This window comes from Okibacterium sp. AC114 (genome assembly GCF_979253355.1).
This window is the reverse complement of sequence record NZ_CEEDBR010000001.1, coordinates 2,619,282-2,676,952: the sequence shown is the minus strand read 5'-3', so window position 1 is coordinate 2,676,952 and position 57,671 is coordinate 2,619,282. Positions and strand designations below refer to the sequence as shown.

Annotated in this window: 46 protein-coding genes and 3 pseudogenes (2 of these 49 cut by a window edge); 26 read left to right on the top strand and 23 right to left on the bottom strand. The window is 67.1% G+C overall.

Annotated features, from left to right (window positions below; genetic code table 11):
- From ACZ6IE_RS12375 to alr, 7 genes and pseudogenes are all read right to left on the bottom strand, one after another.
- A protein-coding gene (locus tag ACZ6IE_RS12375) for a sulfate/molybdate ABC transporter ATP-binding protein (RefSeq protein WP_464608637.1) crosses the window boundary here: on the bottom strand, positions 1-581 show its start. Its footprint begins 670 nt before the window's first position; only the first 581 of its 1,251 coding nucleotides appear in the window; the start codon lies at positions 579-581; its stop codon lies off the left edge, out of view.
- A gap of 192 nt (positions 582-773) precedes the next feature.
- A pseudogene (locus tag ACZ6IE_RS12370) lies at positions 774-1,577 on the bottom strand (ABC transporter permease); the annotation flags it as partial.
- 20 nt (positions 1,578-1,597) lie between these two features.
- Positions 1,598-2,365 (bottom strand): molybdate ABC transporter substrate-binding protein, encoded by a 768-nt coding sequence (gene modA, locus ACZ6IE_RS12365; protein ID WP_464608187.1) that lies wholly within the window; start codon positions 2,363-2,365, stop codon positions 1,598-1,600.
- Positions 2,366-2,502: 137 nt separating this feature from the next.
- Positions 2,503-2,907, bottom strand: coding sequence for a TOBE domain-containing protein (locus ACZ6IE_RS12360; RefSeq protein ID WP_464608186.1), 405 nt, complete (start codon positions 2,905-2,907; stop codon positions 2,503-2,505).
- Between the two features lie 78 nt (positions 2,908-2,985).
- Positions 2,986-4,218, bottom strand: a complete 1,233-nt coding sequence (locus tag ACZ6IE_RS12355) for a hypothetical protein (RefSeq protein WP_464608185.1) — start codon at positions 4,216-4,218, stop codon at positions 2,986-2,988.
- A 109-nt stretch (positions 4,219-4,327) separates the two neighbouring features.
- Positions 4,328-5,362: a D-alanine--D-alanine ligase gene (locus ACZ6IE_RS12350; protein ID WP_464608184.1), complete on the bottom strand. Its 1,035-nt coding sequence runs from the start codon at positions 5,360-5,362 to the stop codon at positions 4,328-4,330.
- Positions 5,349-6,572, bottom strand: a complete 1,224-nt coding sequence (alr, locus tag ACZ6IE_RS12345; RefSeq protein WP_464608183.1) for an alanine racemase — start codon at positions 6,570-6,572, stop codon at positions 5,349-5,351. The genes ACZ6IE_RS12350 and alr overlap by 14 nt, the downstream gene beginning before the upstream one ends.
- A 232-nt stretch (positions 6,573-6,804) precedes the next feature.
- On the opposite strand from alr, the pseudogene glsA reads away from it, so the two are divergent.
- Positions 6,805-7,791 (top strand): annotated as a pseudogene (glsA, locus tag ACZ6IE_RS12340) (glutaminase A); the annotation flags it as partial.
- Positions 7,792-8,002: 211 nt separating this feature from the next.
- Here the strand turns inward: glsA and ACZ6IE_RS12335 are convergent.
- Positions 8,003-9,451 (bottom strand): amino acid permease, encoded by a 1,449-nt coding sequence (locus ACZ6IE_RS12335; protein WP_464608182.1) that lies wholly within the window; start codon positions 9,449-9,451, stop codon positions 8,003-8,005.
- A 138-nt stretch (positions 9,452-9,589) separates the two neighbouring features.
- On the opposite strand from ACZ6IE_RS12335, the gene ACZ6IE_RS12330 reads away from it, so the two are divergent.
- The gene (locus ACZ6IE_RS12330; protein ID WP_464608181.1) at positions 9,590-9,967 is read left to right on the top strand and encodes a hypothetical protein; all 378 of its coding nucleotides are present in this window, start codon (positions 9,590-9,592) and stop codon (positions 9,965-9,967) included.
- 55 nt (positions 9,968-10,022) lie between these two features.
- Here the strand turns inward: ACZ6IE_RS12330 and ACZ6IE_RS12325 are convergent, their stop codons facing one another.
- The 5 genes from ACZ6IE_RS12325 to ACZ6IE_RS12305 all read right to left on the bottom strand — a co-directional run bounded on the left by ACZ6IE_RS12325 (position 10,023) and on the right by ACZ6IE_RS12305 (position 15,543).
- Positions 10,023-10,766 carry a methylated-DNA--[protein]-cysteine S-methyltransferase gene (locus tag ACZ6IE_RS12325; protein ID WP_464608180.1) on the bottom strand — a complete coding sequence of 248 codons (744 nt, stop codon included), beginning with the start codon at positions 10,764-10,766 and terminating at the stop codon, positions 10,023-10,025.
- Positions 10,763-11,314 carry an RNA polymerase sigma factor gene (locus ACZ6IE_RS12320; protein WP_464608636.1) on the bottom strand — a complete coding sequence of 184 codons (552 nt, stop codon included), beginning with the start codon at positions 11,312-11,314 and terminating at the stop codon, positions 10,763-10,765. Before ACZ6IE_RS12320 ends, ACZ6IE_RS12325 begins: the two co-directional genes overlap by 4 nt.
- 199 nt (positions 11,315-11,513) lie before the next feature.
- Positions 11,514-12,719 carry an ice-binding family protein gene (locus tag ACZ6IE_RS12315; RefSeq protein WP_464608179.1) on the bottom strand — a complete coding sequence of 402 codons (1,206 nt, stop codon included), beginning with the start codon at positions 12,717-12,719 and terminating at the stop codon, positions 11,514-11,516.
- 167 nt (positions 12,720-12,886) lie between these two features.
- The gene (locus tag ACZ6IE_RS12310; RefSeq protein ID WP_464608178.1) at positions 12,887-14,164 is read right to left on the bottom strand and encodes an ArgE/DapE family deacylase; all 1,278 of its coding nucleotides are present in this window, start codon (positions 14,162-14,164) and stop codon (positions 12,887-12,889) included.
- Positions 14,165-14,184: 20 nt separating this feature from the next.
- Positions 14,185-15,543 carry an MFS transporter gene (locus ACZ6IE_RS12305; protein ID WP_464608177.1) on the bottom strand — a complete coding sequence of 453 codons (1,359 nt, stop codon included), beginning with the start codon at positions 15,541-15,543 and terminating at the stop codon, positions 14,185-14,187.
- 174 nt (positions 15,544-15,717) lie between these two features.
- On the opposite strand from ACZ6IE_RS12305, the gene ACZ6IE_RS12300 reads away from it, so the two are divergent.
- Positions 15,718-16,908 carry an RsbRD N-terminal domain-containing protein gene (locus ACZ6IE_RS12300; RefSeq protein ID WP_464608176.1) on the top strand — a complete coding sequence of 397 codons (1,191 nt, stop codon included), beginning with the start codon at positions 15,718-15,720 and terminating at the stop codon, positions 16,906-16,908.
- On the opposite strand, the gene ACZ6IE_RS12295 is transcribed toward ACZ6IE_RS12300, so the two are convergent.
- From ACZ6IE_RS12295 to ACZ6IE_RS12285, 3 genes are all read right to left on the bottom strand, one after another.
- Positions 16,889-17,665, bottom strand: a complete 777-nt coding sequence (locus ACZ6IE_RS12295; protein WP_464608175.1) for a heme ABC transporter ATP-binding protein — start codon at positions 17,663-17,665, stop codon at positions 16,889-16,891. The genes ACZ6IE_RS12300 and ACZ6IE_RS12295 overlap by 20 nt on opposite strands.
- The gene (locus tag ACZ6IE_RS12290; protein WP_464608635.1) at positions 17,656-18,741 is read right to left on the bottom strand and encodes a FecCD family ABC transporter permease; all 1,086 of its coding nucleotides are present in this window, start codon (positions 18,739-18,741) and stop codon (positions 17,656-17,658) included. Before ACZ6IE_RS12290 ends, ACZ6IE_RS12295 begins: the two co-directional genes overlap by 10 nt.
- A gap of 86 nt (positions 18,742-18,827) precedes the next feature.
- Positions 18,828-20,078, bottom strand: a complete 1,251-nt coding sequence (locus ACZ6IE_RS12285; RefSeq protein WP_464608174.1) for a heme/hemin ABC transporter substrate-binding protein — start codon at positions 20,076-20,078, stop codon at positions 18,828-18,830.
- 217 nt (positions 20,079-20,295) lie between these two features.
- Here ACZ6IE_RS12285 and ACZ6IE_RS12280 point away from each other — a divergent pair, with 217 nt between their 5' ends.
- From ACZ6IE_RS12280 to ACZ6IE_RS12225, 12 genes are all read left to right on the top strand, one after another.
- A complete protein-coding gene (locus ACZ6IE_RS12280; RefSeq protein ID WP_464608173.1) occupies positions 20,296-24,051 on the top strand; it encodes an HtaA domain-containing protein in 3,756 nt (1,251 codons plus the stop codon).
- Between the two features lie 199 nt (positions 24,052-24,250).
- Positions 24,251-24,730, top strand: coding sequence for a transporter substrate-binding domain-containing protein (locus tag ACZ6IE_RS12275; RefSeq protein ID WP_464608172.1), 480 nt, complete (start codon positions 24,251-24,253; stop codon positions 24,728-24,730).
- 2 nt (positions 24,731-24,732) lie between these two features.
- The gene (locus tag ACZ6IE_RS12270) at positions 24,733-25,713 is read left to right on the top strand and encodes a cation diffusion facilitator family transporter (RefSeq protein WP_464608171.1); all 981 of its coding nucleotides are present in this window, start codon (positions 24,733-24,735) and stop codon (positions 25,711-25,713) included.
- A 103-nt stretch (positions 25,714-25,816) separates the two neighbouring features.
- Positions 25,817-26,146 (top strand): DUF7882 family protein, encoded by a 330-nt coding sequence (locus ACZ6IE_RS12265; protein WP_464608170.1) that lies wholly within the window; start codon positions 25,817-25,819, stop codon positions 26,144-26,146.
- Positions 26,147-26,337: 191 nt separating this feature from the next.
- On the top strand, positions 26,338-28,986 hold the full coding sequence (locus ACZ6IE_RS12260) for a lamin tail domain-containing protein (RefSeq protein ID WP_464608169.1): 2,649 nt from the start codon (positions 26,338-26,340) through the stop codon (positions 28,984-28,986).
- Positions 28,983-29,114 carry a hypothetical protein gene (locus ACZ6IE_RS12255; protein ID WP_268794198.1) on the top strand — a complete coding sequence of 44 codons (132 nt, stop codon included), beginning with the start codon at positions 28,983-28,985 and terminating at the stop codon, positions 29,112-29,114. Before ACZ6IE_RS12260 ends, ACZ6IE_RS12255 begins: the two co-directional genes overlap by 4 nt.
- A 92-nt stretch (positions 29,115-29,206) precedes the next feature.
- On the top strand, positions 29,207-29,827 hold the full coding sequence (locus ACZ6IE_RS12250) for a hypothetical protein (RefSeq protein WP_464608168.1): 621 nt from the start codon (positions 29,207-29,209) through the stop codon (positions 29,825-29,827).
- A gap of 233 nt (positions 29,828-30,060) precedes the next feature.
- Positions 30,061-30,750, top strand: coding sequence for a hypothetical protein (locus ACZ6IE_RS12245; RefSeq protein WP_464607172.1), 690 nt, complete (start codon positions 30,061-30,063; stop codon positions 30,748-30,750).
- A 158-nt stretch (positions 30,751-30,908) separates the two neighbouring features.
- The gene (locus tag ACZ6IE_RS12240) at positions 30,909-31,337 is read left to right on the top strand and encodes a hypothetical protein (RefSeq protein WP_464608167.1); all 429 of its coding nucleotides are present in this window, start codon (positions 30,909-30,911) and stop codon (positions 31,335-31,337) included.
- Positions 31,338-31,351: 14 nt separating this feature from the next.
- Positions 31,352-32,494: a phosphoribosylformylglycinamidine cyclo-ligase gene (purM, locus tag ACZ6IE_RS12235; protein ID WP_445996473.1), complete on the top strand. Its 1,143-nt coding sequence runs from the start codon at positions 31,352-31,354 to the stop codon at positions 32,492-32,494.
- A 52-nt stretch (positions 32,495-32,546) separates the two neighbouring features.
- Positions 32,547-34,004, top strand: coding sequence for an amidophosphoribosyltransferase (gene purF, locus ACZ6IE_RS12230; protein WP_077054988.1), 1,458 nt, complete (start codon positions 32,547-32,549; stop codon positions 34,002-34,004).
- A 200-nt stretch (positions 34,005-34,204) separates the two neighbouring features.
- Complete coding sequence (locus ACZ6IE_RS12225; RefSeq protein ID WP_464608166.1) at positions 34,205-34,558, top strand: TIGR02611 family protein; 354 nt, start codon at positions 34,205-34,207, stop codon at positions 34,556-34,558.
- A 211-nt stretch (positions 34,559-34,769) separates the two neighbouring features.
- Here the strand turns inward: ACZ6IE_RS12225 and ACZ6IE_RS12220 are convergent, their stop codons facing one another.
- Positions 34,770-34,964 (bottom strand): DUF3073 domain-containing protein, encoded by a 195-nt coding sequence (locus ACZ6IE_RS12220; RefSeq protein WP_077054989.1) that lies wholly within the window; start codon positions 34,962-34,964, stop codon positions 34,770-34,772.
- A 242-nt stretch (positions 34,965-35,206) separates the two neighbouring features.
- A complete protein-coding gene (locus ACZ6IE_RS12215) occupies positions 35,207-35,422 on the bottom strand; it encodes a hypothetical protein (protein ID WP_464608165.1) in 216 nt (71 codons plus the stop codon).
- Positions 35,423-35,547: 125 nt separating this feature from the next.
- On the opposite strand from ACZ6IE_RS12215, the gene ACZ6IE_RS12210 reads away from it, so the two are divergent.
- The 7 genes from ACZ6IE_RS12210 to ACZ6IE_RS12180 all read left to right on the top strand — a co-directional run bounded on the left by ACZ6IE_RS12210 (position 35,548) and on the right by ACZ6IE_RS12180 (position 46,624).
- A complete protein-coding gene (locus ACZ6IE_RS12210; RefSeq protein ID WP_464608164.1) occupies positions 35,548-35,901 on the top strand; it encodes an ArsR/SmtB family transcription factor in 354 nt (117 codons plus the stop codon).
- Between the two features lie 19 nt (positions 35,902-35,920).
- Positions 35,921-36,412: an SRPBCC family protein gene (locus ACZ6IE_RS12205; RefSeq protein ID WP_464608163.1), complete on the top strand. Its 492-nt coding sequence runs from the start codon at positions 35,921-35,923 to the stop codon at positions 36,410-36,412.
- Between the two features lie 199 nt (positions 36,413-36,611).
- Complete coding sequence (locus tag ACZ6IE_RS12200; RefSeq protein WP_464608162.1) at positions 36,612-37,781, top strand: anion permease; 1,170 nt, start codon at positions 36,612-36,614, stop codon at positions 37,779-37,781.
- Entirely contained in the window at positions 37,778-38,011 is a 234-nt protein-coding gene (locus ACZ6IE_RS12195) for a hypothetical protein (RefSeq protein WP_077054994.1), read from the top strand. Before ACZ6IE_RS12200 ends, ACZ6IE_RS12195 begins: the two co-directional genes overlap by 4 nt.
- A 186-nt stretch (positions 38,012-38,197) precedes the next feature.
- Positions 38,198-45,940: an RHS repeat-associated core domain-containing protein gene (locus tag ACZ6IE_RS12190; protein ID WP_464608161.1), complete on the top strand. Its 7,743-nt coding sequence runs from the start codon at positions 38,198-38,200 to the stop codon at positions 45,938-45,940.
- A gap of 13 nt (positions 45,941-45,953) precedes the next feature.
- Positions 45,954-46,301 carry a DUF2019 domain-containing protein gene (locus ACZ6IE_RS12185; RefSeq protein ID WP_464608160.1) on the top strand — a complete coding sequence of 116 codons (348 nt, stop codon included), beginning with the start codon at positions 45,954-45,956 and terminating at the stop codon, positions 46,299-46,301.
- Between the two features lie 2 nt (positions 46,302-46,303).
- A complete protein-coding gene (locus tag ACZ6IE_RS12180) occupies positions 46,304-46,624 on the top strand; it encodes a DMP19 family protein (protein ID WP_464608159.1) in 321 nt (106 codons plus the stop codon).
- On the opposite strand, the gene ACZ6IE_RS12175 is transcribed toward ACZ6IE_RS12180, so the two are convergent.
- The 4 genes and pseudogenes from ACZ6IE_RS12175 to ACZ6IE_RS12160 all read right to left on the bottom strand — a co-directional run bounded on the left by ACZ6IE_RS12175 (position 46,621) and on the right by ACZ6IE_RS12160 (position 51,371).
- Positions 46,621-47,328: a metal-dependent transcriptional regulator gene (locus ACZ6IE_RS12175; protein ID WP_464608158.1), complete on the bottom strand. Its 708-nt coding sequence runs from the start codon at positions 47,326-47,328 to the stop codon at positions 46,621-46,623. The genes ACZ6IE_RS12180 and ACZ6IE_RS12175 overlap by 4 nt on opposite strands.
- Positions 47,329-47,355: 27 nt before the next feature.
- Positions 47,356-49,395 carry an APC family permease gene (locus ACZ6IE_RS12170; RefSeq protein ID WP_464608157.1) on the bottom strand — a complete coding sequence of 680 codons (2,040 nt, stop codon included), beginning with the start codon at positions 49,393-49,395 and terminating at the stop codon, positions 47,356-47,358.
- A gap of 657 nt (positions 49,396-50,052) precedes the next feature.
- Positions 50,053-50,445 (bottom strand): annotated as a pseudogene (locus ACZ6IE_RS12165) (PadR family transcriptional regulator); the annotation flags it as partial.
- Positions 50,442-51,371, bottom strand: coding sequence for a DUF4097 family beta strand repeat-containing protein (locus tag ACZ6IE_RS12160; protein WP_464608156.1), 930 nt, complete (start codon positions 51,369-51,371; stop codon positions 50,442-50,444). The gene ACZ6IE_RS12160 and the pseudogene ACZ6IE_RS12165, both read right to left, overlap by 4 nt.
- Before the next feature lie 184 nt (positions 51,372-51,555).
- On the opposite strand from ACZ6IE_RS12160, the gene ACZ6IE_RS12155 reads away from it, so the two are divergent.
- A complete protein-coding gene (locus ACZ6IE_RS12155; RefSeq protein WP_464608155.1) occupies positions 51,556-52,005 on the top strand; it encodes a TipAS antibiotic-recognition domain-containing protein in 450 nt (149 codons plus the stop codon).
- A gap of 31 nt (positions 52,006-52,036) precedes the next feature.
- Here the strand turns inward: ACZ6IE_RS12155 and yczE are convergent, their stop codons facing one another.
- The gene (gene yczE, locus ACZ6IE_RS12150) at positions 52,037-52,699 is read right to left on the bottom strand and encodes a membrane protein YczE (RefSeq protein WP_464608154.1); all 663 of its coding nucleotides are present in this window, start codon (positions 52,697-52,699) and stop codon (positions 52,037-52,039) included.
- A gap of 61 nt (positions 52,700-52,760) precedes the next feature.
- Between yczE and yczR the strand changes: the two genes are divergently transcribed.
- The 3 genes from yczR to ACZ6IE_RS12135 all read left to right on the top strand — a co-directional run.
- Positions 52,761-54,206 (top strand): MocR-like transcription factor YczR, encoded by a 1,446-nt coding sequence (gene yczR / locus ACZ6IE_RS12145; protein WP_464608153.1) that lies wholly within the window; start codon positions 52,761-52,763, stop codon positions 54,204-54,206.
- Positions 54,207-54,270: 64 nt separating this feature from the next.
- Positions 54,271-57,375: an efflux RND transporter permease subunit gene (locus tag ACZ6IE_RS12140; RefSeq protein ID WP_464608152.1), complete on the top strand. Its 3,105-nt coding sequence runs from the start codon at positions 54,271-54,273 to the stop codon at positions 57,373-57,375.
- 87 nt (positions 57,376-57,462) lie between these two features.
- On the top strand, positions 57,463-57,671 hold the beginning of the coding sequence (locus ACZ6IE_RS12135) for an efflux RND transporter permease subunit (protein ID WP_464608151.1). The gene runs 3,670 nt beyond the window's last position; only the first 209 of its 3,879 coding nucleotides appear in the window; its start codon is at positions 57,463-57,465; its stop codon lies beyond the right edge, outside the window.

Here is a 57,671-nt window from a genome sequence, read left to right as displayed (position 1 = left end):
ACGAGAACGGTCGTGCGATCGGCGAGTACTGTCCGCAGCAGGCGGCGCAGGTCTGAGGCCACCCGCACGTCGAGCGCCGACATCGGTTCGTCGAGCAGCAGCACCTCGGGGTCCGTGGCAAGGGCACGCGCGATCGCAATGCGCTGAGCCTGCCCGCCGCTGAGAGTCGCCGGCATGCGATCGGCCAGGGATGCGGCATCCACCCGCTCGAGCCACCGAATCGCCGTCTCGCGCGCGACCCGTCGTGACGCCCCCGCGCTGCGCGGGCCGAATGCCACGTTCTCGAGCACCGACAGGTGCGGGAACAGCAAGGCATCTTGCGCCAGCAGGGCCACACCGCGGCGATGCGGCGGCACGCTCACCCCGTGGTCGAAGAGCGGGCGAGAGCTGCGGATGCGGGAGCCAGCGTCCGGCGCGATGATCCCCGCGATCACGCCCAAAGCGGTCGACTTGCCCGACCCGTTCGGCCCGAGCACCGCCACCGTCTCGCCCGCCCTTACTTCGAAGGAAACCTCGACGTCGCGTGCATCGTGCCGGAAAGCAGTATCGATCCCAACGCCCGGTCTGCGTCGCTGAGGCACCACGTCCGCGTCCTCATCAGGCGGCACGCCGACGTCAATCGCATCGGCTCTGCCAGCGGTCTTGTGACGGCGACCTCGAAGACTGGGGGAGTTGCCGCCCGCGGCTCGGTCGTCGTTCGACTCCGGGTCGGCCTCGGGGCGGCCGGCCAGCTTGGCTCTGCGGGCGCCCGGCTGCAGCCCGGCCAGCCACTGCGAGGCGACGACGATGAGCACCGCGACCAGGACGAGCACGAGGGAGAGGGCGACCGCGGCATCCGGGTCGGTCTCGCGCTGCAGATAGATCTCGAGGGGCAGCGTGCGGGTGGTGCCGGCGAGGCTGCCCGCGAAGGTGAGGGTGGCACCGAATTCGCCGAGCGCGCGGGCGAACGAGAGCACGGCGCCCGACACGACGGCGGGCAACAGGAGCGGCAGCGTGACGCGCAGGAACGTGGTCGTCGGCCCGGCCCCGAGGGTGGCGGCGACGGTCTCGTAACGGCCGCCGAACGTGCGCAGGGCGCCCTCCAGGCTCAGCACCAGGAAGGGCAGCGCGACGAATGTCTGGGCGAGCACGACGGCGGTCGTCGAGAAGGCGATGTCGATGCCCCACGAGCTGAGCAGCTGGCCGATGGGCCCGCGCCGTCCAAACGTGTAGAGCAGGGCGATGCCCGCGACGACGGGCGGCAGCACGAGCGGCAACAGTACGAGCGCACGCACCACGCGCTGTCCTGGAAAGCGTGTGCGCGCGAGCACGACGGCCAGAGGCACGCCGAAGACGAGACACAACAGCGTGGCGGTGAGCGACGTGCGCAGGCTCAGCCCGAGGGCCTGCAGCGACGATTCCGACGTGACGAGCGGGATGAATTCGCCCCCGTTCACGCGGGCGATCATCGCGACCAGCGGCACCACCACGAACAAGCCGCCGAAGGCCGCAACGACGAGGAGCCACCGCGGAACGCCGACGTCTTGCGCCGGCGTCCCACCGCCCGCGTTCGCGCCCGCGGCGCGCCGGGGCGTCACCTTCGGCACCGCGAGTGGGTTCACGGGGCACCGAATCCGGCCGCGGCCAGAACTTGCTGGCCGGCCGGGCTCGCGACGTAGGCCACGAACGCGCGCGCGACATCCGATTCTGCCGTGCCGCGCAACGAGGCGATCGGGTAGGTGTTGACGGCTTCGGACGACTCGTCGAACGGGATGCCCCGCACGGCGTCGCCCGCAGCGCGCACATCGGTCACATAGACGAGCCCGGCGTCGGCTTCGCCCGAGGTCACCTTGCCCAGAACATCCGTCACCGACGATTCCTCGCTGACGGGCCGGATGTCGACGCCCGACGCTTTCTCGATGACCGCCGTCGCCGCACCGCACGGCACCTGCGGCGCGCAGACGACGGTCTTCACGCCGGCGCGAGCGAGGTCGTCGAGCGACCCGATCTCGGCCGGGTTCGACGGCGGCACCGTGATCTCGAGCGTGTTGGTCGCGAAGTCCGTGCTCTTGCCGTCGAGCAGGTCGCTGTCGGCGAGCTTCGCCATGTTCGTCGTGTCGGCCGACGCGAACACGTCGGCGGGCGCGCCCTCGACGATCTGCGTGACGAGGTCGGACGATCCCGCAAAGTTCAGCGTCACCGTGGTGCCCGGATAGGCGGCCTCGAAACCCGAGGCCAGCTCGGTGAAAGTGCCCGTGAGGGATGCGGCCGCAAACACGGTGATCTCGCCGGTGATTGCGCGCGAGCCATCCGATTCGCCGGTTTCTGCCGCGGCCCCGCCATCGGACGGAGACGAACAGGCCGCCACTCCGGCTACGAGCGTCATGCCGACGCCAAGCGCGAGCGCGATGTCGCGGAGCCGATGCCTGGCCGTGCCCCGCTCACCCATGCGCAGCGCGCCGGCTGTGCTCGGCCTGCCCCCGAAGGCCTGGCGCAACAGCGGTCGGTCGCGCTGAGGCCGACTCACGAGCTGCGTCCCGGCGTCTCGACGATGACGTTGGTGGCCTTGACGATGGCGATGGCCAACGAGCCGAGTTCGAGGCCCAGTTCGCGCACGGCCTCGCTGCTCATGAGCGACACCACGCGGTGCGGACCGGCCTGGATCTCGACCTGCGCCATGACCGTGTCCATGACGATGTCGGTGACGATGCCGACGAAACGGTTGCGGGCCGACCGGCCGATCTCGGACGGGTCGGCGGGCAGCACGGCATTCTCACGCGCCAGCCGGGCCAGCGACAGGCCGTCGACGACGGTGCGCCCCGATGCATCCTTCTCGCTTTCGAGGGCGCCGCTCTCGACCCAACGGCGCACCGTGTCGTCGCTCACGCCGAGAAACTGGGATGCTTCACGAATCCGTATCTGCGTCATGAAAGCAACTTTAGTCACGCAAAAGCGGCTTGACGAGGCGCTGGGTGCACGACCGGCCGACCACGCCGTCAACCGGGATCAGTTCGGAATCACCTGCGCCAGGATGAGCGCTCCGCCGATGATCACGGTCGGCACGATCCAGATCAGCGACCCGATGCCGAAGCCCATGCGCAGGCGTCGGCCCTTCTTGCTCACCTGTCCGCGCTGGGCGGTCCTCGGATTGGCTCGGCGCGGGTCGCCCGGGATCGCTGTCATGCCGGCGCCCGCGAGCGACGCCTGGCGCGCAACGTCGACCTCGATCTCGGCCGCCGAACCCGCCAAGCCGGCCGTCGACAGGGCGCGCGCGCGGTCGATTCCGCTCTCGCCGCCGAGGCGGTCGTCGCGCCAGCGTTCCCAGCGGGTCAGCTTGGCGCTCACGGCGTCGACGGCGTCGGTGAGGGCATCCCAGCGATCGGGGGAGAGCGTGACGACGTCGCGCGTGGACACGAGGAACAGCCAGTCGTCGATGATCTCGACGTCATAGCCGCGCACGTCGTCCATGAGGCGCGTCATCACGTCGGGGGTGAACAGGTAGAGGGCATCCCGCTCGTAGCCACGCGGGCAGAACAGGGTGAAGTGTTCGTCGAAATCACCCTCGAGGGACAGCTTCTGCGCGCCGCTCGGCACGGTCGCCAATGACAGACGCCGCGAGCCCGGGCCCCGAGACTGCAGCACGATGTGAGGAAGGCTCGTCGCGAGGCGCAGGGCCGCGTAGCCGCCGAACTGCGTGTTGCGGCTGCCCTGCACGCCCGTCAGCAGTTCGTAGTTCGCGATCTCGATGGGTCGGGGCCCGGTCGAGCGGAAGACCCGCGCCACGCGGAAGATGCCGCGATCGGCCCAGGGTGTGAGGTGCATCGTGACGAAGGGGCCTGGAACGTAGACCAGTCGGTTGACCAACGCGAACCACGTGAAGCGGTAGTGCCGCTTGGGCGTGTCCCGTCGCGCGCGCAGGCGCAGCCACGCCCACAGGATCACGCAGAAGGCGACGAGAAGGAGCATGCCGAACCCGAACATGCCGGCGAGCTCGGAGTTCTTGTTGGGCTCGTCGTCGGCCAGCTCGGCGAAGAAGCCGATGAGCAGGCCGAACACGCCGAAGGGCGTGATGAACACGCCGACGCCGAGGATGAACCGCCGGAAACGGGCCATGGGGGCCCGCGCGATCGGATAGTCCTGCACGAACCTCTTGTAGAAGGCCCGCACATCGCGCCGCTTCACGCGCGCCGTCAGGGGCGCGGTGTTGAGAGTCGTATTCTGGCCCGCGAACGTGGTCACGCAGCATCCCCCTGGTCGTCGGGCCCGACCGGCCCTCCCTCAAAAATACGGGATGCGCGCGCCTCCGCTCGACGTGACGTGCGCCCTCGGGTGACCTCGCGTCGAGGACTCAGGCGCGGGCGGTGGCGAGGAGTTCGTCGAGGAGGGTGGCGTAGGGGATGCCGACGGCGTCGAACATCTTCGGCACCTGCGAGTCGGGCGTGAAGCCGGGCATGGTGTTGACCTCGTTGAGGAGGACGCCGTCGGGGGTGACGAAGAAGTCGAAGCGCGCGATGCCGCGGCAGCCGAGTGCCGTGAACAGGGTGTTGGCGGCCGAGCGCAGGGCGTCGAGTTCGGCGTCGGTGACGCGCGCCGGGATGACGAAGGGCACGTGGCCGCCGTACTTCTGGTCGGTGCCGAAGACGTCCCCCGATGCGACGGCGATCTCGAGCGCGGGGCCGATGGTGCGGTGGCCGTCGGAGTGTTCGAGCACCGCGACATCCACCTCGCGCCCCTCGACGAACTGTTCGATCAGCACGTGTTCGTCGTGGCGGCGGGCCTCGTCGACAGCGGCCGGCAGGTCGGATGCCCGGGCCACCACGGTCACACCGTGACTCGACCCGGCGGCCACGGGCTTTACGACGACGGGGTACGTGAGGCCAGCGGCCGAGACGCTCTCGGCTACCGTGACCGCGGGAGATGACACCCCGCCCTCCGCCATGACCCGACCCCCTACGACGTAGACGGCCGGCGCCGTCGCGATGCCGAGCGCCCCGGCGATGAGCTTGGTGACCCATTTGTCCATCGCCAGGGCGCCCGGGCGGATGCCTCCCCCCACGACAGGCACCCGCACCACCCCCATGAGGGCCGCCATCGTGCCGTCCTCCCCGTTCACGCCGTGCAGCGCGGGGAACACGACATCCATCCCCTCGAGCCCCGCCACCGCCTCGGCCGCCGTCAGACGCGAGCGTTCGTCAGTGGCCGAACCATCGAACCACCCGCCGTCCCGGCCGATCGTGAGGCGATAGACGTCATACCGCTCACGGTCGAGTGCCCCCGCGACGCCAGCGGCCGAGGCCAGAGAGACGTCGTGTTCGCCGGAGGCGCCGCCCCCGATCACGCAGACGCGCACGCGTTCGTCGGGGGTCAGATCAGATCGCTGCACAATTCTTCTTTCGTCGGGGGAGGGCCCGGTCGCTGCCGGCGGGTCGATCGGTCGAACGGGCGAGGGTGGGCGCGGCCGCGGGTTCGCGCACGCCATTCGGGGCCGCCGGGATGGTGCGTCGGTCCACCCGGTGCACACGTGCACCGACGCCCACGACGATGTCGTGTTCGAGTGTGCCCGCCCAGTCGGCCCACTCGGCCACGGTCGGTTCGCCGGAGGTTCCCGGGCCGAACACCGTGGCGCGTTCGCCGGGCTGGATGCCGTCGTCGCCGACATCCACCACGATCTGGTCCATCGAGAACAGGCCGACGACGGGGTAGCGGCGGCCGCGCAGCTGCACGAGGGCGCGGCCCGAGGCCGTCCGCGGCAACCCGTCGCCGTAGCCGAGTGGGAGAAGCGCGAGCGTGGTTTCGGAATCGGTTGTATACGTGTGCCCGTAGCCGACACCCGAACCGCGCGGAACGCGCCGCACCGAGACGACCGGGGCCGTGAGCGTGAGCGCCGGTCGCAGCGCCACCGTGCGCGACGGGTCGATGCCGTAGAGCCCGGCCCCCACCCGGCTGAGTTCATAGTGCGTGTCCGGCCGGGTGAGCGTCGCCGCGCTCGCCGCCAAGTGACGAATCCTCGGCGAGAGTCCGCGGCGGCGAGCCACCCGCACGCCGTTCTCGAAGATCATGCGCTCGCGGTCGGTCTCGGGGGAGGTCGGATCCGAGGCGCTCGACAGATGCCCCATGATGCCCACCACGTCGATCGAACCCTGCGCCTGCCACAGTCGCGCCATCTCGCACAGCGCCGCCCATTCACCGCGCGGCGCACCGTCGCGGTTCATGCCAACGTCGAGGTGCAGGTGCACGCGGGCGGTGCGACGGGCACGGGATGCCGCGGCCGCCACGAATCGTAACTGCCTCATGCTCGACACCGCCAGGTCGACGTTGGCGCGGATGGCCGCCTCGTAGTCGGCGTCGAGCGGGTTGAGCCAACTCAAGAGCGGGGCCGCGGGCGCGTCGGCGCGCAACGTCAGTGCCTCGCCGATGCTCGTTACGCCCAACCAATCGGCTCCGTTCGCGAGCACGAGGGGCGCGAGGCTGCCGTGTCCGAAACCGTCGGCCTTGAGCACGGCCATGAGTTGCCCGGCGGTGCGCTCGCTGAACAGGTGCGTGTTGTGGGCGATGGCTGCGGCATCCACCGTCAGTTCTGCCGTCGTGTGCATCGGTCCCCTTTTCCCTCGATCCGACGCTACGCAGGCGTTCGTGAGGGCGCCTCAGCCTGTGGGCCCCCTTCGCGCGGGCGAAACGGTCCTGCAGGATGATCGCGACCCGGCCGATCGGCCAAGGCCGGGATGAGCGACCGCGGTGAATGCACGCGGCTTCGGGAGTCGGTTCATGAGCGGCCGGGATAATGGGCACACAGGCCGTGGACCGCGCGGTGCCGGAGAGGACCGCATGAAATTCGACCTGCACGACGTTCCCGAACGCGTCTCGACGGGCACGCTGCCCGCACCCGATCTCGTCGACGAGTTCGTGGAGGAGGCGCACCAGAGGAACCGCTCGCTCGATGGCGGGGCCGTTGCCGACTACATCCCCGCGCTCGCCGATGCCGACCCGAACCTTTTCGGGGTGTCGGTGGTCGACGTTTCAGGTGATGCGCATGACGCGGGCGACACCGACCACGCGTTCTCGATCCAGTCGATCTCAAAGGCCTTCGTCTATGCGCTCGTCTGCGAAGAGCTCGGGCACGACGCCACCTACGAGCGCGTGGGCGTGAACAACACGGGCATGCCGTTCAACTCGGTCGTCGCGATCGAGCTCAACGAGGGGCACCCCATGAACCCCATGGTGAACGCCGGTGCCTTGACCACGACATCCCTCGCCCCCGGCACGGGCGATGAACAGTGGCGCTGGATCTGGAAGGGGCTCTCGGCTTTCGCGGGCCGCCACCTGGTCTTGGACGACGACGTCTATCGCTCGGAGCGGGCCGGCAACCAGCGCAATCAGGCCATCGCGCGCCTGCTCGAGAGCTATGGGCGCATCGAGAAGGATCCGCTCGAGGTGGTCGACGTCTATACGAAGCAGTGCTCGCTTCTCGTGACGGCTCGCGACCTCGCCGTCATGGGGGCCACGCTGGCGGATGGCGGGGTCAACCCCATCACGAAGGAGCGCGTCGTGGCGCCGCACGTGTGCCGCGACACCCTGGCGGTGCTCGCGGCGAACGGCCTCTACGAGCGCTCGGGCGAGTGGCTGTTCGAGGTCGGAATCCCCGGCAAATCGGGCGTCTCGGGCGGCATCGTCACGGTCGCGCCCGGCAAGGCGGGCATCGGCGTGTTCTCGCCGCCGCTCGACGACGCCGGCAACAGCGTGCGCGGCAAACAGGCCACGGCGTTCCTGTCACGTGCCCTGGGCCTGAACGTGTTCGCCTCGGATGCCTTCGCGGAGGCCTCGATGACGGCCACCGCCGAAGCGGCCGACGACGACGATGCCTCGGGGGAGGAGATCGACGAGCGGGCCCACGATCTCTCCGACCAGGAGGAGGCGCAGGAAGACGCCGAAGACGTTGCAGCATTCGACCATGCGATGGCCGAGGAGGGCGACAACGTGCCCTGGGATCAGGCCAAAGCGGACCTCGACTGAGCCGTAAGGACGTCTACGAGCGCTGATCCACCTGATGCCTCGGGCTGTCCGGGTTCATGAGGGAGTGGCGGCGGCCATACGCGAAGTAGATGACGAGGCCGACGAGCAGCCAGATGCCGAAGCGCAGCCAGGTCTCCCAGTGCAGCTGCAAGATGAGGAAGCCTGAGGCGAGCACGCCGAATGCGGGCACCACGGGCATCCACGGAAGGCGGAAGGTGCGCGGGGCGTCGGGCTTGGTGCGGCGGAACACGATCACGGCCACGCATACGACCACAAACGCGGCGAGGATGCCGATGTTGGTCAGATCGGCGACCTGCTTGATGGGCAGGATGCCGGCGAGGACGGCCGCGGCGGCCCCGGCGATCCAGGTGACGCGTTGCGGAACGCCCCGGCGGTCGGTCTTGGCGAACCAGCCGGGCAGCAGGCCGTCGCGGCTCATCGAGAACCAGACGCGCGTGACGCCCAGCAGGAACGTGAGCATGACGGTGAGGATGGAGAGCACGGCGAACACGGCGATGATCGTGGCGATCACGGGCAGCCCCACGCTCGAGAACGCCGACGCGAACCCGGCCGTCGGGTCGATCTCGGTGTAGTTCTGCATGCCGGTCAGCACGAGCGTGGCGGCCACGTAGAGCAGCATCGCGATGACGAGCGACAGGATGATGGCCTTCGGCATGTGCTTCTTGCCGTCCTTGGCCTCTTCGGCTGCGGTCGACATGGCGTCGTAGCCGAACACCGCGAAGAACACCGTGGCCGCACCCGCGAAAACGGGCCCGAAGCCGTTGGGCAGGAACGGGTCGTAGTTTGCCGTGTCGATGTAGAACACGCCGAGTCCGATGATGAACAGGATGAGCACGACCTTGATGGCCACGGCGACGAGCTCGAATCGCCCGAACGCCTTGGTGCCACGGCTCAGGATGAAGGTCACGAGCAGGCAGACGACGATGGCGGGCAGGTTGATCACGCCGCCCTTACCCTCGTCGGCGGTCGACGTCATCCACGCGGGCATGTGGATGCCGATGCCCGACAGTGCCGCATCGAAGTAGCCCGAGATGCCGATCGCCACGACCGCCACGATGGCGACGTATTCGAGCAGCAGATCCCAGCCGATGAACCATCCGATGATCTCGCCGAGGGCGACGTAGCCGTAGGTGTAGGCCGAGCCGGCGCGCGGGATCATGCCCGCGAATTCGGCGTAGGAGAGGGCGGCGGCGGCCGACGCGAGACCCGCGATGAGGAACGAGAACAACACGCCGGGGCCGACGGCGGCGGATGTCTCGCTGCCGTGCGCCACGAGGCCGGCGAGCGAGAAGATGCCCACGCCGATGATGCCGCCCACGCCGATGGCGGTGAGCTGCCAGAGGCCGAGGCTCTTGAAGAGCTTCGAGCCTTGCGACTCGTCGCCCGGTGCGTCGATGGGTTTCTTGCGCATGATGGAACGCGCGTGATCGTTGGTGCTCATTGGTACTCCCGATGACAGCGGAAACGGCTCGACTCTGAGTCGCCTGCACGAAGCATAGCCCCCGTTCGGGTGACAGCGCGGCCCCTCTCGGGGCGGATGTCGGGGCACGGCCCCCGCGCGACGGCCTAAGCTCGAAGCATGTGGCTCACGAGCGATGGCACGATCAACCTGAGGGCTTTTCCGACCGACCAGTTGGTGAGCTACGACCAGGCGTTGGCGGCGCTCGCCGCGGTCGACGCCGATGAACTCGAAGACCTCGAGCAGTTCGTGCTCGAGAGCCAGGACGGCGTCAACGAGGACATCGAAGAGACCATGCAGTTCTCCGAGGCCGAGGCGGCGTTCGAAGATGCCTCACTCCCGGACGAGGTCGACGCGGCGCTCGATTGGGCCGCGCTGACCGACATCGATCGGCGGGGTGACGCGCTGCACGACATCCCGCTGCGCTGGCGGTATGACGTGCTGGTCATGTTCGAGGACCTGATCGACGAGGCGAAGGCCGAACCCGAGCGCTTCTGAGCCGGGGCCGGCGCCTGACGAGAGCCGTCTCGCGGCGGCGTTCGGCGCACGAGAATTACCGCTCTGCGGCAGCGTGCTCCAGGTCGAGGAGCGCCTGTTTGGCCGCGAACCCGCCGATGTAGCCGCCTAGTGAGCCGTCGGAGCGCACGACCCGGTGGCACGGCACCACGATGGGCAAGGGGTTGGTCGAGCATGCGGTCCCGACTGCTCGCACGGCACCGGGGTTGCCGACGAGCGCCGCCATCTCCTTGTACGACGCCGTGCGACCGTAGGGGATCTCCGGCAGGTGCTGCTGCACGAGCCGACGAAAACCGGCCGAGAGTCGCAGGTCGAGGCTGAGATCGAAGGCCGTGCGGCGACCACCGAAGTAGTCGTCGAGCTGGCGGGCCGGGGCATCCAGCCGGGCGGGGGCGTTGAGGATGCGGCGACCCACCGCGCCACCGAGCGTGTCGAGCACGGCGTCGAAGTTCTCGTTGGCGAAGGCCACGCGCACGAGACCGGCGGCGGATGTCGCGAGCAGAAGGTCTCCGACGGGGCTGTCGATCGTGCGGAACGCCAGGTCGAGCAGTTCGGCGTCGGCGGCGGCGTCGGCCAGGCGGGCGCGCAGGGTGTCGAGGTGCGCGGGAGGTGTCGGCGGGACGGGCAACCCATCGACGTGGGTGAGCGGGTTCGGCGAGACCGGCGTCGCGTCGAGATGTGCCGGTTGCGTCGCCGGGATGGGCCGCTCGGTGGGGTTCGCGGGTGTTGTCGGCGAGGGGGGCGCGGTGTCGGCCGCGCGGGGCTGGCTGTGGTCGGTCATGAGGTCTCCTCAGACAGGAAAGCGGTGGGGGGTGCCGGGGCGGGGGCCGAGGCTGGCCGGGGTGCGGCCGGTGGTTCGACGAGGATGGCGCGCAGCGACGTCATCCCGTCGGCGGCGGCGCGGCGGGCGGCATCCGTCGATCCGCCGAGGATCTCGGCGACGTCGCGATAGGGCAGGCCGCCAAGGTGGTGATAGGCCACCGCCAGGCGCTGCTTGTGCGGCAGGGTGGCGAGGGCTGCCCAGAGGTCGAGCTCGCCCGCATCCGGAATGCCTGTCGTCGATGCGCGCTCGGGCAGGTCGCCGACGGGGATGGCGTGGCGGCTGCGGGCACGCGTGATGTCGATGGCCTTGCGATGCGCGATGGTCACGATCCACGCCTCGACGTTGGCCGTCAGGGGCAGGGTGGGCCACGCGCCGAGGGCCGCCAGGAACGTTTCGGACCACGCGTCGTCGGCGTCGGTGTGCGGCCCCAACACGGCGCGGCAGACGCGCAGGACCGTCTCGCCGTGTTCGGTCACGACCCTGTCGAAAGGCGGTTTCGTTGTCATCATGGGGAAGACGCGCGGGCACACCCGAACGTGAGATCGGCGGGCGGACGGGCTGTCTTCGACAGTAGTGCCCCCGCCGGCGGGTCGCCCCCGTCGTCGACGGGCGAGCAGCGCGGTGCGCACCCGGACCGGGGAAGGTGCAGACGAAAACGGCCGCCCGTGCCCCGAGGGGAACGAGCGGCCGTCGGTCGAGCCGTGGTTAGGCGTTCGTGCGAGCGTTCTCGCGGCGACGCAGGCTGACTCCGGCGAGGCCGAGGCCACCGATGACGAGGCCCAGGGCCGTGACGCCGATCCATCCGTTGGCCGCCGAAGCGCCCGAGTTGGCGAGCGCGTCGGCCGAGTTGCCGCCGCCCCCGTTGGCCCCGCGGGTGGAGCTCGGGATGATGAGCACTGCGCCGTCGTCGGTTCCGGTTCCGTCGCCCGGGGTGCCGTTGCCGTTGCCCGTGCCGTCACCGGGGGTTCCGGGTCCGGTCGTGCCGCCGGTTCCGTCGCCGGGTGTCGGCGAGCCGCTGTCGGTGGGGGTGCCCGGACCGGTCGTTCCGCCGTCGGTCGGCGTGCCCGTTCCGGGAGGCGTGGCCGTTTCGGTGGGGGTGCCTGTTCCGGGCGGTGTGGCCGTGTCGGTCGGCGTGCCGATGAGCGGAGCCGTGACGCAGGTGGTCGACTGGAACACGTTGGACTGCAGCGAGACCTGCCCGTTGCGGGCCAGCGCGCGGCCGTCCACACGGGTGCCGGTGGTCACCGAGATCGACTGCAGCGCCATGATGGTGCCGGTGAAACGGGAGTTGGTGCCGAGCACGGCCGATTCGGCGACCTGCCAGTAGACGTTGCAGCTCGAGGCGCCGTCGAGCAACGCGATGCGGCTGCTCGAGGCGGTGATGAGGGTGCTGGCTGCCTGGAAGATGAACACCGCATTGGGGTCGCCCTGCGCGTCGAGCGTCAGGGTGCCCGAGACGGCGAGGGGGCCCGAGGCGGTGTAGACGCCGCCGACGAGGGTCTGGCCGACGAGGTCGCCCGCGACGCTCGCGGTGGTGGCCCGGCTCCTGGCGTCGTCATAGGCGACGAGTAGGGATGCTTTGGCGTCGGCCGCTGCGGCCGCGACGCGGGTGGTGCCGCCGACGATGCCGGGCGGGAAGCCCGTGATGGCCGAGCCGGGCGTGGTGCCGAGGTCTCCGTCGAGGACCGTGAGGCCCGTGTTGGTCACGGTCTCGCCGCCTAGGACCGAGTAGCTGGCGACGGCTCCGAGGCCGACGGGCGCTTCGGCGGCGAAGGCCGCCGGCGCGCCGAGGTTGATGATGAGTGCGGCCGTGCCGGCGACGGCTAGGGCCGCGCCCCCGAACAGACCGATCGGGCGCCGACGGAGGCCGGCGCGGTGAGTAGTGATGTGTTTCTGCGTGTCGGTTCCCATGGGAACCCCAATCCGCCCCCGAATGAGCGGGGGAGCAACAGCTCAAGGTGAGCTAGTCCGCAGATTATCGTTCACAGGGTGCTCCAAACGAGAGCCGGGCGAATTGCCAGTTTGAACAGGCTATTCAACGCTTTGAGGATAGGGTTCCAATCCGCCCGGCCGCGGCGCTACGAATTATTCGTCGTGCCGCACCATTCGGCTATGAACAGCGCGATGCTCTTCGTGATCCGGCGCACCGATTCGATGTCCACGCGCTCATCGAAACCGTGGATGGCCTCCGACACCGGCCCGTAGACGAGCGTCGGCGTGTTGCCGTAGAGCGTGAACACACGGCCGTCGAGGTAGCCCGGCGTCGTGAAGGATTCGAGCTTCTTGTCGAAGACGGTCTCGTGCACGCGGGCAAGGGTGGCCTCGGCATCCGAGCCCTCTTCGAGAACATAGCCCTCGGAGTAGAAACCCGTGCGCGTGGCCGTCGCCGTGATCGGATGCCCGTTCGGGTCGGTGCCGATTGCCGCCAGCGCCTCGGTCAATTCGCCCCAGGCATCCTCGGCCGTCACGCCCGGGTAGAGTGCCACCCGCACCTCGATCTCGCACCAGGCGGGAACGCTCGAGGGCCAGTCGCCGCCCGAGATGGTGCCGAGGTTGAAGTTGATGGGATGCTCGAGATCCTCGAAGTAGCGGTGCGAGCCCTTCTCGGCATTCCACCGCTCCTCGACCTGGCGCAGCTGCGTCATGACGTGGTGGGCTGCGTCGATGGCGTTGAAACCCGAGGCCATTTCGCGAGGGTGCGTCGGCTCGCCGGCCACGCGCACGGTCATCCAGATGACACCCGTGTTGGCGCGCACCAGCATGTCCTCTTCGGGCTCGGGGATGATGACGGCATCCGCCGTATAGCCGCGCAGAAGCGCCGACAATGAGCCGTTGCCCGTGCACTCCTCTTCCACCACTGACTGGAAATGGATGGGCGCCGCGGGCAGCAGTCCGGCGGCGACGACGGCGTCGAACGCGAACAGGTTGGCCACGAGGCCCGCCTTCATGTCGCCGCTGCCACGGCCATAGAGCCACCCGTCGATGATCGGGGCATCCCAGGGCGAACGCGACCAGACCTGCTCCGGCCCCTCGGGCACCACGTCGACGTGCCCGTTGAGAATGAGCGAACGACCGGATGTCTCGGCCGGCCGATACGTGCCCACGACGTTGGTCATGCCCTCGTACGACACGGTGCTGGGGCCATAGCCGATGTGCTCGCTGAGCTGCGCGGCATCCAGTTCCCAGCGATCCATGTCGAAACCACGGCGCTGCATCTCGGCGAAGAGCAGGTCCTGCGCCGACCCCTCCCTGGTGCGGCGCGACGGGTGGGTGACGAGCTGCTGCGTGAGGGCGAGCTGCGCGTCGAAGGCGTCGTCGACGGCTCGGCAGATGCGTTCGGAGAGTGCGTTATCCATGAGAGTTCCTTACTGACTGACTATTCGACGATTGCTTTGTCGGTGATGCGCAGGCGCTCGCCGAGGGCGCCGCCCAGCACGGTGATGAGCGAGATGACGATGAGGATGAGGGCGGCCGACCACGAGGCGTTGCCGGATGCCGCGAGGAACGCCGTCGCGATGAGCGGCAGGAACCCGGTCAGCGCACCCGCGATGTTGTAGCCGAGGGCCACGCCGGAGTAGCGCAGCTCGGGCGGGAAGAGTTCGGTGAGCAGGGCGCCCGTCACGGCGTAGGCGATCGTGACGATGGCGATACCCACGGTGACGGCGACGATGATGGCGAGCGGGTTCTTGGTGTCGATGAGCCAGAACATCGGGAACGCCGCGACGGCCGTGAGCAGTCCGCCGATAACCGTCATGCGGCCGGCGCCGAACTTCTCGCCCAGGCGTCCGGCGAATACGGTGACGACGATCTGGAAGGCCGCGGCCACGAGCGTCGCGTTGACCATGACGCCGCGGTCGACGCCGAGGGTGTTGCTGCCGTAGCTGACCACGAACGTGGTGATCATGTAGAAACCGCCGACGCCCAGCATTGCCGCCGCGATGGCAACGAGTAGGCGTCCACCCGCCTTGCGGAACACGTCGACGGCGGGGATGCGCGAGCGCTGCTCCTGCTTGACGAGGTCCTGGAAGATCGGGGATTCCTCGACCTTCAGGCGGATGTAGAGGGCCACGCCGAGAAGCGGGAAGGCGGCGAGGAACGGCAGACGCCAGCCCCACGCGTCGAAGACGTCGGGCGGCAGCAGCAGGGCGAGCGCGAAGGCTCCCGACGAGACGAGCGTGCCGACGGGCGAGCCGATCTGCACGAGCGCAGCGAAACGGCCGCGCTTCTCGAGGGGTGCGTGTTCGACCGCGATGGTCACGGCCCCGCCCCATTCGCCGCCGACGGCCAGGCCCTGCAGCAGGCGCAGCACGGCGAGCATGATGGGCGCCGCGAGGCCGATGGTGCCGAAGTCGGGCAGGAACCCGATGAGCCCGGTCGCGCATCCGATCATCACGATGGTCGTGAGCAGCGCGGGGCGGCGGCCGTACTTGTCGCCGATGTAGCCGAAGAGCAGGGCGCCGATCGGGCGGGCCGCGAAGCCGACGCCGAAGGTGGCGAAGGCCGCGAGGGTGGCCGCCGTGGCGTCGAGCTCGGTGAAGAAGAGGCGGTTGAAGACGAGGGCCGCTGCCGTGCCGAAGAGGAAGTAGTCGTACCACTCGAGGGCCGTCCCGACGAAGGCCGCGCGGGCGATGCGGGCGGCGTCGTGACCCGAAACAGTGGGGGCGGGCGTGCCGGGGGCGGCGGCCGTGTCGGTGGTCTTGCGGGATGACTCGGGGTGGGGCGTAGGCGTGTCCATGGGAGACCCTCCGTGCAGAAGAAACAGGGACCGATGTTGTGGGGAATCCCATCGGCGTCGGTGAACGGCGTGTGAAGAACGGATGACTGCGCCGTGCGTTTCGCTCTATCCTGGGCGTATCGCGGGGTGGCGGCAATGGATGCGCGCAACCCATGAGACGGAAGGTTTGTGCGGATGCACAATTCGAACGACACCGAGCAGCTCTGGCCGGCCGTCAGCGGCACACCCGTCGAGCATGCCATCCTCGCGTGCCTGGGCGAGCTGGATGCCCTCGCGGCCGAGTATCTCGACGAGGTGCGGCAGCTGAGCGGCTACCCCGCCTCGGCCATCACGGACGCAGAGATCCTCGACACGGCCACGGCATCCCTCGAGCTGTTGTTGCGCCTGATCGGCGACCTGCCCGTCACGCAGGATCTGCGCGTCGTGTCGACGGAGACCGGGCGCAAGCGGGCGCGCCAAGGCATCCCGATCGACTCGTTGTTGCGGGCGGTGCGCATGGACTTCCGGTTGATCTGGCGGGCGCTCAGGCGGCATGTTCCGCCCGAATCGCTCGTGCAATTCGCCGAACAGGTGGTGCCGATCTGGGATGCGGTCGAGGTGCATACGACCGACATCCACGCCGGATATCTGGCCGAACTCGCCGTCATGGAACGCGAGGCCGAACACGAGCGTGCCTTCCTGTTGCGCCGCCTCTTCGCGGCCGAGGAGCACGACCCGCGGCTCGTGGGGCAGGTGGCCGAGGCGCTGCGCGTCGACCCGCGCAGCCGTTTTCTCGTGGCCGTCTCGGCCGCCGATCGACATTCAGAGCTGAGGCGTGCCGCAGCCGCGCGCGGGCTCGACGACCAGCTGCACGATATCGAGGGAAGCTCGCTCATTCTGCTCGAGTGCGAACCGGGGGCGGATGCCACGCCACCCTGGTTGCTCGCCCTTCCCGTCGGCATCTCGCCGCGCGCCGACGGCCTGGCCGAGGTCAGTCGGATGTGGCGCACGGCCCGGCTCCTCGCGACCGCGATCCCCGAAAACCATGAGGGCTCCTATTCGGTGCGCGAGAACTGGGACGCCGTGACGGCGGCGTCTTTGGGCGAGTTCGGGCGCGTGCTCGAGCGGTCGGTGCTCGGGGCTCTCGACAGTTGCCCGCCGCGCGAACGAGCGCTGCTGCGCGAGACCGTGACGGCCGTGCTGCGCGAGGGCACCGTGAGTCGCGCGGCGCAGGCGCTCTACTGCCACCGCAACACTGTGCTCAATCGGTTGGGGCGGTTCAAGGAGGTCACGGGCGTCGACCCTCTGCATCCCGGGGATGCGTCGGTCGTGCGCATCGCGCTGGCCGTGGCCGTGGCTGCCGAGGTCAGCGCCGGGGCACGATGATCGGCTGACCCGTCGCGGGGTGCGGCACGAGGTCCACGTCCTGGCGATAGACGGCGCGGATGCGTTCGGCCGTGAGTACCTCGGCGGGGGTTCCCGTTGCGACCACTCGGCCGTTCTCGAGCAGGGTGATCGTGTCGGCGAAGGCCGCGGCCACGTTGAGGTCGTGCAGGACGATGACGACGGCATCCCCGGCGTGTGCTCGTTCGCGGGCCAGCCGCAGAACGTCCTCCTGGTGTTTGAGATCGAGGGCGGCCGTCGGTTCGTCGAGCAGCAGGATGCCGGCGCGTTGGGCCAGCACACGGGCCAGGGCTGCGCGGGCGCGTTCACCGCCCGAGAGAGACGGCACGGGCCGTTCGAGCAAGGGATGCAGCTCGGTCGCGGCGATCGCGTCGGCGACGGCTTGTTCGTCCTCCGCCTCGGCGGGTGTTCCGCGCCAGGGGGAGCGGCCCATGCGCACGACCTCGTCCACGGTGAAGGGGAACGACACGCGGTTCTCCTGCAGCAGCACGGCGCGTTCGCGGGCGAGCTGCTTCGGTTTCCAGGCATCCAGGTGTGTGCCGTGCACCGAGACGTTGCCGGCTGCGGGTCGGATGTCGCCGGCCAATGCCGCGAGCAATGTCGACTTGCCCGCTCCGTTCGGCCCGATCAATGCGTGCACGCGACCCGCCTCGACCGTGAGATCGACGTCGGTCAGGATGCGCGCGCCCCCGATCGACACCGAAACCGATTGCGCGTGCAGGACGGCGTTCACGCCCATCCCCCCGCCTTGCGCCGCGTGCGCAGCAGCAGCCAGAAGAAGAACGGCCCACCCACGAGCGACGTGATCATGCCGATGGGCAGATCGGCGAGGGGCACGGCCGTGCGCGCGAACAGGTCGGCCGTGGCGAGCAGCAAGGCACCGCCCAGCACGGATGCGATGAGCAACGGCAGATGCGCCGGCCCGATGATCATGCGCATCAGGTGCGGGATGACCAGACCCACGAACGCGATGATTCCGGCGAACGCCACGGCCGCGCACACGAGCAGGGCCACGACCACGATGATGAGGATGCGTACGCCTTCGACGTTGACCCCGAGGTGCCGCGCGTTGCGCTCGCCGAGCGAGAACAGATCGAGCGTGCGGGCACTGAGAAACGCGACCACGAGGCCCACGGCCACGAGCGGCGCAACGATGCCCACCTGCGACCACTGCGAACCGTTCAGGCTGCCCAGCTGCCAGAAGATGATCTGCTCGCGCGTGGACGTATCGCCGATGAACGTCATGAGTGCGAGCCCGGCGCCCGCGAACGCGTTCACGGCGATGCCCGTCAAGATGAGTGTCACGACCTCGGTCTTGCCGTTGGAACGGCTCGTGGCATAGACGATGAGCACGGTGGCGAGTCCCGTGGCGAAGGCCAACAGGGGAACGGTCCACTGACCCGCGAACGTCCAGCCGAGAGTGATGGCCGTTGCGGCACCCAGGGCGGCGCCCGACGAGACGCCGACGACTCCGGCATCCGCGAGCGGGTTGCCGAAGACGGCCTGCATGAGCATGCCCGCGGCGGCCAGGGCGGCCCCGATGAGCAGCCCCATGAGCACGCGCGGAAAACGGATGGTGACGAGGGCCTGCTCGGCATTCGGATGCGTGAGCGGAATGCCCAGGTCGAGCCCGAGCCGCGCGAACAGCACCTGCACGACCTCGTGCGGCGGCACGGGCAGTTGGCCGGTGCCCGCCGAGAAGAGCGCGACCACGACGAGCGCGATGGCCAGCGCGGTGAAGAGGACGGCCTTGCGGGTGCGGAACGGGTGACGGCCGGCGCGGCGCGGGGGAGCGGCGACCGTGTCGGCGGGCATCTCGGCGCTCGCGTTCACCGGTCGCTCGGTTGCGGCTGCGGCTGCGGTTGCGGCTGCGGCCGAGATGTCCACGGGTTTCGCGGCGGTCATTCGGCGCTCGGGCTGCTGCTTGTCGTCGTCGTGGTGCCAACGCTGTCGGGTGCCCACAAAGCCCGCGCCAAGGCATCCACGATCTGCGGTGTGCGCGGCCCGAAGCTCAACACATCGCCGTCGGCCATGTCGATGACGCGTTTGTGCTGGCCGGCGGGCGTCGAGGCGATGGCGGGAATGCGCTCGATCAACCCGTCGATGCCGTCCACCGATTCGAGGCCGTCCGTCATCATCAGCAGCACGTCGGGGGCGGCCTGCACGATGGCTTCGGCGGTCATGGGCTTCATGCCCTGCCAGCCGATCTCGCCCGCGACATCGACGCCGCCGATGGCTTCGATCAGGGTGTCGGCGCCCGATCCCTCGCCGAAGATGTAATAGACCCCGGCGCTGCCCCGCACATAGAGGAACATGACGCGCGGGCGGTCGGATGCTCGAGCCGCCACCTCGTCCACCTGCGCCGTCACCGCGGCCAGCTCGCCGTCGACCCGAGTCGAGAGTTGCTTACCAACCGAGCTCACGCCGAGGGCCGTTGCGACCTCGTCGATGATCTGGTCGACATTGTCGATGCGGCGGTCGGGCGTGATGACGACGACGGGGATGCCCGCATCGCGCAGCTGCTGCCGCACCTCTTTCGGCCCGATGGTCGTGTCGGTGAGCACGACGGTGGGTGCCAGCTCGAGAATCGCCTCGCCGTTCAGCGAGTGGCCGCTCGAGGTCACAACTGGAAGGTCCGCCGTGCCGGGGAACGTGGTCGAGGTGTCACGGCCCACGAGGTTGTCGCCCAGCCCGAGCCCCCACACGGTCGCGGCCAGTGTGCCCGAGATGTCGATGGCGAGAATGCGGCTCGCATCTTCGACCGTCACGGCGGTGCCCTCGCTGTCGGTCACGGTGACGGGCAGATCGGATGCCGGAGCCTCGGCCACGGGCTGCACGCCCTGGTTTTCGAGGCACGCCGTCGTGCCGCCCTCGACGGCCGCCGGATCGTCGGCGAGCGCGAGTTCGCTGAGCGGTGTGGCGCTGCCCGGGCACGCCGGCACGGCCGTCGACGTGTTGCCGCCCGAGGCGTTTCCGGATGACGGAGCGCCGGCTGTCTGGCATCCGGTGAGCGCGAGGGTGACGGCCGCGGCCGCCGCTACGGTCGCGATGCCGACCCCGAACGGCCGACGAGCCGAGGCTGGGAGGCCGGACGACGTCGCGCGGGCGGTCGATGTCTGGGAGCGGTGACGAGGGCGGTGAAGGATGCGCACGAGGCCGATTCTGTGGAAGTTAATGAGGTAAGGCTAACCTGAGCTTGACAGGGCCTCGACGGCCCCGATACTTTCTTAGCATAGCCTCACCTAACCCGCCACATCGGCGGAATTCCGGGGCTGACACAGCACTCGACCCGCGCCACGCGCGCCCCGCCACCAGCGGTCCGACCCCTTCTCGGACCGTCAACAGGTATGCCATCAGGAGCACACACCCGTGACAACACACCCCTCCGCACAGCCCGGGCCGCGCACGCGGCGCCCCCTGCGCGCCGCCCTCGCCAGCCTCACCGCGGCGCTGCTCATCGTCGGCGGTTCGTTCGCCGGGGCGACGGCCGCGACGGCCGAGGCGCTCGCCCCCGATTCCTCGACCGCGGCCGCGACGGCCGCAAACCCCGCGGCCGAAAGCCCGGCAGCCGGTGCCGCGTCATCCGACGCTCCTGCCGTGGACGCTCCTGCCGTGGACGCTCCTGCCGCAGCACCCACCGCCGCGCCCCAGGCTGCCGCCGCTGTCGCCGCGCCTGTTCTGACGGTGACGCCCGCGACGGATGTCGACCCCGCCGTCTCGAACACCTTCACCGTCACGGGCACGGGCTACGTGGGCGACGCCGCCGTCAACGGCGCCTACGTCGTCCTCGGCGAGAAGGCCAAGTGGGCGGGCGAAGGCCCCCTCCCCGCCGAGGGCTGGGCGGCACTCTCCTGGGTGATGCCGCGCCAGATCGTCGACGGAAAATTCACCACGACGCTCACGATCCCGGCCGGCACGTTCGACCCGTCGAAGGCCTATCACGTGGGCACGTCGGCCGCGCACGGCCTGTCGGTCACCAACCGCTCGCTCGACGCCTTCGCGGCCATCGGCATCCGCCAGCCCGCGCCCGTCGCCGACCCGAAGATCACCGTCACGCCGGCATCCGATATCGACCCGGCCGTGGCGAACACGTTCACCATCACGGGCACGGGCTTCGTCGGCCCCGGTGCCGCCAGTGGTGCCTATGTCGTCCTCGGCGAGAAGGCCAAGTGGTCCGGCGAGGGCGCCCTGCCGGCAACCGGTTGGGCTGGACTCGGCTGGGTCATGCCGCGCCAGATCGTCGATGGAAAATTCACCACGACTCTCACCATCCCGGCTGGCACATTCGACCCGTCGAAGGCCTATCACGTGGGCACGTCCGCCGCGCACGGCCTGTCGGTCACGAACCGGTCGCTCGACTCGTTCGCCGACCTGAGCATTCGTCAGCCCACGCCCGTCGCCGACCCGAAGATCACGGTCACGCCCGCATCCGATATCGACCCCGCCGTCGAGAACACCTTCACGGTGACGGGCAGCGGTTTCGTCGGCGACGCCGCCGTCAACGGCGCCTACGTCGTGCTCGGTGAGAAAGCGAAATGGGCGGGCGAAGGCCCCCTGCCCTCGTCCGGCTGGGCCGCGCTCTCCTGGGTGATGCCGCGCCAGATCGTCGACGGAAAATTCACCGTCACCCTCAAGATTCCGGCGGGCACGTTCGACCCGTCGAAGGACTACCACGTTGCCACGAGCGCCGCTCACGGTTTGTCCGTGACCAACCGCACACTCGACTCCTTCGCGGGCCTGGCCATCCGCCAGCCCGTGCCCGTCGCGCAGCCGAAGATCACGGTCACGCCCGCATCCGCCATCGACCCCGCCGTCGAGAACACCTTCACGGTGAAGGGAACCGGATTCACGGGCGAGGCGGCCGCCAACGGCGCCTATGTGTTGCTCGGTGACCGCGCGATCTGGTCGGGCAACGGCCCGCTCATCGCCGACGGCTGGCTGTCGACCAACTGGGTCATGCCGCGCCAGATCGTCGACGGCGCCTTCACGCTCACGATCAAGATCCCGGCCGGCGCGCTGGCCTACGGCGTCGACTATCAGGTCGCGACGAGCGCCGCGCACGGGTTGTCGGTCACGAACCGTTCGCTCGACACGTTCCAGCCGCTCACGCTCGTGCCGCAGCCCGCGAAATCCACCAGCACGACGCTCGCCGCCTCGGCGACGAGTATCTCGGTAGGCGAATCGGTGCGCTTCGACCTCACGGTGAGCCCCGCCGTCGACGGCACCGTCACCCTGCTGGATGGCTTCACCGTCCTCGCGAGCGACGTGCCCGTCCGCGCGGGCTCGGGGTCCTTCTCGACCTCGACGCTCTCCGCCGGTGTCCACTCGATCACGGCGCGTTTCCTGCCGAACCCGTCGACGGGTCTCGAACCCAGCACCTCGAATCGTGTGACGATCTCGGTGTCGTCGATCATCCCGCCCCAGCCGCCCACTCCTCCCACACCCCCGACATCTCCGACCACGCCCACGGCGCCCGTCAGTGACCCGACGCGGGCCGGCTCGCTCAGCTGGGGTGTCGTCTCGAGCTTCCGCGCCTACATCACGGGCCCGATCGCCAAGGGTTCCATCCAGGTCTCTGGCGGTGCCACGAGCTCCGGCGGCGCCTTCCAGTTCGGCCAGTCGAACGGTTCGTTCGATCTCGCGACCAACACCGGTTCCGCCGGCTATTCGGGTGCCGTCCGCTTCACGGGCCACGGCGGGGCGCTAGACGTCACGCTCGCCAACCCGCAGATCCAGGTCACCTCGGCCACCGCCGGCACACTGTCGGCGACCGTCAACGGCACGCCGACCACGCTGGCCACGCTCGACCTGCAGTCCGCCGCGCGCTCCACGACAGGCAACTCGGTCACCTACCGCAATGCGCCCGTCACCTTCACGGCCGCGGGTTCCGAGGTCTTCCAGGGCCGCTATGCGACGGGTGATCCGCTCACCTTCACGATCGGTGTGGCGGGGGCTGCTCCGGCCGGCTCTGCGGGAACGGTGGCTCAGGCATCCGGTGCCGCCGCCTCGGCCTCGACGACGCCTCGCCTGCCGGCCACCGCACCCGCGAGCACGGGTATCGTCCTGACCGATGAGACGCGAGCAAAGCTCATCGCGGGCGACGAGGTCACGGTCTCGGCCGACGGCTTCCAGCCCGGCGAGAAGAACATCCGCGTGGTCGTCTACTCGACGCCCACCGTGCTCGCCTCGGGGCTCAGCGCCGACGCATCCGGTGTCGTCACCTGGACGGGCAAGCTGCCCGCCACGCTCGAACCCGGTGAGCACACACTCACGTTCCAGGGGTCGATCAGCAAGGGTGTCGTTTTCGAGCTGCCCGAGGTCACGACGCTCGCGGCGGGGTCGTGCCTGGTCGAGAACGCCACACTCGACTGGGGCTTCAAGGAGTCGTTCCGCAACTACATCGAGGGCATCGCCCGCGGTGGGTGGGAGCTCGCCGACGGCGCCACCTACACCTACCCGACGTTCGGGTTCACGGGTGGAAAGGGCTCCTACAACCCCGAAGAGTCCTCGGGTGTGGTGTCCTTCGGCGGCAGCATCCGGTTCACGGGTCACGACGGCGCCCTGAACACGACCCTGACGAACCCTCAGATCGAGTTCGTCGACGACACCACGGCCTACATCCTGCTCGACGTCTCGGGCACGACGCAGGACGGTCAGGCCATCGCCGACTCCGCCATCCGGTTCGCGAAACTCGACCTCGCGTCGGGCACGGTGAACCAGGTTGCCGGCAGCGTCACGGGTGCCGACATCGCCGCGGTCCTCACCGACGAAGGGGCCGCCGCGTTCGGCACCTACGCCGCCGGCGAGGAACTCGACCCGGTCGCCTTCACGGTTCCGCTGCCCGCCGACTGCGGCGTCGCCGCGGCCCCGGCTGCTGAGGAGGAGGCCGAGGTGACGACGACCGATACCCAGGCCGAGCTCGCCGCGCCGGCCGCATCCACGGGCGACACCTCGTGGATCGTCTGGACCATCGTCGCCGCGTTCGTGCTGCTCGCGGCCCTGGCGCTCGTATGGCTCGTGGTCGCCCGTCGCCGGGCTGCATCCGCCGCTGCGGCAACAGGCTCCGGCTCCGGCCCCGGCTCCGGCCCCGCCTCGAACGACGTGACGCCCGGCCCCCTGGCCTAGCCTCACGCCGCGAGGGCCGTGCCCCAAACGCGGCCCCCGCCAGATCGCCCCCGGTGCCCACGCGCCGGGGGCGATTCTGGTGCCGCGCACGTTTCGGAGTTCATCGAGCGCGCTACTCCGACATCCGATTCCTGTCCACCCCCGCCCCTTTTCGGGCGCGAGCCTGCCGAATATCCGCCGCCGTTCCTAAACTGGTGCCGTGAAAAAGTGGGCATCGATCGTGGTTACCGGCTCGCTCGTCGCACTGATGAGCGGCTGCGGCATCATCGTGCCCTCCGACCCCGATGGCACGCTGGACAGTGTGCGCGGCGGCGAGTTGCGGGTCGGCGTCTCACCCAACGACGACTACACGGTGGTAAACGGGGATGACGTGAGCGGCAGCGAACCCGAGGCCGTGCGCGCCTTCGCCGCTACCCTCGACGCCGACGTGGACTGGACCATCGGATCCGAGCAGGCCCTCGTCAAGAAGCTCGAGAACGATGAGATCGACCTGCTCATAGCGGGCATCACCGACGACACCCCCTGGGTCGACAAGGCGGGCGTCAGCCGCCCCTACGCCGAGCACCCGGGCGAGGACGGCCGCACGGAGAAGCACGTCATGCTCGTGCAACTCGGCGAGAACGCGTTCCTCAGCGAACTCGAACGTTTCCTCAGCGACTACACACGGACGGAAGGCTGACCGTGGCCCGTTCATCGTCACAGACCCCCGTGCGGCTCGGCCACACCGAGTTGCCCGAGCGCCAGACCGAGGTGCTGCGCCGAGCCATCCGCCTCGAATGGATCACGATCGGCTTCCTGGCCGTCACGGTGTCCCTCGTCTTCCTCGTGCTCGGCAACTCGCAGGCCATGAAGACGGCGTGGATCGAGGACCTACTCTCCTTCATCCCGCCCATCGCGTTCCTCGTCGCGATCCGCGTGAACCGCCTGGCCCCCACGCGCCGGCATCCGTATGGCTACTACCGCTCGGTCGGGGTCGGTCACCTCGTCGCGGCCGTCGCCCTCACCACCATGGGCACCTACCTCATCATCGATTCGGCCATCGGCCTGATCTCGGGCGAGCATCCGACCATCGGCACGGTCGACCTTTTCGGAAACGTCATCTGGCTCGGCTGGCTCATGATCGGCGTCATGGCGCTCACGGCGCTGCCACCCGTCTTCATCGGCCGCGCCAAAATGAAGCTCGCTCGCGAATTGCACGACAAGGTGCTCTACGCCGATGCCGACATGAACAAGGCCGACTGGATGACGGCCGTGGGGTCGATCGTCGGCGTCTCGGGCATCGGCCTCGGGCTGTGGTGGCTCGACTCGACCGCAGCGTTGTTCATCGCGGGCAGCATCCTGTCCGACGGCGTGCGCAACCTGAAGTCGGCGGTGCTCGATTTGATGGATGAACGCGCCACGACGTTCGACGAGAAGAAACCTCACCCGGTGGCGGCGGAGGTCGAAGACTATCTGCGCGGCCTCGACTGGGTGGCCGAGGCCGGATGCCGCACGCGCGACGAGGGCCACGTCTTCCATATCGAGGCGTTCGTCGTGCCGCGCAAACGCCGCCTGCCCTCTCTCGAAGCCCTCGAGGAGGCGCGCGACGGCTGTGCTGCCGTCGACTGGAAGGTGCAGGACGTTGTGATCGTGCCGGTGTCGAAACTGCCCGACTTCGTCTGATTGCGATCCCGCACCCGATTGCGATTCATCTGCGCACTTCCCGCCTGATACTGTCCCCCCAAGTCAGAAATGCCTGACGCGCTCCAACAAGGGATGTAGCACCATGGGAAAACTCATCTACGGGATTGCCCCCGCTATCGAAATCGACGACCGCGGCCTCCGCCACCTGCAGGTCGCCATCTTCACCAAGCTGCGCCGCGACGAGCGCTTCACCTTCAGCTGGGGCGACGAACCCCTCGTCGGTGAAGACGTCGCGCTCGACGGCGAGGAGGGACGGTATGGCACCGTGTGGCTCTCGAGCGCCGCCTCCCTGTACTTCAGCTACGACCGCCACCCGTCCGGCCCCCTCAACAAGGCGTGGGTCGAAGCCCTGCTCGAGGTCGCCAACCGCACGGGGGGCCTGCGTCTCATCTCCGAACCCGCCAGTAAATAGGTCCGACCTGATCCGGCCAGATCCGACCTGATCCGACCGCCCGCCGTTCGCGCTCGTTCGCGTCCGGCGGGTTCGCTCGCTTGCCGAGCCTCATCGAGGCGACGCCCGCGATTCGCCTGCCGTTCACCTGCGGTTCGCCCAGCACCGCCACGATCGAAGAATCCCTCGTTCTTCGCCCGAAAGGCTTGCCCGTGCGCTCACTTTCTCGGTCCTCGTGGGGTGCGCTCACGCTCGCCCTGCCGCTCGCCGCCGCCCTGCTCGCCCCGGCCGCGCTCGCCGCCCCGGCCAGTGCTGCCGATGCAGCGGCCGCCCCGATCGCAGCCGATGCCGCCGCCTCCATCCGCATCAATGAGGTCGAATCGGATGCCTCGCCCACCGACTGGGTCGAGCTCACCAACATCGGCACGGCGCCCGTCGACATCTCGGGCTGGATCGTCAAGGACGACACCGACACCCGCACCGACGCGCTGCCCGCCGGCACCATCCTTGCTCCCGGAGCATTCTTCGTCTTCGACCAGCCGGCCATGAGCTACGGCCTCGGCAAGGCCGACTCGGCCCGCCTCTTCGCGCCCGACGGCACCACGCTCGTCGACAGCTACTCCTGGACCGCCCACGCCGCCACCACCTACGGCCGCTGCGCCGACGGCACCGGTGCCTTCACCCTCACGGCCGCGCCGACCAAGGGCGCCCCGAACGCCTGCGTCGTCGACCCCGCCGACGTCGTGCGCATCAACGAGGTCGAATCCTCGGGCGGCACCCCCGGCGACTGGGTCGAATTCACCAACATCGGCACGACCGCCGTGGATGCCTCGGGCCTCGTCCTGCGCGACGACGACGACACCCACGCCTACGTCCTCCCGGCCGGCAGCACCATCCCCGCGCGCGGCTTCCTCGCCGTTGGCGACCCCGAGGTGACCTTCGGACTGGGTGGCGCCGACGCGGCCCGCCTCTTCGCCGCCGACGGCTCGACCCTCATCGACAGCTACTCCTGGACCGCCCACGCCGCCACCACCTACGGCCGCTGCGCCGACGGCACGGGCGCCTTCGCCCTGACCACGGCCCCCACGCGCGGCGCCGCCAACGCGTGTGCCCCCGTCGCCGGCGCCGGTGTGCGCATCAACGAGATCGAGTCGAACGGCGGAACGCCCGGCGACTGGGTCGAACTCTTCAACCCCACGGCCGCGGCCATCGACCTGAGCGGCTGGATCGTCAAGGACAGCGCCGACGACCACGTCACGGTCCTGCCCGCCGGCTCGACCGTCGCCCCCGGGGCCTTCTTCATCGTCGAGGAATCGACGCTCGGTTACGGTCTCGGCTCGGCCGACTCCGTGCGCCTCTTCGCGCCCGACGGCGTCACGCTGGTCGACCAGCACTCCTGGACCAGCCACGCCGCCCTCACGCTCGGCCGCTGCCCCGACGCGACGGGCCCCTTCGCCGCGACGACGTCTTCCACCAAGGGCGCCCCGAACGTGTGCGACGGCACCGGCGGGGGAGACGACGGCGGCACGGGCGGCGGCGACATCGCCACGCTCCCGTGGGCCGGCGAGCAGACCGTCGACACGGTCGACCCGGCCAACCTGTTCGGCACCAACCTCAGCGGCCTCGCGTTCGAGCAGACCGCCGACCCCTCCGACGCCGACACCCTCTGGGCTGTGAAGAACGGCCCCGGAACCCTGTACCGCCTCGACGCCTCCGCCACCGGCTGGGCCCCCTCGACCGACGCGGGCTGGTCGAACGGCAAACTCCTGCACTACGCCGACGGCACAGGCGATGTGGATGCCGAGGGCGTCACGTTCACCGCCGCGGGCCCGTCGGCCGGCATCTTCGTCTCGACCGAGCGCAACAACGCCGACTCCAAGATCGGCCGCCCCTCGATCATCCGATACGACGTGACCACGACGGATGCCGCACTCTCGGCCACGCGCGAATGGAACCTCGCCGCCGACCTCGCCACCGACGTGCCCACCATCGGCGCCAACGCCGGCCTCGAGGGCATCACCTGGATCCCGGACGCCGACCTCGTCGCTCAGGGCTTCGTCGACGAGCGCACGGGCGCCGCCTATAACCCGGCCAGCTACCCCAACCACGGCGATGGGCTCTTCTTCGTGGGCCTCGAAGCGAACGGCAGCATCTACGCCTACGCCCTCGACCAGAACTCAGGCGCTGTAAACCGTGTGGCGACAATCACGAGCGGCTTCCCGTCGATCATGGAACTCGAATACGACCCCGCGACCGACCTGCTCTGGGCCGTCTGCGACGACACGTGCGAAGGCCGCTCGGCGCTCCTGAGCGTCGCGCAGAAGCCGGTTGGTGCCGCTGCTGCGGCGGCCCCCACCGCTGCTGCCGCCGCGCCTGCCGCCGCGCCCGGCCGCTTCGCCGTCACGGCCGTTCTCGAACGCCCGACCGGCATGCCCAACGTCAACAACGAGGGTTTCGCCATCGCGCCGAACGCGCAGTGCACCGACGGCCTGAAGCCGGCCATCTGGTCGGACGATAACGGCACCGACGGCCACTCTCTCCGCCAGGGAACGATCGCCTGCCTGGCCGACGCGGTCGCCCCGGCTCCCGTGCCGTCGCCCGCCCCGACCCCTGCGCCCTCGGCAACGCCGGGCGGCTCCGACCCTGCGGGCACGCCGGGCACGGCTCCGGCCCGCCCGTCGGATGCCTCAGCCCTCGCGTCGACCGGTGCCACCCCGCTCATGGCCATCGGCGCCGCGGCCGTCCTGCTGCTCGCGGGCATCGCGGTCTTCGTCATCGCCCGCGCGCGCCGTTCACGCTCGACCGCGGCAGGCGAAACGGCCCCGACATCCGCCCCCGAACGAAAAGATGACGCCTCATGACGCTCAAGAAGTTCGGCTCGATCACGGCCACGCTGGCGACGCTCGTCGCGCTCACCCTGACGTCCGGTCTGACGGTGCTCACCGAGTACGCCGACGAGCGCGAGGTCCAGGCCGAGTACGACTGGTAGACGGGATGTCGGCGGCTCCGAGCGCTATCACGCGCCACCGGCTCGCACAATGCATCTTTAGTGGTGTGTGCCGTGCCACTACGCTCGGAGCCATGCGCCGAACTCCCGCCCTCACCGTGTCCGCCCTTGCACTCACGCTCGCTTTCGGCGTCGTGGGATGCTCCACCCCGTCGAACGACGACTCCTCGCCCGCCGCCGAGTCCTCCACGAGCGAAAGCCCCTCGTCGACGCCCACCTCCGAGTCGAACGAACTCGATGTCGCCCCCGCAGCCGGCGCCCTGATCACGGGCGACGGCTACACCTACAACGTTCCCGAAGGCTGGGAGCTGCAGGACAAGTCGATCGCCCCCGGGACCGACACGGCAGCGGCGGATGTCACCACCACGACCGACTTCGCCAACAACGTCAACGTCATCCTCAGCCCCGCGGGCGCCCTGACTCCCGACCAGGTCGAGAGCATGGCCGCCAAGGAGCTCGAGGCCGCCGGAGCCACCGACGTCACGGTCGAGCCCCGCATCATGTTCGGCGGCAAGGAGTCCGCCCACATCAGCGCCGGCATGACAGCGAGCGGCGCCACCTACCGCATCCACCAGTACTACGGCACGAACGACGACCAGACCTACATCGTCACGTTCTCCTTCGGCACCGATGTCGCCGACACCGAGGCCGTCGAGATCTCGGAGTCGATCCTGGCCTCCTGGACCTGGAGCTGACCTCAGCCGACAGCCGACCGACGCAACACAGCCCGCACGGCGAAAGGCCGCGAATCCCCGGATTCGCGGCCTTTTCGTGTGCCCGGTCACCCCCATTCCTGAGAGTTAGCGGGGCGGAATATAACGGAAAGGTCACGACACCAATCCTTTTCGGGCAGGGTCCCGAACCCCTGACATCACCGAGCACGATCCACCGGGACATCCGCCCCACACACGAACAAAGGATTGACACCATGCGTAAGTACATGAAGACCACACTCGGAGTTGCTGCTGCTGGCGCTCTCGCTTTCTCTCTGGCCGCTTGCTCGACCGGTGGCACGACCACCGAGTCCAGCTCTTCGCCTTCTTCCAGCTCCTCGTCGTCGGCTGACGCGACGCCCACTCCGGTTGCGTCGATCCCCGACCTCTCGAAGGGTGTCGACACGCAGGTCGCCGTCGACGCGTCGTTCGTCGATGCTCTGACCTCGCTGGGTCTGACTCCCGGCACCGTCGGAACGGCCACGTTCACCGATGGCACGTTCTCGTTCCCGATCACGGGTGGCAACGTCGACTACTACGACCCCGAAGAGGACTACCGTCCCTACGTTCAGGGCACCATCGACCACGAGGGTTCCGGCCTGTCGTTGACCGCCGGCGCGAAGGTCGTCGAGCTCAGCAACTTCGTGATCGACCCGGGCACCTCGAAGCTCATGGGTGACGTGTCCGTCGATGGAACCGTCGCTGTTGAAGACGCCGTCCTGTTCGACCTGCACGGTGGCACCCTGAAGCCGCTCCAGATGGATGGCGACAACGCGATCCTCGAGGGCACCACGGTCCACATCTCTGATGACGCTGCTGCGCTTCTGAACGAGACCTTCGGCACCGACAAGGTCGCCGGCGGAATGCTCGTCGGTGTCGCCAAGATCACCGTCGCCACCAAGTAATCCAGCTCCACCTGTAACACGCACCAGTTTGGGGTCGCCGCTTCTCACCCGCTGAGAAACGACGAGAAGGGCCCGACATCTTCGGATGTCGGGCCCTTCGGCGTGTGCCCCGGCATCCGCTCGGCGTGTGACTCCCCAAAGTGCGCGACAATAGAACCATGAGCATTTCCCCCGGAGACCGGGACCCGCAGGGCGACGCGCAACCGCAGCCGGCCCCCGCCGCGCAGCCCGCACCCGCACAGGCGCCCGCGCCGCAGCCCGAGCCCGATTTCGTCGAGACCCTCGAAGACGCCGACGAAGAGATCGTCATCCGCCGGTCGCCGCGCTACCTGAACTTCATCCTGCTCGGGGCCCTGCTCGGCGCCATCGTCGCCTTCGTGCTCACGCTCGTCTTCCCCGAGAACCCCGACTACTCGCGCATCCAGGTCTTCGGATTCCTGCTGCTGGTGTGCGGCGTCATCGGCATCGCGCTGCTGAGCCTCGTCGCCATCCTGCTCGAACGCACAGTCGGCCGTCGTGAGATGCGCGCCCGAGCAGATAAACTGGGTGCACGCATTCCTCCCCACGAACCCGAGGGCAACGCCTGAGCATGAACTCTTCCGTGTCGAACAGCACCGCCCCCGCAACCGCGGCAGACCCAACGGGGTCGGCCAGCTACCGGGAGGCCGGGGTCGACACCGCAGCGGGTGACCTGGCCGTCGAGCTGATGAAGGCCGCTGTGCAGAAAACGCACGGGCCCGAGGTGCAGGGTGGGGTGGGCGGTTTCGCCGGGCTCTTCGATGCATCCGCCCTCGTGGGCATGTCCAAGCCGCTGCTCGCCACGTCGACCGACGGTGTGGGCACGAAGGTCGCCATCGCGCAGGCCATCGACAAGCACGACACCATCGGCCAAGACCTCGTCGGCATGGTCGTCGACGACATCGTGGTCGTGGGCGCAAAGCCGCTCTTCATGACCGACTACATCGCCTGCGGCAAGGTCGTGCCCGCGCGCATCGCCGATATCGTCGCCGGCATCGCGCGCGCCTGCTCCGACACCCGCACGGCCCTCGTCGGCGGCGAGACCGCCGAGCACCCCGGCCTTCTGGGCCCCGACGACTACGACGTCGCCGGCGCGGCAACGGGTGTGGTCGAGGCCGACGACGTGCGCGGCGCCCACCTCGTGGCCGACGGCGACGTCGTGCTCGCGCTCGAGTCCTCGGGCCTCCACTCCAACGGTTTCTCGCTCGTGCGCCACATCTTGGCCCAGCGTGGCATCGGCTTCACCGACCACTCCGACGACTTCGGCGGCATGGTGGGCGAGGCCCTGCTCGAGCCCACGCGGCTCTACACGTCGCCGCTCGTCGACCTGCTGGCCGACGAGACGCTGGGGCGCAGCATCCACTCGCTCTCGCACGTCACGGGCGGCGGCATCGCGGCCAACCTCGCGCGCGTGCTGCCCGTCGGCTCGTGGGTCGAGGTCGACCGCAGCACCTGGTCGCCGGCCCCCGTGTTCCGCATCCTGAGCGACCTCGCGGGCACCACGCTCGAGAGCGCCGAGGGCACCTGGAACCTCAGCATCGGCTTCTTCGCGGTCGTCAGTGCAGCGGATGCCGCAGCCATTGCCACACACCTCACCAACACCGGCATCCCCACGTGGCCTGTCGGCACCATCCACATGGGCGAGCGCGACCTCGCCGGCTTCGAGCAGGGCGCCAAGGGTGTCGACGGAGGCGCCGTGCGTCTCGTCGGCTCATACGCCTCCTGATGATTTCTTCCTGTTCCTCCCTCACCTCTCAGCACCCCGGAGCTCACTAAGCATGTGCGGAATCGTCGGCATCGTCTCAACCGAGCCGGTCAACCAGCAGGTCTACGACAGCCTTCTCCTTCTGCAGCACCGCGGCCAGGACTCGACGGGTATCGCCACCGTCGACGGCCGCACCGTGCACATGGTCAAGGCGAAGGGGCAGGTGCGCGAGGCGTTCCGCACGCGCGACATGCGCTCGCTCCTCGGCACCATGGGTCTCGGCCACGTGCGCTACGCCACCAAGGGTGACGCGGCCAACGAGCAGGAGGCGCAGCCGTTCTACGTGAACGCCCCCTACGGCATCGTCCTCGTGCACAACGGCAACCTGACGAACACGCGCGAGCTGGCGGATGACCTCTTCCACGTCGACCGTCGCCACGTGAACTCCACGAGCGACACCGAGATGCTGCTCAACGTGCTCGCCACCGAGCTGCAGGGCCAGGTGTCCGGCCTCGAGCTCGACCCCGACCAGATCTTCGCGGCCGTCGAGCAGGTGCACGAGCGCGTCGAGGGTTCCTACGCCGTCATCTCGATGATCGCCGGGCAGGGTCTGCTCGCGTTCCGTGACCCCTACGGCATCCGCCCGCTCGTGCTCGGCCGTCGCGCCGTCGGCATGGTCGGCTACGAATACATCGTCGCCTCCGAATCGCTCGTGCTCGAATCGGCCGGCTACGAGATGGTGCGCGAGGTGGCGCCCGGCGAGGCCGTCTTCATCACCATCAGCGGTGAGCTCTACTCGCGTCAGTGCGCCAAGAACCCGCGCCTCGTGCCGTGCTCGTTCGAATACGTCTACCTGGCCCGCCCCGACTCCATCATGAACGGAATCTCGGTTTATGAGGCGCGTCTGCGTCTCGGCAACCGTCTCGCCGACACCATCGCTGAATACACGCCGATGGGTGACATCGACGTGGTCATGCCCATCCCCGATTCGGCCCGACCCGCCGCCATGCAGGTGGCGCAGAAGCTCGGCGTCGAATACCGCGAGGGCTTCTACAAGAACCGCTACGTGGGCCGCACCTTCATCATGCCCGGGCAGGCGCAGCGCAAGAAGAGCGTGCGCCAGAAGCTCAACGCCATGGGAAGCGAGTTCAAGGGCAAGAACATCCTCATCGTCGACGACTCGATCGTGCGCGGCACCACGTCGAAAGAGATCGTCGACATGGCCCGCGCGGCCGGGGCCAACAAGGTCACGTTCACGTCGGCCGCGCCCCCCGTGCGCTACCCGCACGTCTACGGCATCAACATGCCGTCGCGCGGCGAGCTGATCGCCCACGGCAAGAAGATCCCCGAGATCGCCCGCGAACTCGGCGCCGACAACCTCATCTACCAGGAGGTGGCCGATATGAAGAGCGCCATCCTCGAGGGTTCGTCGCTCACCGAGCTCGAGATGAGCTGCTTCACGGGCGAATACGTCACGGGCACCGTGACCCCCGAATACCTCGACTGGGTCGAGCGCACGCAGCTGTCCTAGGTTGCGGCGGGGCGCGGATTGGGTCGCTGGTCTCGCCTCTCGCTGTGTCGCTGTGTCGCGGTGTCGGGCGTCCATCGCGCGCCGGTCTGGCTGCCTCAGTGTGGCGTGAACCGGTGCGGTAGCTGAGCGACACCGGCGGATGGCCTGGGAGGCTCGGGGTTGCCCGTGACTGTGGCTCGAGCATCCGTTAGTTTGGGGCTATGGACGAGCGGCAGCAGCAGATGAGCAGGGAGATCGCGATCGGCGAGAACCCGCGCCAGCCGTTGCGCCAGTTCTTGCGCGCGCTGCGAGCGCACCTCGACAAATGGCCGTGGGCGCGTGCCGCCTATCGTGTGGCCGTGGCCCTCATCGGCGGCACGGTCGTCGTCGTCGGCCTCATCATGGTTCCGCTGCCCGGCCCCGGCTGGCTCGTCGTCTTCCTCGGTTTCGCCATCCTCGGCACCGAATTCGCGTGGGCCAAGAAGGTCGCCGCGTTCGTCAAACGCCAGCTCGCCCGGTTCTGGGCCTGGTACAACGCCCGCCGCGCCCGCAAGCGCGCCGGCGCCGCGGCCTAGTTCCAGCCTCGCTTCTGACGTCTCACAGCTCTCCGGGCTGCCGCGAGATTCGCAGTGTTTCTAGCGCTCCGACGGCGACGTAACGTTCGCTCTGGCGCTGACGTTCTCGTCGCCGATCATGCGAAACGGCCGCTCACCGTGGTGGTGGAGCGGCCGTTTCGAGGTTGTTGCGTGTGCGGAGTGCGCAGCGAACGGGCGGCGGAGCGGTGCTCTACGCGCGCTTGGGTTCGTCGCGGTTGACGTCGTCGCCGACGTACTCCGACCACTTCGACAGTTCGTCGTTGTATTCGTCGGATGGGTGCCCTGTGAGCTCTCTCTCGAGAGCGTCATAGTTGACATCAGGACTGAAGGACTTGAGCTCACGTGCGATCTTCGTGTGCTTTGCCTTTTGACGGCCGCGCCCCATGCGAGACCCCCTCACGAATCAGTTGCCGAACGGATGGTGCCGCCCGGAGGTTTCACCAACCAGGGAACGATAAAGACTAAACGCCAGCTTATCATGTGGCGTGAATGCTAACGCCCGGCGGAGACGAGTCCCAGCCGGTATGCAGGAGTGGTGGCGCAGTCTCGGCGCCGACTCCGAGAGCCACGATACCGCAGCTCGGAGGTCGCGTGCCGCGGCATCCGTTCGTTCGTTCGAGTGGGACGCTATCGGGACCTCTGTCGGCGGGACACGACGTCCAGCCCGATCGCGAGCGTGAACCAGAACAGCGCAAAGAGGATGCCGATGAAACCGACGTCTTGACCCGACACCCAGAGGCCCGCCCCGAGGGCGAAGAATGTCGCCGCCAGCGCGAAGCTCGCGAGAGCGGCCACGGTCCAGGCCGAGAGACGTCGGTGCTGCGGGGTGCGTGTTGCGTCCACGGCACCAGCTTGGATGCCCGAGTGCCCGATGTCGAGCGGGTCGCGATGAACATTCGGTGACGGAGCCGGCTCGGTCTTCCCTTTCGTGGCCGAGCGGCGTAACGTACAACCAAATGGTTGCACAAATGACATCCCCGAACTCGCTGAGCGACGATCAGGTCGATCGCCTCTTCCACGCGCTTGCCGACGCGACGCGGCGGGACATCGTCACGCGTGTCATGGATGGCGAGTTCTCGGTCACCGAATTGGCTGACCGCTATGACATGTCGTTCGCGGCCGTTCAGAAGCATGTCGCAGTCCTCGAACAGGCGGCCCTCGTCTCGAAGGAGCGTCGCGGGCGCCAACAGATCGTGCGCGGCAACGTCGACACCGTGCGCCGAGCCAATGAGTTGCTCGCGGCCTACGAAGACCTCTGGCGTCAGCGCTTCGCACGCATCCACGACCTGCTCGCCGAAGAACCTGGCACCAGCACCGAATGATCTAGAAAGGAACCTCATCATGAGCAACGTCACGGTCGAGAAAGATCTCGAGAACCTCACGCTCGAGATCGCCGCGGAGTTCGACGCCTCGGCCGATCAGGTCTGGCAGATCTGGCAGAACCCGCGCAAGCTCGAGCGGTGGTGGGGTCCGCCCACCTGGCCGGCCACGTTCGAGAAGCTCGAGCTGCACCCCGATGGTGCGGCGGCGTATTACATGACCGGCCCCGACGGTGAGAAGGCCCGCGGCTGGTGGCGCGTCGTGGCGGTCGATCCTCCCACGCGCTTCGAATTCGAGGATGGCTTCGCCGACGAGAACGGCGACCCGGTCGAGTCGCTCGGTTCCACACGCGCCGTCGTCACGATCACCGAGGCGGGAAGCCGCACGCGTATGAGCATCCTCAGCCGTTTCGAGAGCCTCGAACAGATGGAGGAGATGGTGAAGATGGGCATGGAGGAGGGCATGAGCCAGGCATTCACGCAGATCGACGCGCTCCTCGACCCGGCGGGGTAGCGACCCGGGTGGCGGGCCCGGGCCGGCGGCAATGGTGCCGGGGCTCGGGCAGCTCGGGCAGCGGCGGCGATGGGCGGGGCGCGACATCCGATGTTCACCTGCCGTTGGGATGACGCGGGCGAGACGCAGGACTTGACTGTCTGGGTGCGGCAGCGAGCCGCCGCCCGCGGTCCGTCGCCGCAGGGGAAGGAGCGTCTCGATGGATGTCCTCGTCACCGTCATGCTGGTCGTCGCCATCGCCCTGGTGTTCGACTTCACGAACGGGTTCCACGACACCGCCAACGCCATGGCCACCTCGGTCGCGACGGGGGCGCTCAAACCGCGAGTGGCCGTCACGATCTCGGCGGTGCTCAACCTGGTCGGCGCGTTCCTCAGCACCGAGGTCGCCAAAACGATCTCGGGCGGCATTATCAACGAGGGGGATGGCGGCGTGGCGATCACGCCCGTCATGATCTTCGCGGGGCTCGTCGGAGCCGTGCTCTGGAACGTCGCCACGTGGTACCTCGGCCTGCCCTCCAGCTCGACGCACGCGCTCTTCGGCGGCCTCATCGGCGCCGCGATCGTCGGGGCCGGCTTCGACGCCGTCAACTTCGGCGCGGTCGTCTCGAAGGTGCTGCTGCCCGCGCTCATCTCGCCGCTCGTGGCCGGGGCCATCGCCCTGCTCGCCACCTACCTCGCTTACAAGATCACGAAGAACGCGAGCATCCGCGGGTCGGAGGCCGGTTTCCGGCACGGGCAGACCATTTCGGCATCGCTCGTCTCGCTCGCCCACGGCACGAACGACGCGCAGAAGACCATGGGTGTCATCACGCTCACGTTCATCGCGGCCGGCTACCAGCAGAGCGGCACGGGCCCTCAGTTCTGGGTGATCGCCGCGTGCGGTTTGGCTATCGCTCTTGGCACTTACCTGGGCGGATGGCGCATCATCCGCACGGTGGGCAAACGCATCACCGACATCACGTCGCCGCAGGGGTTCGCCGCCGAGACCAGTTCGGCGGCCACCATCCTCGTGTCGTCCCACCTGGGTTTCGCGCTGTCGACCACGCAGGTCACGTCGGGTTCGATCGTGGGCGCCGGGCTCGGCAAGAAGCTCGCATCGGTGCACTGGAACGTGGTCGGCAAGATCGCCATCGCCTGGGCCTTCACGCTGCCGGCGGCTGCCATCGTCGGCGGGCTTGCGGCCTGGGCGGCCTCGCAGAGCACGTTCGGACTCATCGTCGTGGCGGTGCTCGCCGTTGCCGGCGGCCTCACGTTCTACGTGCTGTCGCGCCGCCACCCGGTCACGCACGAAAACGTGAACGACGACTCATCCGCCGCCGGTGACGCCGATCCCGCCGCACCCACCGAGAAAGCAGGGGCCTCAGCATGACGAACTTCCTGGGCATCGACTGGGGCGCTTTCGCCCTCGTCTTCGTGGTGGCGCTCGTCGCCACGGCCGTCATCGTCTCGTCGTTCGCCACGGCCCTGCGCCTGCTCGCGGCCGGCGGCGACGTCGGTCACCGGCCGCCCGCCGCCACCGTGGGCGCCTACGCCTGCTTCGCGGTCGGAGTGGCTGCGGTCCTCTACGGCCTCTACCTGATCATCCCTCAGTTCCACTAGCCGGCGGTGAGAGTGGCCTACCACCTCCTCGGCTGCATGAGTTTCCTTGGTTTCAGGTTGGCCTGCTTCGTCGAGCCAATAGACATTCATGAGGCGTTCATGTCTCGTTGAACTGAGAGAACCAAGAGTGCATCTCAACGCAATAGACATGGCCGTCTGAAGTTCGTGTCTGTGGGGGATGTTGCAATGAAGCGTTTTACGCGAGTCGTCGGGTTGATCATGGGGATGGTCATCGCATCTGCCATTCTGGTTCCAGAGGTGGCGGTGGCTGCCGAGATTGAGCCGCCGGCCATCGTTCGCGAACTAGAAAACGACTCTTCGCCGCTTCCGGGCACGATTTACACGCCCCCCGCTGGAGGGCTGCGTGTTGATACCGAGCCTCTGGTGGTCGACACTCCGGAGCCAGGTTCGCTCGAGGCCATCGAAGGTGAAAGGCTAGAGGATTTACTGGCCGAAGAAACCGAACGGGCTTCAGAAGCGATGTCCCCGGTACAGATTTCTGAGGACCCTCACGCGCCTATTGTGCTGATGCCAAGCCCGAATGTGGAAGACGGCACAACTGGCGAGGAGCGCCCGAACGAAGAGGTGACGGCGTCGCCGGCGAGTCTCGGAACGACGCACGAGTCACTTTCCGACGCGTCCAACGGAGAGCTGCGGGAACCGCAGCCGACTGTGGTGAGCTCTGCGCTCCCCTCCGGCGTGGCAAGTACCGTGCGCATCGCTGCGCCGCCGACGGGTTGTCCGGTGCTCCCCGGCGACCCTTATGCGATGTCAATCATGCCTAAGACGTCCTCTTGGACCACGCCGGTAACGAACAATCAACCGGGGCAACTGCTGATGCGTGTCGAAAACCTCGGCACAAACTCCTGGCCGGCTGGGACGGTGCTTTCCTACCGCCTTGCAAACAGCACCCAAACGGGGGTCGGATTCGGGTCCAGGACCACCATCGCTCAGGCTGTCCCGGCAGGAACCTGGATAGAACTCCCGGCGCAGGTTGGAAAGCTCGCCCCGGGGGATTGGTATCTGGCCTGGGATCTCGAGATTCCTGGAAAAGGCTGGGCTAGTGATCTTGGTGCCTGCACCATGACAATGAAGCTGACCGTGCAGAATCAGGCCCCTTCAATCTCCGACGCTAGCCCGTCCGCGTTCGCGACGGTGACGAGTCGGGTGCCGTTCCTGGCGGTTGATGCAAAAGATGTCGATGCTTGGCCCGCCCCGGTCGCCTTGCGTTATTCATTCAAGGTCTGCAAGAACGAGGCTCTCACCGATGGGTGTATCTCATCCGGTGCGCAAGCGGGGTCGAGTTGGCAAGTGCCTTCAGGAGCCTTGGAATGGTCGTCGACTTATTTCTGGAGTTTCGAGGTCTCCGATGGAATCGCGACGACTTCGCTCCTGTCTACACGGGCCCCGCTGAGGTTCACGGTCGTTGTGCCCACCCCTGATGATTGGCGACGTGTGGGAGCCGGTCTCGGGATGGCGAATACCTACGGATTGGTGCTGCCGTACGGCACATTTGTGCATTCGGAGAAGGACATCGAGATCCCCGGGGCGAATCTTCCACTCACGATCGAGCGAACATACTCGAGCGGCGCAGCCACAACCGAGGGCTCATTCGGCCTTGGCTGGATGTCAGTTTTTGATTCCGCCGCCTCATATAACCCAGAGGCGGGCACGTTGTCGGTTATCTACCCCGATGGGCGCCAGGAAAGTTTCGGAAAACAGGCAAACGGAACCTACATCGGGCGTCCCGAGATGGGCGTCACGAACAGGGTGCAGACGAATGCCGACCGGTCACTGACCGTGACGCAGAGCAGCGGTGAAATTGTCGCCTTCGATTCGGCAGGCAAGATCGCCCGCATCGAATTTGTGGGGGCGGGCAAGTGGACCTTCTCATACGGGGCCTCGGGCCGTGTGAGCCGGGTGACGCAACAGCCATCTGGTCGATTTGTGGACATCGCTTGGGAGGAGCCACAGTCCAGCGTTGGATGCTCCAGTGGAACGAAAGCTTCTAGACCCCACGTATCCACCATTTCCGTACCTCAGTCGGCAGGGATCCCGGCACTGAAATGGCTCTATTCCTATAGCTGCGCGCGCCTTTCTTCAATGACCAACGCCGAAGGCGGTGTCACGAAGTACTCGACGACTGCCACTTCGTTCTCGGCAGTATCGCCCGAAGGTAGAACCTCCCGGGGCCTGAAATCGGTCGGATCCTGGACGACCGTTCAAGACGCGCATCAGGAACGCAAGATTGAGATCAGCGAGCCGGGCGCAGCTCCTCGCATTGTCACGCTCTACCGTCCTACACCAGGGGGAACATGGGACGAGTTTTATCGTGAGGTCTACAACCCCCTAGGCGGTATCGAAGCCGAGTATTGCGAGGACCGCTCCATTGTCGGCGGAGTCGAACAATGCGGTGCGGCAAAACGCAGCATGGAATTCGATACGCAAGGCCGGTTGCGCGTGCTCGCGAAAAGGCAGGCCGCTTCATCCGACCAAGACGGTGTCTGGCGAACGTGGTATTACGGGGTCTGCAACCCAGCCAATCCGATCACTTGTACTGGTGCCCTTGAGGGAATGCGCGACGAGAACGAACACGTGATCGCATTCACCTACGACGGCTGGGGGAACCCCACGGGTTCTTTCAGCTTCCGGGGTGGTCAGCAGATCACTTCGAGTAGCGGTTACAAGCCCCTATCCAACGCAGCGAATGCGGACACCAGACTCTCCTCAGTAAGTGTTTCGCCGCGCCAAGGAAATCCTGCAAGCCCGGATATGTTCTCCTACGATCCGCAGGGTCGCTTGACCAAACGAACTAGCGCCGGAACCCCAGCAGCGCCGACCGGTGAGGAGCAAACTTACTCTTACACCACTGGTACCGAGGCGGCGCTTGGGCCGAACGGGCTTCCGGTGCCGGGCACCGTAATGCCCGCTGGCCTGCTGCGAACGGCGTCCTCGCCCGCAGGGACGACGACTTACGGCTACAACGCCCGGGGTGATCAAGTTCAGACCACTGATGCCAGCGGCGGCCGGGTCTTGCGAACGTTCGACGTGCGCGGGCTCGTGGGGAGTGAAACGGTCATGGACAGCGAGGGGCGATCCAGCACAAAGCTCATTGAGTACGACAAACAGGGCCGCGTCGCGCACGAATATGGTCCATGTGTCAAGAATGTCGTCACCGGACAAGAATCCGAACACCGGATCGATCGATCGTACGATCGCGATGGCCTGCCAACTTCCGTGAAGGAACGCGCTGTTATCTGCGAAGGGGACTCGAACTTACTTCCGGAGCGGGTAACGAGCTTCTCGTACACAAACCGAGGAGAGCTCGCCAAACAGGTCGATGCGGCGAATGGCGTAACGACCTACACCTATTCCACGGTGAATCCGGATCAACTGGTGGGCGTGCAGGATGCCAGGGGCCGGAAGACCAAAATCGAGTACCTCATTGGGCTTGAAAAGACGATTATTACGTCGGCCGACGTGGGCAAAGCCGGTGCTTCGGCGATGGTGCCGATCCGAGTCGAGCGATACGACGTGTCCGGGCGTCTTTCCCAAGAAACAGACGCTCTTTCTCGCACGACCGAGTACTACTACACCGATGACAATCTGGTGTGGAAATCGACTTTGAAAACACCTGGCGCATGGCGCGAGGAGATTTTGTGGACTCGCGAGTTTGATGGTGCCGGACGAATCACTCGGTCGGTCGAAGGTAATGACAATGTGACGAGAACGACTGAATTCCTCTACGACTCAGAGGGGCGCCTCGTTACGAGCGTTCTCGATCCCGCGGGTTTGAACAGGAGGTTCACAACTCTTCGTGACACTGCAGGCCGCACGATTGGTGAGAGCATCACCGCTAATGGCCTTACGGAGAGGACCACATACGAGGTCGACTCAGCCGGGGCACCGATCGTGGAGAACGTGTGGATCAACGGTTCAGAGGCGCTCACTACTCGCACGAAGCGATCATCCTCCGGCCTTATTACCGGTAGAACGGATCCTCGTGGTTATGAAACCAACTACGCGCACGACGCAGCTGGTCAGCTCGTTACGATCATCAACCCTGCGGTTGACTTCGAAGAACTTACGTCCCTGGCCCTCAGCGAGAGTGGCGCGCCGGCAGAGGTCCGCACCGACACCGAGCGGCCTCGAACCTCGATCGGTTATAACGCATTCGGTGATGTCACGGAGTTCAAGGATGCGCGCGGCAATGTTGAGACTTATGAATTTGACAGCGCCGGCCGACACATAAAGACCGTCAGAGCACCGTATATTGCTCCGGATAAATCAGCGCCGGTCTCGTCCGCCAGTTCAATCCGTTACTCCGTCGCCGGCGATGTTACCCAGACGACTTCCGCATCTGGCGGCATTACAGATTACGAATACGACCTAGCCGGCAACGTAACGCGTGTCGTCAATCCGTCGCGTGAAGGCGGCCGCCCTGCGGTGAGCATGACCTACGATGCGGCGAATCAGGTGGTGAAGGAGCGAACCGATTCAGGTCGAGAGGTCGAGAAGGCGTACGACATGTTCGGTCGCGTAGTGTCTACGACCGAGTTCAACCGTTTGCCTGGCCACCGCTTTGCCGGCTCGTATCGGTCCGAGTACCAATACGACATCCTCGGCAACCTCACGATGACTATGCCTCGCGTGGGGCCGTCGATGCAATACAAGTACAACGCAGCTGGTGAAAAGATCAGCGAGAGAGTTCAGAATCGCTCAGAGGTCAAGCGGTTCGAGTACGATCTCGCGGGACGCCCAACGAAGTCTATAGACGAGGCGGGCCGGACTCAGGAGAATCAGTACGACGGTGCAGGTCGTCTTATCAGCGAGACCTCAGTCGGAACGGACGGTAGCCGGACGCGTCAGATCTTCGGCTATGACAAGTCGGGCAACCTCATATCGGCGATTGACGGGCGCGGTGTAACGACCCGTTCATCCTTCGATGAAATGAATCGCTTGCGGCAGATCGTCAGGCCGATCAGCGAAGTCAGTTCCGCTATCACGAGCTTCGGCTATGACCTTTCCGGCAACCGTACCCGGGTCACCAATGCTCGAAATCTGGACACGTGGACGGTTTTCAACGAGTGGGATTTGGCGGAGGCCGTTATAGAGCCCGCCACGGCTTCGACCTCTGGGATTGCAGATAGAAGCTGGGTTACCAGCTTTGACAACGCCGGAAACGCAATCCGCGAGATGAAACCCGGCAATGTAGTCGTGACACGAGAGTTCGATGTAGTTGGGCAACTCACGGCTGAGACCGGCGAGGCACAAACATCGCAGAATGTCGTCGCTAGCAATCGGTCCTTTCAGTACGATCTAGACGGCCGCATGACAAAGATGACAGCGGATGGAATGTCGCAGCGGTTCGAGTGGGATGACTTCAACAACCTCCTATCGACGTCGAGCGATCGATTCGCGGAGTCGTACGAACACAATCGAGACGGATCGATTCTCCACAAAGTTTCCCGCGTGGGCACGGGGCCATCCACTGGCTCGAACTTTGAGTATGACGACGAAGGGAAAGTGACGTCCCTCTGGGACGGCCGTTTCTCGTCTTCGACCCAGGCCTACACAAACCCAATCTCATTTGAGTACGACTCGACGGACGGCAAGCTGGTCGGCAAGTCATGGGTCACGGGCTCGACCGACATCTCGTACGACAGCTTCGGGCGCACCCAGCGAATGGTCACGGCCAACTCATCAGGGGAAACCCTCGAAGACATAAGGTATGAACGCGACGGGAACGGCAACGTCACGTCAGAAAAGCTGCTGGGTGAGCCTGCCGCGGGTGGATTGAATGGGAGCTCGTACGAGTATGACCAACTCAATCGTCTTGTAGTTTCGCGACCTTATCGAGTGGGAGTCCCCGCGACCACGTTTGCTTGGGACAAGACCAACAATCGAACGGCTGAGAAGGGGCGCTGGGACAAGAGCTGGACCTACGATGATCGCGGTCGCCTGACCGGCGGCACGGTACGAACCGGGCCGGTCGCGGAGACGATATCGGTTGTCACGAGCCCATCGGGTTCGACAACGAGCATCGAGTCGGATGAAAGGGACACCCGGGAACTTCGTTATAACGCGTTCGATCAACCGGTACGTGACGGCGACACCGCCTACAAATATGATGCGCTCGGTCGCCTTGCCGAGCGCGATGGAGCCGCGCTCCTCTATACAGGGTTGGAGTTGGACCCGTTCAATGTTCCTGGCCTACTGGCGGGCGGCGAGGCAGCGGTGAGAGGGCCTGCCGGTGAGCTGCTTGGCACCAGCACCGTTCTCGGGTTCCGTGCACCGATCACGAACAACCATGGCGACCTAATCGGTGGACAAGCAGTCGGTGGCGCACAAGGAGCCCAGGACAAAAAAGGCTCGACGAGCCTTGACGCCTTCGGTGCGAATACGAATCTTTTCGTTAGTGACGAGCAGTCGCGCTTTGGCTTTCAGGGAGATTACACCGATCCGCAAACCCAATCCGTTCGCATGGGATCACGCTGGTATGACCCATCGCTCGGCATTTTCCTCACTCGAGACGACACCCCGCTCTCTGGTGAAGACCTCGATTCGGTAAATCGTTATGGCTACGCGGCAGGAAATCCCAAGTCGGGTTCGGACCAAACGGGACGGTATACCGACCCGAGTGGGTATAAGGGCGCTTTCGAAGCCATGCATCTCCGCAACGCCATCGAAATGCTGAAGCCCACGCCCGGTAGTCAGCCGGAGATCGACCGGCTCCTCAAACAGGCCAGTCCGAGCGCGCGGCAGGACGTCGTGAAGTCGTACCAGCCGAGGCCGCTGCGAGTGGCCGCCCCAGATAACGACAAATGGTGGGGGCGCCTCGGCGGACGGATGGTGGCCAGAGGCCTGTTGAAATTCATCCCCATTCTCGGGTGGGTGGTCGAGGGTGCGCTCCTAGCGCGCGACGTGTACGACATGCTCGTCTCGATGCAGCCGGGAATTACTGCACCCTCTTCGCCAGGGGCGTCGCCTGCGCCGAGCTCACCACCTGCAACCTCGACTCCGCCCGTTTCGGTGTCGCGGCCGCCAAATCAAACCGAAGCAAATAGGCCACTTCCACCCTTCATCTATCGAACACAGACCCTTTCCAGCACCTCGGGAAGTTGGTCTACGCAGCAGCTGTCACAGATTCGACCTGGACAGCGAGTGGTGACTACTTCGTGGTGGACGCAGCAGTATTCGCAAACCGCGAACTACTGGACAAACGGTCAAGTCGATATATCCCCACAGCAGTACGTGAGGGATGTTCTCACCAACACGGTCACCCAAACCATAGCCACGGTCGACTTCACGCGTACCTCTTCGGTCATGATGGGAGGGCTTTCGGGTCTTTCAGGAACATCAGTCGTTCGAGGCGCTGACGATGCGCTCAGCGACTCCTGCGGTTTAAACGGCTCGTGGCAGTCATGCCTTGTATCTGAGGCAACGACAATCGATGCGTGTGGAGGCGTGAATACCACAACGCGCGTTTGCGTTCCGTCTGAGCCAAGTCCGGGTGCTCCAAAGGTTGGTTCGCGAGAAAACGTCGCCGCGGGTGAACCTATTACGTCCGCCGAGGGAGGCGGTTCAAAACCGCCACAATTCCCGATCCTCGACCCTGACTGCGACCCTGACGAAGGCTTCAATACTTTCAAGACTGCAAAAAAACATCTCGGCGCACTCCCGCAAGGTGATGTCTACGATCATGTGGTCGAGCAGTCCCAGATACTAAGCGCACGCTCCGGGTTTGATAAGCGCATAATCCACAATCCTTGCAATATGGAGCCAGTCGACAGTGTTGTGAATAATCGAAAAGCCGCGCACTATAACTCGTCCCCATACTGGACCAATGGGCTCAGAGTTCGGGATTGGTTGAGCGACAAGCCGTTCGACTACCAGTACTCGTATGGGATGTGGTGGCATGCCCAATAGAGAAGGAGTAAATGTGACCGAGAGTACCCGCGGCTTGGCCGTTCAGTATTACGAGACACTGATTGCGCATTCGGAGAATCGACCTCGGCCGGCGAAGGCAAACAGGTTGTTCAAGAAGATTCACGAGTTGTATAAGCAGTTGCGTGAGAGCGAGGAAGGCCGAGCCGCTATCAGCGCACTTCTTACCGATCAATCGGTAGACGTACGTTTGGGTGCGGCGACCCACTCGTTGTTTTGGGGGAGGGAAGACGCAGAAGCAGTGCTCGAAGAAATTGCCAAGATGGGCGATAAGGACCAGCGGATCAATGCGACCATGGTCTTGATGCAATTCAGAGCCGGCCACCTCAACTTGGACTGGTAATCGTGGAGAATCACCTGGACATGTCGGGATACGACGACGAAGACAACGCGATGTTGGTGTTCGGCCTCATTCAGAATGGCGGTCTCTGGCTGGCGTTGCACAATGCTGGCGACCGCGTGTCCTCGGCGGCTAAACACTTCACCGATACGGGAGCAACTGACTACGCCCGACTGCTCCTTCAGGCCCGCGCTTTGGTCTTCCCAGACTTTGTACCAGCAACAGTGGAGGCGCGGCGGCTCGCACTGGATAACTTAAACGACGCCCAGGAGGACGAGCTCGAACACCTGACCGATCAGATCCTCGACCTAGATGATCCCATCTAGGTCGCGCCGTCCGAGCACACATACGCGCCGGCGGTGACCCAGATGGCGCGGGCCGCCGGCATGCCGAGTTCGCGCTCGACGGTGGAGGCGGGTTCGCCGACGCGCACCGAGACGGTGCCCGCGAAGTCGCGGTTGCGCACGACCGTGACCGGGTGATCGAGGCCGAGCCCCAGCTCGTCGAGGTAACGCAGGATGTCGGGGTCGTCGTCCGAGATGCGCACCACCACACCCGACGCGCCGTCGGGCAGGTCGCTCAGCCGCACGGCGTCGGGCAAATGCGGGTCGCCGTCGGCCGACGGGATCGGGTCGCCGTGCGGGTCGCGGGTCGGATGCCCCAGCTTCTCGTCGATGCGCTCGATCATGTTGTCGCTCACGGCGTGTTCGAGCACCTCGGCCTCGTCGTGCACCTCGTCCCAGCCGTAGCCGAGCTCGCGCACGAGGAACGTCTCGATCAGCCGATGCCGGCGCACCATCGAGATGGCGTAGCGGCGGCCGCGCTCGGTGAGCTCGATCGACCGGTAGGGCGCATGCGTGATGAGCCCCTGCTCGTCGAGCCGCTTGAGCGAATCCGACACGGTCGACACGGCCACGCCCAGCTGGGCGGCGAGCGATTTGACGGTGGCATGCTGCCCGGGCCATTCCTGGCTCGACCAGATCAGCTTCAGGTAGTCCTGAGCGGTGTTGGAGAGGTCGGAGACTGCCACGCTCCCATCATAGGGAGCTACTTCTTCCTACTTCTTGCTCTTCACGGGTCCGCGCGGCACGGCCTTCTCGGGCCGCACGGGCTCGCCGCGTCGTTCCTGACCGGGCAGCGGCCGCGACCGACGCCCGTAGATCAGCTCGGACGAGTCGAGTAGCCACGGCACGATCGTCACCGACACACCGTGCATGAGCAGCAGCTGCTGGCGGATGCGTTTGGCGCGGCGGTTGTGCAGCAGGCTCTCCCACCAGTGCCCCACGATATACATGGGCATGTACACAGTGACGACCTCGGAGCCGTGCTCCTCGCGGTGCGCCTTGATGTATTTCAGCACGGGGATGGCGAACTCGCGGTACGGCGATTCGAGCACCGTCAGCGGCACGTGGATGTTCATCTCCGACCACTGCTTCTCGAGCTTCTTGGTCGACTCCTCGTCGACCGCGATGTGCACGGCCTCGAGGCTCGCATGGTTGGCCGCGATGGCGTAGTCGAGCGCCTTGAGCGTGGGCTTCTGCATCCGGTTGACCAGCACCATGGCGTGGTCGCCCGAGGCGCCGAAGGTGGTCGTGGGGTCGACCTCGATCTCCTTCTCGACATCCCGGTAGTAGCGGTTCACGCCGAGCATGAGCGTGTAGAGGATGGGCATGAGCACGAAGACGAGCCAGGCGCCGTGTGTGAACTTGGTGATGGTCACCACGATGAGCACGGATGCCGTCAGCAGGGCTCCGAACGCGTTGATGGCGAGCGACGGCCAGATCTCGCGCGGCTTGGCGTCGTCCTGTTTCAGCGCCCGCAGCCAGTGCTTGACCATGCCGATCTGCCCCAGCGTGAACGACACGAACACGCCGATGATGTAGAGCTGGATGAGCTGCGTGAGGTTCGCCTGATAGACGACGAGGATGACGCACGCGGCCAGGCCGAGGATGATCATGCCGTTCGAGAACACGAGGCGGTCGCCGCGCGTGTTGAGCGAGCGGGGAGCGTAGGAGTCGCGGGCCAGCACGGCGCCGAGCAGCGGGAAACCGTTGAACGCCGTGTTGGCGGCCAACAGCAGCACGCACGCTGTGACGGCCTGGATGAAGAAGAAGGGGATGCTGTTGGCCCCGAACACGGCCGTCGCGACCTGTGCCATGAGGCTCGGCTGCGGGGCCGTCTCGCAGTTCGCGAAGCCCTGCAGGTGGCACGCGTTCTCGGCGTAGTGCACACCCGAGATGAGCGCCAGCGCGGTGAGGCCGGCGAAGAGCACGATGGCGGTTCCGCCCATGAGCACGAGCGTGGTCTGCGCGTTCTTGATCTGGGGGCGGCGGAACGCGGGCACGCCGTTGGAGACGGCCTCGACACCGGTGAGCGCCGAACATCCGCTCGAGAAGGCGCGCAAGAGCAGCAGGATGAAGGCCGCCTGCGTCAGGTTCTCGCCCTGCACGGTGTAGGAGGCGCTCTCGGCGACGGGGGCGTCGCCGAACAGGGTGCGCACGAGGCCGGCCACGATCATGACGAGCACGCTCGCGATGAAGAGGTAGGTGGGGATAGCGAAGGTCTTGCTGGACTCGCGCACGCCGCGCAGGTTCACGGCCATGATGACGAGCACGAAGCCCACGGCGATCTCGATGCGATAGGGGTTCAGCATCGGGATGGCCGAGATGATGTTGTCGACACCCGATGCCACCGACACGGCCACGGTGAGCACATAGTCGACGAGCAGGGCGGATGCGACGATCAGGCCGGCTTTCTCGCCCAGGTTCTTGTGGGCGACCTCATAGTCGCCACCGCCGGACGGGTAGGCCTTGATGAGCTGGCGATAGCTCGCGACGACGACGAGCAGCAGCACGATGACGGCGACGGCCACCCACGGCGCGAAGCTCAGGAACGCCAAACCGCCGAGCAGCAGGATCATGAGCAACTCTTGCGGCGCGTAGGCCACCGACGACAGCGCGTCGCTCGCGAAGATCGGCAGAGCGAGCCGCTTCGGCAGCAATTGCCCCTCGAGTTTTTCGGTGGGGAGGGGATCACCGATCAGCCAGCGTTTCGCCGACCGACCCTCTTGTTGAGGCTCGCGCCCGTCTATTGTCACGAGCGGCGATCCTACTCCTGTGTGGGGCCGCCGCCTAGCCGTCCGAGGTCGCTGTTTACGCGGTGTTCGGCGGCGGTATTGTGAGGCCCCCTCGGCCGGGGGTCGGCGCGCGTGCGGCAGTTCGCTGCCGACATGCAGCTGAGCCCCGACCAGTGTTCAGTCGGGGCTCAGCTCGCTGTCAGACGCGTGGATGCTCGAGCGTCAGCGTTTGCGCAACCAGATCACCACATCGGCGAGACGTGAGCGCAATTCGCGCACGTCGTCGTTCGACAGCGAGCCCTCGGCGGCGCGGCGTCGCAGCTCGGCGCGGATCTGCTGCCGGGCGTCGTTGAGCGAGAGCTCGGCCTCGCCGAGTGCCAGGCGTGCGGCCACCCGCGGGTCGAGGCCGCCTGCTGAGTTGCTCGACGCGTCTGCCGCGGAGTCGCCCGAGGCGCTCGCCGACGCGTTGCCCGGGGCGTCCGAGCCAGCGGAGGAGTCGGGGCCAGCGGGGGCGTCGGAGCCAGCGGGGGAGTTGGAGCCAGCGGAGGCGTCGGAGCCAGCTGGGGCGGTATCGGGCGTGGCACCCGGCGCTGCTCCGCCGCGGCCGTGCTCGGGTCGCGCCGAAGCGTCGCCCCACGGGTTGCCGAATCCCCAGTCCGACCAAGACTTCTTCTGGCCGTGCGGTTCGGGTTCACGCGCGGCCGACGCGAGATCGGCGCGCAGGCTGCGCATGGCGGCGCTCACATCCGATCGCACCTCGTCGGCCAGGCGGCGCACCGAATCGGTGACCTCGTCCTCGATAGACGACAGCTGATCGGCTTTGGCGGCCAACTCGGCGCGGCCCGCATCCGTGATCGTGTAGATCGACTTGCGGCCGTCGGTGGTCTTGGTGACGAGCCCCTCTTCCTCGAGCTTGGCGAGCCGGGGATAGATGGTGCCGGCACTGGGGGAGTAGGTGCCGCCGAAACGATCGGTGAGAGCTTGGATGAGTTCGTAGCCGTGTTTGGGCGACTCCTGCAGCAGGTGCAGGAGGTAGAGGCGCAGGCTGCCGTGCGCGAAGACGGGGGTCATTCGGCGGGGCTCGCGGGGGCGGCGGGTGCGGTGGGAGTGGAAGGGGCGGTGGGCCCGGAGGGAGCGGAGGGCTGGCCGGACGTGGACGAGGCCGAGGCGGGGTGGCTCGCGTCATCCCGATCGCGTCGCAGCACCGAGATGTCGCCCGAGACCGAGTTGGCCGCGATGTCGACGTAGAAGCTGTCGTCGGCGCCGATGGTGGTGGTGTTGTAACCGCGGCCGCGCGTGCTGGTGATGACGTTGCCGTCGAGACGCAGCGCGCCCGTGACGGTGTTGGCCACGTAGCGCGCGCCGAGGCCCGGGTCGATGCGGGCGGTCAGGGCGCCCGAGACGGTGTTCGACGAGATCTTGTCGACGTGCCCGCGGATGTCGAGGAACGTGTCGGCCGTGATGCCGTCGGCCGAGAAACGCTCGATGCGCCCCGTGGCCGTGATGTCGCCCGAGACGGTCTGCACGTCGACCCGCCCGGTGTGGTTCTGGATGCTGACCTCGCCGCTCACGCTGTGCACGTCGATGTTGCCCGTGATGCCCTCGAGCTGCAGCTCGCCCGAGACGGTGCTGAGCTTGGCGTCGCTCGTGAGGCCCGTGACGAGCGCGCCCGCCGTGACGGTGCCGAACGTGAGGGCAACGGCGCGGGGGACGAGCAGGCTGATGGTGGCCTTGGCCGAGTTCGCGCCGAAGTTGCGGAACACCTCGAGGAAGTTGTTCCAGGCAACCTGGGGGTGGTCGATGTCGAGGCGATCGCCGTTGATCTCGATCTTGAGGTCTTTGCCGTGCACCTCGTGCACTTCGATGCGGGCGGTCTCTTCGTCGTGGCCGACGAGGTTGATCTGGCCGCCGGCGAGGGCGACCTTGAGCGAGCGCACGATGCCGAGATCGATGACGCGTTGCTCGCCGGGGCGGACGATCCATTTTTCGAGAGTCATGGTGGGCCTTTCCTAGGCGATGCTCGGTCGAGCTATATCGCGTGTGTGAACTCACGATATAACGCGTTTGGCAGCGGGGCAAGAGCTCACATCGGACGCGAAGGTTATTCGATCGTTTCCTGTCTGATCTTGACGGCGGGTCGTCGCGCAACACACCCTGGGTCGAGAACAAGGAGACCCGATCGTGGCAGAGAACGAGTTCGACGGCTTAGGTGGCGCAGACGCCTTCAGCAGCCGGGGCGACGGCGGTTTCGACGGCGGCATTCACCGCGAAGAGTTCGGCGGGCACCGGGGTGCTCAGGCTGGCACCGACCCCGCCGCCTGGTGGCAGGGGCTCGGCGACGAGGGTCGTCGTGCGCTGCAGGCTGACACGCAGGCGCTCGACGAGGCGTGGCAGGACGCGGCGGCGCGCGGCATCCCCGTCGGTGGCGACGAAGCCCAGAACCTCGCGGGGCGGCATGTGCGCTGGCTCGAGGCGGCAACGGACGGGCACGAGGTCAGCGCGACGTATCTGAGCGGCCTCGGCGACCTGTATGTGGCCGACGAGCTCTTCTGGTCCAACTATGGGGATGTCGAAGGCGCGGCGTTCGTGCGTGGCGCGCTGGCTGTCTACGCCGTGCGCAACCTGCGGTAGCAGAGAACTCGCGCGGCGAGTTGAGTCCCGATCAGTTGGCGGGCGAGTCGATCGTCGGGTGCGACGAGGGCGGCACCGTTCCTTGCAGGGCGGCCTCCCGCTTCTCGGCGCGCGTGGGCGGCACCGGCAGGCGGAACAACGGGATCGTGTAGGTGCAGAGCGGCCCGATCAGTGCCGCGAAAAGGACGGTGCCGATGCCCAGGTTGCCGCCGAGCAGCCATCCGATGGTCAGCACGGTCACCTCGACGATGGTGCGACCGACCCAGATCGGCCAGCCGGTGCGCTGATGAATGCCCGTCATGAGCCCGTCGCGCGGACCCGACCCGAAGTGCCCACCGAGGTAGAGGCCGGTCGCGATGGCGAGCAGCAGCAGGCCGGCGGGGAAGAGCAGGATGCGCACCCAGAGGTCGAGGCCCTCGGGGATGAGCCAGAGACCGATGTCGGCGCTCGGCCCGACGAGCAGGACGTTCAGCACGGTGCCGATGCCGGGCTTCTGCTTCAGGGGAATCCACAGCAGCAGCACGATCGCGCCGACACCGATGGTGATGGTGCCGAACGGCAGGCCGGTCTTGAGGGCGATGCCCTGCGTCAGCACATCCCACGGCGAGACGCCGACCGCGGCGCGCACGATCAGGGCGATCGCGATTCCATAGAGGAAGAGGCCGAGGAGGAGTTGCAGGATGCGGCGGGTCATGGGTCCATCCAATTGGCAAAGTGGCCTTCCCGCAAGATGCCAATGCGGCTAATCTGGCCTCATGACTGTGCGACGGTTGGGGGCTGCATCCCTCGAATCCCTGCTCGGCGAGTGGCGCAACGGCGGAACGGCCAACGAAGACCTGGCCGACCGTCTGCGATTGCTCATGCTCGACGGGCGCATCCCCGTGGGAACACGCCTGCCCGCTGAACGCGAGCTGGCCTCGCGTCTTGCGGTGAGCCGGACGACCGTCGCCGCGACCTACAAGAGGCTGCGCGAGGACGGCTACGTGGCGAGCCAGCAGGGGTCGGGGAGCGAGGCGCGGTTGCCGCGGCATCCGTTCGCGCGTGCCGACGATGCCGCATCGCCCGTTCTCGACACCATCGACCTCACCAAAGCGGCCATGCCTTGCGCGCCCCAGGTGGGCCCGGCCGTGCTGCGCGCTGCCGAGCAGCTGCCCCGATTCGCCGCCGACTGGGACTACGACGCCGTGGGTCTGCCGCATCTGCGCCAGTCCATCGCCGACCGCTACACCGCGCAGGGCCTGCCGACCGACGCCGACGAGATCCTCGTCACGATCGGCGCCCAGCACGCCATCGGGTTGCTGTCCCGTGTGCTCGTGGGGCGTGGTGACCGCGTCGTGATCGAGACGCCCACCTATCCGCACGCCCAGCGCGCCTTGCTCGAGGCCGGGGCCCGCTTCGTGCCCGTCTCGGTCACGGCCGAAACCGGGTGGGATGCCGAAGCCCTCGAGCACGCCTTCGAACGCACCAGCCCGCAACTCGCCTACGTCATGCCCGATTTCCACAACCCCACGGGCGCCAGCATGTCGCCCGCCGTGCGAGACCGCCTGTTGCGGGCCGCCGCGCGCCAGGGCACCACCGTGCTCGTCGATGAGACCACGGCCGAGCTCGACATCGATCGCGACGGCGCTCGCAGCCGCTTCATCCCCGTTTCGGCGGGCGACACGGGCGCGAGTGTCGTGAACATCGGCTCGATCGGCAAAACCGTGTGGGGCGGGCTGCGCATCGGATGGATCCGTGCCGACCGTTCCCTCATCGCGCGACTCGTCGCGGCGCGCACGAGCCTCGACCTCGGCACCCCCATCCTCGAGCAGCTCGCCGTCGCCGAACTACTGCCCGAGCTCGACGAGATCATCGCCGCGCGCCGTGTGCAGCTGCGCCGTTCGCGCGACCGCGTCGAAGAGCTGCTGGCCGAGCGGTTCCCCTCGTGGCAGGTGCCACACGTGCCGGGCGGCCTGGCCGTCTGGGCGGGCCTCGGTCAGCCCGTCAGCAGTGCGCTCACCCTGACGGCGCGCACGAATGGCCTCATCATGGCGGCTGGCCCCTGGTTCGGGTCGGATGGCGCGTTCGAGCGATTCCTGCGCGTGCCCATCACCTACCCGGTCGACACGCTCGAGCGGGCGGTCGACCGTTTGCACGCGGCCTGGCTCGCCATCGGCGGCGCCCACCATCAGCCGAGATCGCTCACTGCGACCGTCGTCTAGCTCTAATATGTCAGTATTGTGAATACTCGCGCAGCCAGCGCGTCCCCTCTGCACCGGGAGACATATGTATTCGCTCGCCGCCCTCAGCCTGTCCAATCGAGCGCTCATCGCGCTCGCAACGGCTGTCGTGGCGCTGTTCGGCTCCCTCGCCTTGGGGGCGCTGAAACAAGAGCTCGTGCCCAGCGTTCAGTTTCCGCAGGTCGTCATCGTCACGGCCTACCCTGGGGCCACGCCGGATGTCGTCAACGAGGATGTCTCTCAACCGGTCGAGGCGGCCATCCGTGGGGTGCCCGGCCTCGAGACGACGAGTGCGACGTCAAGCACGGACCGATCTGTCGTTACGGCGACCTTCGACTACGGCACCAATCTGGCGACCGCCGAGCAGAAGGTGAAGCAGGCGATCGATCGCATCGCCCTCGACCTGCCGGAGGACGTCGAGCCCCACGTCGTCTCGGGCGGCATCGACGATTTACCCGTCATGCAGATCGCCATCAGTTCTGAGGTCGACCCTCACGCGTTGTCGACGCAGGTGCGGCGGTCGGTCGTCACAGAGATTGCGGAAGTCCCGGGCGTGCGCGAGGCGCAGCTCATCGGAGAATCCAGCCAGCGCGTCACGATCACGCCCGACCCGGCCGCTCTGGCGGTCCGGGGCCTCACCACGCAGTCGATCGCCGACGCGCTGCGGGATAACGGCACACTCATTCCGGCGGGAGAGGTGTCCGAGCGCAGCAAGACGCTCTCGGTGCAGACGGGCACGAGGCTGGGCTCGGTCGAGGATGTGGCGGGCCTGCCCCTTGTGCCCACCACCTCGGTCCCATCCCCCTCGAAACAGGCGCCCGCAGTCGTGACGATCGGCGACGTCGCCGCGGTCGCGTTGGTCGACGATCCGCGCACCTCGATCTCGCGCGTCGACGGCGCCCCCTCCCTGACGATCGCCGTCACGAAGCTGCCGTCGGCCAACACCGTCGATGTCTCCCGCGCCGTCCGCGCTCTCCTCCCGAGTCTCGCCGAGAGCGTGGAGCCCGAGGCCACGCTCGCGATCGTCTTCGATCAGGCTCCATTCATCGAGCAGTCGATCGAGACCCTTGCCGTCGAGGGGCTCCTCGGCCTGGTGTTCGCCGTCATCGTCATCCTGCTGTTCCTCGCCGACGTCCGCGCCACCGTCGTCACGGCGATCTCGATCCCCGCATCCGTGTTGATCACCTTCATCGGGCTGCAGGCGGGCGGGTACACGCTCAACGTGCTGACGCTCGGGGCGCTGACGATCGCCCTCGGTCGAGTCGTCGACGACTCGATCGTGGTGATCGAGAACATCAAGAGGCATCTCTCGGACGAGGTGGGAAACGGTGACGCGGTCGCGGAGCGGTCCCGTGCGGTGCTCGAGGGGGTGCGCGAAGTCGCCGGAGCCGTCACGGCCTCCACGATCACGACGGTTGCCGTGTTCCTGCCCCTCGCCTTCGTCGGCGATGTCACGGGTGAACTCTTCCGGCCGTTCGCCCTCACGGTGACGATTGCACTCCTGGCATCCCTTCTCGTATCGCTCACGATCGTCCCCGTGCTGGCCTTCTGGTTCTTGCGCGCGCCAGCCGCTGCGCCGGGCCGCGACGAAGGGGATGCCGAACAGTCGACGCGCCTGCAACGGGGATACCGGCCGATCATCCGCTGGACGATGAAGCACTCGATGTCGACGCTGTTGTTGTCCGCGCTCGTGCTGGTCGGCACGTTCGCGCTGACGCCGCTGATGAAGTTCAACTTCCTGGGCGACACGGGGCAGAACGTCCTCACCATCGCACAGACCCTCGATGCGGGGGCCAGCCTGCAGGCTCAGGATGATGCGGCCGCCGTCGTCGAGACCGAACTCAGGGCGATCGACGGCATTGGCAGCGTCCAGCTCTCCATCGGCTCGGCCGGTTCTGCGCTACGCGACGCTTTCGGCGGGGGAGCGCCCGGAACCGTCACATATTCGATCACCACCGACGAGGGGGTCGAGCAGGAGGCGCTCCGTCAGACCGTGCGCGAACGCCTCGAGAAGATCCACGGCGTGGGCACTTTCGAGGTGGCGGCGTCGGGGTGGGGCGGGTCGAGCGATATCGAGGTCGACGTGTCGGCCACCACCGGTGACGACCTCGCCGTCGCGAACGACACCGTCGTGCAAGAGCTGGAGCACCTCGACAGCGTCGACCAGATCGTCAGCAACCTCAGCGAAACACGGCCCTATGTCGGCGTGCGCATCGACCGGCGCGAGGCCGCGCGGGCCGGATACACCGAGGTGGCCCTCGGCGCGCTCGTGGCCCAGGCGACTCAGCCGACCACGGTCGGATCGATGGAGATCGACGACAAGGCTGTGACGATCTTCGTGCAATCCGACCATCCGGCGAGCACAGAAGCCGAACTCGCCGCCCTCGGCATCCCGACGCCGCGGGGCACCGTGCGGCTCGACGCCCTCGCGTCCGTCGGGACCATCGAGGGTCCGGCATCCCTGACCTCCTCCCGCGGTGTGCGCACGGCGCAGATCAGCGGCATTCCGACGGGCGACAACATCGCCGCCGTGAGCGCCGAGGTGCAGGCCGCGCTCGACGATGCCGACCTTCCGGCTGGTGCGAGCGCCACGCTGGGTGGGATCACCGCGAGCCAGGGCGATGCGTTCCGGGATATGGGGCTGGCGCTGCTCGTGGCCATCCTGATCGTCTATGTCGTGATGGTCGCGACCTTCCGGTCGCTGCGGCAACCGATCCTGTTGCTCGTCTCGGTGCCGTTCGCGGCGACGGGGGCAATCCTGCTGCAGGTCGCGACCGGGATCCCGATCGGCGTGCCCTCGCTCATCGGTGTGCTCATGTTGATCGGTGTCGTGGTGACCAACGCGATTGTGCTGGTCGATCTCGTCAACCGATACCGGACGGCGGGCATGACGGTGACGCAGGCCGTCGAGCAGGGTGCCGTGCGGCGACTTCGCCCGATCCTCATGACGGCGCTGGCGACAATCCTGGCACTCGTTCCCATGGCACTCGGCGTGACCGGCCACGGCGGGTTCATCTCGCAGCCTCTGGCGGTCGTGGTGATCGGGGGCCTGCTCTCCTCGACCGTGTTGACACTGGTGGTGTTGCCAACCCTCTACAACCTCGTGGAGGGCGCCCGCGAGCGCCGGAGTGACGCGGGGGCGGCTCTGTAGAGCGGTGCTCAGGTCACCGTTATGCACCGTGTGACAGAATTCGAGAAGTCAGCGCTGTCTGCGCACACTCACCGCACCAGGAGACAGATGCACTCGCTCGCCGTCCTCAGCATGAAGAACAAGGCGCTCATTGCCCTCGTCACCATCGTCGTCGCCATTTTCGGCGCGCTGGCGCTCACGGGGTTGAAACAAGAGCTCGTCCCCAGCGTGCAGTTCCCGCAGCTGGCCATCGTCACGAGCTACCCGGGCGCCGCCCCCGAGGTAGTCAGTGAGGATGTCTCCAACCCGATCGAATC

Bases quoted from the DNA above. Each gene is read 5' to 3' on its own strand.
- alr (WP_464608183.1), bottom strand. From the start codon at position 6,572: ATGCACACGACGGCAGAACTGACGGTGGATGCCGCAGCCATCGCCCAC.
- ACZ6IE_RS12205 (WP_464608163.1), top strand. From the start codon at position 35,921: ATGAGCAACGTCACGGTCGAGAAAGATCTCGAGAACCTCACGCTCGAG.
- ACZ6IE_RS12310 (WP_464608178.1), bottom strand. From the start codon at position 14,164: ATGGATAACGCACTCTCCGAACGCATCTGCCGAGCCGTCGACGACGCC.
- ACZ6IE_RS12305 (WP_464608177.1), bottom strand. From the start codon at position 15,543: ATGGACACGCCTACGCCCCACCCCGAGTCATCCCGCAAGACCACCGAC.
- ACZ6IE_RS12200 (WP_464608162.1), top strand. From the start codon at position 36,612: ATGGATGTCCTCGTCACCGTCATGCTGGTCGTCGCCATCGCCCTGGTG.
- ACZ6IE_RS12325 (WP_464608180.1), bottom strand. From the start codon at position 10,766: ATGACCGACCACAGCCAGCCCCGCGCGGCCGACACCGCGCCCCCCTCG.
- ACZ6IE_RS12360 (WP_464608186.1), bottom strand. From the start codon at position 2,907: ATGACGCAGATACGGATTCGTGAAGCATCCCAGTTTCTCGGCGTGAGC.
- ACZ6IE_RS12255 (WP_268794198.1), top strand. From the start codon at position 28,983: ATGACGCTCAAGAAGTTCGGCTCGATCACGGCCACGCTGGCGACGCTC.
- purF (WP_077054988.1), top strand. From the start codon at position 32,547: ATGTGCGGAATCGTCGGCATCGTCTCAACCGAGCCGGTCAACCAGCAG.
- ACZ6IE_RS12265 (WP_464608170.1), top strand. From the start codon at position 25,817: ATGGGAAAACTCATCTACGGGATTGCCCCCGCTATCGAAATCGACGAC.
- ACZ6IE_RS12315 (WP_464608179.1), bottom strand. From the start codon at position 12,719: ATGGGAACCGACACGCAGAAACACATCACTACTCACCGCGCCGGCCTC.
- ACZ6IE_RS12210 (WP_464608164.1), top strand. From the start codon at position 35,548: ATGACATCCCCGAACTCGCTGAGCGACGATCAGGTCGATCGCCTCTTC.
- yczE (WP_464608154.1), bottom strand. From the start codon at position 52,699: ATGACCCGCCGCATCCTGCAACTCCTCCTCGGCCTCTTCCTCTATGGA.
- yczR (WP_464608153.1), top strand. From the start codon at position 52,761: ATGACTGTGCGACGGTTGGGGGCTGCATCCCTCGAATCCCTGCTCGGC.
- ACZ6IE_RS12295 (WP_464608175.1), bottom strand. From the start codon at position 17,665: ATGGGCGTGAACGCCGTCCTGCACGCGCAATCGGTTTCGGTGTCGATC.
- ACZ6IE_RS12225 (WP_464608166.1), top strand. From the start codon at position 34,205: ATGGACGAGCGGCAGCAGCAGATGAGCAGGGAGATCGCGATCGGCGAG.
- ACZ6IE_RS12220 (WP_077054989.1), bottom strand. From the start codon at position 34,964: ATGGGGCGCGGCCGTCAAAAGGCAAAGCACACGAAGATCGCACGTGAG.
- ACZ6IE_RS12290 (WP_464608635.1), bottom strand. From the start codon at position 18,741: ATGCCCGCCGACACGGTCGCCGCTCCCCCGCGCCGCGCCGGCCGTCAC.
- ACZ6IE_RS12300 (WP_464608176.1), top strand. From the start codon at position 15,718: ATGCACAATTCGAACGACACCGAGCAGCTCTGGCCGGCCGTCAGCGGC.
- ACZ6IE_RS12195 (WP_077054994.1), top strand. From the start codon at position 37,778: ATGACGAACTTCCTGGGCATCGACTGGGGCGCTTTCGCCCTCGTCTTC.
- ACZ6IE_RS12335 (WP_464608182.1), bottom strand. From the start codon at position 9,451: ATGAGCACCAACGATCACGCGCGTTCCATCATGCGCAAGAAACCCATC.
- ACZ6IE_RS12240 (WP_464608167.1), top strand. From the start codon at position 30,909: ATGAGCATTTCCCCCGGAGACCGGGACCCGCAGGGCGACGCGCAACCG.
- modA (WP_464608187.1), bottom strand. From the start codon at position 2,365: ATGACGCTCGTAGCCGGAGTGGCGGCCTGTTCGTCTCCGTCCGATGGC.
- ACZ6IE_RS12140 (WP_464608152.1), top strand. From the start codon at position 54,271: ATGTATTCGCTCGCCGCCCTCAGCCTGTCCAATCGAGCGCTCATCGCG.
- ACZ6IE_RS12190 (WP_464608161.1), top strand. From the start codon at position 38,198: ATGAAGCGTTTTACGCGAGTCGTCGGGTTGATCATGGGGATGGTCATC.
- ACZ6IE_RS12160 (WP_464608156.1), bottom strand. From the start codon at position 51,371: ATGACTCTCGAAAAATGGATCGTCCGCCCCGGCGAGCAACGCGTCATC.
- ACZ6IE_RS12245 (WP_464607172.1), top strand. From the start codon at position 30,061: ATGCGTAAGTACATGAAGACCACACTCGGAGTTGCTGCTGCTGGCGCT.
- ACZ6IE_RS12330 (WP_464608181.1), top strand. From the start codon at position 9,590: ATGTGGCTCACGAGCGATGGCACGATCAACCTGAGGGCTTTTCCGACC.
- ACZ6IE_RS12320 (WP_464608636.1), bottom strand. From the start codon at position 11,314: ATGACAACGAAACCGCCTTTCGACAGGGTCGTGACCGAACACGGCGAG.
- ACZ6IE_RS12250 (WP_464608168.1), top strand. From the start codon at position 29,207: ATGCGCCGAACTCCCGCCCTCACCGTGTCCGCCCTTGCACTCACGCTC.